The organism is Paenibacillus cucumis (ex Kampfer et al. 2016) (genome assembly GCF_019748695.1).
GTDB lineage: Bacteria > Bacillota > Bacilli > Paenibacillales > Paenibacillaceae > Paenibacillus > Paenibacillus polysaccharolyticus.
The window spans coordinates 227151-284821 of the sequence record NZ_JACLIC010000007.1 but is presented as its reverse complement, the minus strand read 5'-3'; the positions used below and the strand labels follow the sequence as shown (position 1 = coordinate 284821).

Here is a 57671-nt window from a genome sequence, read left to right as displayed (position 1 = left end):
CAGGTGCGGTAGGAACCAGCATCGGAGTGGATCGCAACACCGGATTTGGCACCCGCATCATGGCACTTGCAGCCAAGTTGCCGTTTTTCTTGACACCAGAGGAAGGGGCCCGGACTGCAATCTACTTGGCAACAAGTCCAGATGTCACCGGGGTGACTGGGCGATACTTTTATCAGCAGAAGGAGCAGCGCTTGAAAGAGCATGCTTTGGATGATGCGGCTGCCGAGCAGTTATGGACGTGGAGCGAAGAACAGGTTGGTTTGCAACCTGACGAGAGGTTATAACCTCTTATACCTGTCCGAGCACAATTTTATTCATCACCGCGTGTTGAATCATCTGGACAAAAGCATCGATGTGTTGCATGCCTTGATCTCCCTGACCGTATGCCCGGACAGAGGCGGATGAGGCATTTTTCTCTTGTTCACCAAGTACGAGCGAATAAGGGACTTTTTCCATTTGGGCTTCCCGAATCTTATAGCCTAGCTTCTCGCTGCGTAGATCAGTTTCCACACGGATACCCGCTGCCCGTAGCTTACTTTGCACCTCAAGTGCATAGTCGGCATAATGATCCGATACGGGAATCAGCTTAACCTGCACAGGAGCCAGCCAGAGTGGAAACGCACCTGCATAGTGCTCAGTCAAAATGCCGATAAAACGGTCAATCGAGCCATAGATTGCTCTATGAATCACGACTGGGCGGTGTCTCAGACCGCCTTCACCGATATAAGTAAGATCGAATTTCTCCGGCATCTGAAAATCAAGCTGGATCGTTCCGCACTGCCAGCTTCGCTTCAGCGCATCAAGAATATGAAAGTCGATCTTCGGCCCGTAAAAGGCGCCGTCGCCTTCGTTAACGCGATATTCCACACCGCGGGCGTCTAACACATTGCGTAACGCCTGTTCCGCCTGATCCCACAATTCTTCCGAGCCCATGGAATCTTCGGGGCGTGTGGAGAGCTCGATTTTATAATCGAAGCCAAAAATATCGTACATCCGTCCAATCAGGGAGATGGCCCAATTAATCTCGTCTTCAATCTGTTCAGGCATCACATAGAGATGGGCATCGTCCTGACAGAACGTCCGCACCCGCATCATACCATTCAGGGCTCCTGAGAATTCATGACGGTGAACCTGACCGAATTCCATCATGCGAATCGGCAATTCGCGATAGGAATGCAGTGTGTTTTTGAAAATCAGCATATGTCCTGGGCAATTCATTGGTTTTAAGGCAAATGTAGCGTCATCCACGTCCGCAAAGTACATGTTATCCTTGTAGTGCTCCCAGTGACCCGACTGTTCCCACAGTCGGTTGTTCATCATGAGCGGAGTACGAACCTCCTGGTACCCTTCCTGCAATTGCAGTTCCCGTGAAAATTGCTCCAGCTCTGTACGAACTGTCATGCCTTTGGGTAGATAAAAGGGCATGCCAGGCGCCTCCTCAGAGAACATAAATAGCTCCAGCTCTTTGCCAAGCTTGCGGTGATCCCGCTTTTTCGCCTCTTCCAGCATGTGAAGATGTTCCTGCAACTGGGCCTTGTTCGGAAAAGCAGTGCCATAGATACGCTGCATCATTTTGTTGTCGGAATTTCCACGCCAGTAGGCACCAGCGACATTCAGCAGTTTAAAGGCTTTGATAAGGCCAGTGGATGGGAGATGAGGCCCGCGGCACAAGTCAAAAAACTCACCCTGCTCATAGATTGAAAGTTCAGCGTCTTCTGGCAGATCACGAATAAGTTCCAGCTTGTAAGGGTCATGGATGGCTTCGAATCGCTCCAAGGCTTGCACCCGACTAACCACTTTGCGGCGGATGGGCCAATTTTCCTGAATAATCTTGTTCATTTCCCGCTCGATGGCATCTAGGTCACTGATGGAGAGGGACTGCTCCAGATCTACATCATAGTAAAATCCATCTTCAATGACCGGACCGATACCCAGCTTCACGTGGTCTGTGCCATATAACCGTTTAAGTGCCTGTGCCAGCACATGTGCTGTGCTGTGACGATATCGGTGCAGACCTTCCTCGCTATCCAGTGTAACAATGATGAGTTCGCAGTCCTGCTCCAGTTTTTCGCTCAGATCGACATTCTGGCCATTCACGATCCCACCGATCGCCTGTTTACCAAGACTTGTGCTAATCGAAGAGGCAACTTCGCCTACAGTGATGCTTGCTTTGTAACTACGTACAGCACCGCCTTGCAACTGGACTTCAATCTTTTCAATCGACGATTTGGCTGCCAACGACTCAGACACTTCTGCGTGCTGATCACCCAAGGATAAATGCTCGCTTGCATACTCATTTTTTTCTTGACTCATGTGAACCACTCTCCCATATTTTTTGTGTTGGAAGCGCAAAAAACACCCGTCCCGGAGAAGGGACGAGTGCGCTTGGCTCGTGGTTCCACCCTAATTTGGTTATGCTGCATTCTGCTCTCGGCCAGCCGCCGCAAACAGAACCATCATAACCCTCATTGGAATCCGTTAACGGGGATCAGGCGGTGAACTCTACTGACCGTACGAGTAACTATCTTGCGGAATCATCGATTGGAGTAATCTATTGAGATGATCTGCGCAATATCTGTACATCGTCGGAGGTTCGAGACCACGGCTACAGAGGGGTAACTTGAATTCGTTCGCTGAAGAAGGTTTCACCAATCCCTTCTCTCTCTGGGCAGCACGCAATGCAAATCATGTCTCTGGTCATCGCTAAATATGAAGGATGCAACGAGCTGAATAACACAGGGATATTTCAGATCTGTTGATCCTGTAGTATGCAAAACTTAATGTAACCATCGGAACAGGTGTTACTTGAGAACCGATTATATAGACTGAAAATGGAAAGGTCAAGTGGAATATTCAAATGCAGGCTAGCCCATTTCTTATGCATTTTGCATCCAGATTAATCGAATCGTTGTTCCTTCTCCAGGTGTGGAAGACACTTCAATTCGACCTTTCATTGCCTCAATTAAGCCTCTGGTGACAGCCATGCCGAGTCCTGATCCAACATCACTTGTTCCCGTATCTGTACCACGGTAATACCGTTCAAATAGCTTCCATACGGTTTCGGGGCTCATGCCTCGTCCATTATCGGCAAACTCGATTGTAAATTCACCGTCACGTTCACCCGCCTCGACACGAACAACGAGGACAGACTCGGATGGGTTGTGCAGCAGAGCATTAGCGGTGAGATTATCTACAATCCGTTCAAAAGAAGGAACGTGTACTAGCCCATAGACAGGCGCGTCTGCAGATTGAAAGACAATACGTCCTTCACCGTACGCAGGGTTGCGCTCGGCTCGCTGCACGAGATTACGAAGTAGCGTATTTACGTCATTTCGTTCAACCTCAGGTTGATATCCTCCACTCCGCAACCGATAGGTCATCGCAAGATCGTTCACAAGTCTGTCCATATACATGGATTTGTCGATCATGATGCCTGCGAATTCTCGAACTTCTTCAGCCGTCCAGGTGTATTTGTCCGTTTCCAGCATATGCGCGTATCCCTGAATGGAGGAAAGAGGTGTCTTGAGATCATGCGTGATGCCAGCGATCCATTCCTCTCGAAGGGAATCGGTTTGTTTCCGTAGTTCCTCATCCTGCTTGAGTGTATGGGACAAAGCTTGCATGGAGTGGAGTACGTCGCCATACACTTGGTATTTACGTTTCCATTTTCCATTGCGGCGTTGGCTCCGCGGAATACCTGCTGCCCCGGTTGGTTCCTCATACTGTCCTTTCTCCAGACGTTGCAACCACTGAAGCATGTGCAGCATCGGAGCACCGAATCGATTAGCGTACCATAAAGCGAGTAAAATCAGCAGCGCAACGATGGACAAGATTAGGACGATTAGCGCCGGTTCAAGAATAAAAGCGTATGGATTCTGTTTCTCAACGACAGTTGAATCAATCCGTACACTTACCATCCAGGTCGTTTCGTTTTGGTTATCGTACCATGTGGCGACCGATATGCCTGAACGATTCGGGTAACGAACTTGGAGAACGAGATCCTGAATACTGTACTGGTTCGGCACGCCTACGGCCGGTTTGTTATAAGAGTCGATTTCTTTTCCATAAGGGTCCAATATTTGGATGTAGGCATCTGCTTTGCGAATCGTTTCTTGCTCCGCAGGTTTCACAGTCAGTTTGCCGCCCTCATACGACAGCTTTGGACGGATCTCATCAAGTAAGGATTTGGCCGCATTTCGCTCTCCGTATAACAACGTAAAATATTTCCCGTCCTTCTCCCGGATCAGCATGGATAGCTGGTATGGAAATTCTTTATTACCTTCCGAGTAGGCAATTAATTCGCCAGGTTTGTAGTGAGCAGGCACATCGGAAGGAACGTGATAATCGTCAATAACAAAACCTTTTTCATCGAGCACCTGCAGCCAGCCCTGATTTTTATCGACTTGCTTCAATAGTTCGGGATCATAGCGTATGGTATTGTCCGGCATGATCTCCGCTGAATTAATGAGCTGATCCAGTCCGTTAACTGCGAAGTCATCTACAATATTCACTTCATTCACTTTTTGCAAAACCCAAATGGTAGCCAGTGATCCTAGCAAAATAATCAGAATGACCGTGCCAGTGAGCATACCGATGAAGCGAGTTAATAACTTACGGCGAATACTCATGTCCGTGACAGGTTGCTAGGCTGGATCAGTTTGTACCCCAAACCGCGCACATTAACAAGAAAAGCCGGATTGGAAGGATCTTTTTCAATGCGTTCCCGAATGCGGTGGATATGCACCATAACGGTGTTATCGTCGCTAATGGCTTCTGAACCCCACACCCGTTCATACAGTTCAGACTTGGTGAAGATTCGGTTCGGATGTTTGCAGAAGAAGAGAAGCAACTGGAACACCAGTGCCGGGCAGGTTACAGCCTGTCCTTCAACGCGAAGCTCCCCAGCCAGTTCGAATACTTGGAATCGTCCAAAATCATAAATGCCTTGTGATAGGTCAGAAGATGACGTATTTACGTGTGATGGAATGTTTTGTTGTTGCTGCAAAACGACTGTCTTAGAAGGCAAATAGCGATTAAGCAACGATTTAATTCTTGCAACAACTTCCAGCGGGTTAAACGGTTTGACGACATAATCATCACCGCCAACGGCAAATCCGGTCAGTTTGTCATAGTCCGTTGTTTTGGCGGTTAGAAACAGGATAGGAGCATCTGTGACCTGCCTTAGAAAAGGGCAGATTTCCAAGCCGCTTTTCCCTGGAAGCATAATATCAAGCACGATACAATGATACGTTTTGTTGTTGCATGCTTCGAGCGCTGCTTCACCTGTAGTGACCGTATCAATATCGAGAAACTTTTCTTTGAGCAGTACGGTTTTGAGCATATGTAAAATCGCTTGTTCATCATCAACAAGCAGTAGTGAGACATGATCCATGATGTAATGCTAACCTCCTTCTTAACTCTCTTTCTTGGTATATTGCCCATCATAACATTCTTGAGACCAATTGGAAGATAGGTTGCCTTAACAGAAGCTTAATTATAAAGCTTAGGTAGGGCGATAAATTTAACTAGATGTAAGTGAAGGTTAGACAAACCATAAGACTCATGATGTAGATTTGAGGTAAGTAAGAAAAGATAAACAGAAAGGGTGTTGAATGATGAATAGGAAATGGAAACTACTCCTTCTAACCGTGACAGCATGTGCTGTACTCTCTGCTTGTACAAGTAACAAAATTACCTCCGACGAAGCAGAGCAGGCTGAGAAGCAAGCTACAGAACAGGTGAAGGATCAAAAGGATGACGGTGACACTTCAAGCAAAGAACAAAATGATGGTTCGACAGCTCAACAGGTAACACCGGATAATCTCATGGATACATTGACGAAGGGCTCCAAAGATGCCATTTATAATCAGTTTACTCCTGACATGAAGCAAGCTGTTTCCTCGGAAGATTTCAAGGCGTCTGCTGACAGCTTTTTGAAAGGAGTGAAGTCGTGGAAGCAGGTGGTAGATTCTGAGATGAATGGTTTGACGGAACATGCGTGGACAGACGATTCAGGAACCAAGGGGATCCTCGCTTATTTTACAGAAGATCATCAGATTGCCGGATTAAGCATTACTCCACTGGAACCACATCCCGATACAGATAACAAGCTGACCAAGACTGAGTTTCAGTTCCCGATGAAAGGAGAGATGTATGTCTTCTGGGGAGGTCATAGTGTTATGGAGAATTATCATTACGAGCATGAAACACAGCGCTATGCACTCGATATTGTTCAGACGAAAGACGGGGCGAGTTATCAGGGCGATGCCAAGGATAATGCTAACTATTATGCGTTTGGTCAGCCGCTCTATGCTGCTGCGGATGGTACGGTAGTTGAGATCAAAAATGATATCGAGGATAATGTACCCGGCGTGATGAATCCGGAAGAACCGGCGGGTAATTATGTGGTTATCGATCATGGCAATAAAGAATACAGTATCACGGGCCATATCAAAAAAGGCAGTGTAGCGGTGAAAAAAGGGGAAAAAGTCAAGCAGGGGGATCACATCGGGGATCTGGGTAATTCGGGCAACTCCAGTGAAGCTCACTTGCACTTCCAGGTATCCGATGGTCCAGACCTGTTCACGTCACGTTCCCTCAATATTCGCTGGGCCGATCAGAGCCAGGAGTTGACAAGGGGGAATACCGTTCAGGGACTGCCGGAGTAAGCGGGTAAGACGGCACTATTGTTGGCTAACGCTTGTTGTGTAGGTATGGATATTCTACATGCTGTACGCCAGCTTCCTTTTTCCATTATAATAGCGTCTATAATTAATTATAGTCTTGAACTTGGTTGTGAATGAGATTAGAGCTGGATAAGGTGAAAATTTTATTTACACTTTAACGGAGAGGACAGAAAAAAACTGAAAAAGCGAAGCTAAAAGCTTTCTGCAAGAAAGCTACATCGGAAGCATAAGCTTAGCGCCTTTATCACCGGATTTTTCCCTTTGGAAAAGGGAATCAAAAAAATCTGGGGATAACAGCGATTGAAAGGTTATTCTGTCATTGGAGTGGACTGTGTAAATTCTTAGTTCAACTTATAGAGGTCAATGGAGGAATAGGGAATGGCACTGGAAAAGGTACAGATCGAATATGCATGTCTCGAAGACTTGCCGAGAATTGTAGAGATTTATAATTCAACTATCGAGAGCCGCATGGTAACGGCGGATTTGGAGCCGGTGACGGTAGAGCAGCGTTTGCCATGGTTTAATGAGCATACACCGGATCGTCGTCCTCTATGGGTCATGAAACGGGATGGGCAGGTTGTCGCATGGGCCAGTTTGAGTTCGTTTTATGGGCGACCAGCATACAATGGGACGGTAGAAGTCAGTGTATACGTCGATCAGCAGTGCCGTGGAATTGGGGCCGGTGGGTTGCTGCTGAATACGGTATTCGAGGCTTGTCCTGAGCTGGGAATCACGACGATTCTAGGATTTGTATTCGGGCATAACGAGCCGAGCCTGGGGTTATTGCGCAAGCATGGCTTCGAACAGTGGGGATTTTATCCGGAAGTGGCGGTGCTGGATGGCGTGGATCGAGACCTTGTGATTCTGGGCAAAAAAGTTGGAGCTGATCACCGCCTGAAAGAGGCGCAGATTTAAATAAAGAAAAAACCTCCGTATCCACTATAAGTGGAATGCGGAGGTTTTTTGCTTATTTTACAAACCACGAACCCATTTACAGTCCCAGTTGCTGCTTGATCTCTCGAATCTGTCCCAGATGACGTTCCTCGTGGTAGCTTGTAAAATCGATCCATTGTGCCAGATCCAATTCACCGAACGCCGGGTGAGGGAACGACTTACTACGTAACAGGGCAACATCATGCTCGCGTGCAAACTGTTCCAGTGCTTGATGGGACTCAGCCAGATCCCTACGAATATCCGCAAGTCTCTCAGGCTCAGTTGGTGGTTGCACATGAGGAGGGGCTTCGACAGATCTGCTGCGGTCCAGAGACATTTCATAAGGCTTTTTCTCAATGGACACATTCTGTTCTTTTTCCACTGCAAGACGAGCTTGCTTGGTGATGACATTTTCCATCAGATTCAAGTGCCGTAACACTTGCATAATGCTCCACTGTTCCGGGGAAGGTTTCCGGTTCAATTGATCTTCATCTAACCCGGAGATAGCCTCCCAGATTTGGTTACGTATTTCGTCATTACGTTCAAACATCATAAACATCCTCTCTTTAGGTTTATTACAATAACATTACTGTTTCTATATGTCCAACCGAACATATAAGACCCTGTTTAACCAGCATAAAACACAAAATGAGCAAATGCGAACTTTACCCATATTACCCCTTGTTAGGTGAACTTGAGGAAAAAATAAAAAACATACCCTTAAATTGGGTATGCTGAATTGTATACAACGGCTTTCATAAAACGAAAAAAAGATTGACGGGCACACCCCGGCAAACTATAATCGGTAACAAGTAACTTGATATGTAAGGAGTCCTGACATGATATGTTAGTAATCGACGAGGTGTATCACCATACAGCATTGCAAATATCATCGTCCGATCTATTGTACCTTATCGAACGGTTGAAGGTCAAAAAAGAAAATGAGATCGAAACGCTAAAGCAGAAGATTGAACAGTTTGAACAAAAACGACGAGCCGAGGAAGTGGCTTATCAGTCGCTGTCTCCTGTTCGCAAATGGTTTGCGGGACGTCCGGCTTCTCATCACCAAGCGGTGGAATACATGGTGCAGGTGAAGGAACGATTCCGCAAGATGGAGCAGATTCGCAGGCGCATCCGTGATCTTGATCAGATTATGGAACGTATTCAGAGCGCTGATCATAATCGGCAGGAAGAGATTGAGCTTTCGCCTGAAATTATCCGCGAGATCAGACAGCTTAGTGAAACGGAGGATGTGCAGGCATGACTTTGGAAACGTTAAGCTCCGGGATCGACACGGTCTGGGTTGTTCTCAGCGCAGCGATGATTTTGTTGATGGAGGGCGGATTTGCCCTGCTGGAGGCTGGGTTTGTACGTTATAAAAATAGTGTGAATATTATCATGAAAGTATTTGCTGATATTACGATTGGCACATTATTGTTTTACGCGATTGGTTTTGGCTTGATGTATGGTTCAGATGCTGGAGGGTTTATAGGAGTGACAGGTTTTTTCCTGAATGGTGATCTCTCTCATCTGAACGTTCCGGTATCCCTGGAGACGTTTTGGCTATTCCAAGCCGCGTTCACGATTGCGGTCATTTCAATCGTATCCGGTGCCGTAGCTGAACGGATCAATTTCCGTGCATACCTACTATATATCATCCTGATGACGGCGATTATTTATCCGATTGGCGGACACTGGGCTTGGGGTGGCGGCTGGCTCAGTCAGCTGGGTATGCAAGATTTCGCCGGTTCAGCGGTGATTCACGCACTGGGCGGTTTCTCTGCATTGGCGGCAGCTATTATTATCGGGCCACGTAAAGGGAAATACACACCACTTGGTGTAAGTGCGATTGCATTGCCAAGCAATCTGCCACTGGCATCGGTAGGTGCTTTCCTGTTATGGTTTGGCTGGTTTGGGTTTAATGCGGGAAGTACATTGAGTGCGACGGATGTCAGAATCGGTCACATCGCCATCGTTACGATGCTATCCGCAGCTGCGGGTGGTGCGGCTACGTTGCTCTATACCTTGTTCCGCTTTAATCGTTCCGATGCACCGTCCGTGATTAACGGTTCACTTGCTGGACTGGTAGGCATCACGGCAGGCTGTGCATTTGTAGGTGATCTGGCAGCAATATTCATCGGCGCAGTCTCCGGTCTGTTGATGATGGCTGCTACGAACTGGCTGGATCGCATGCGCATTGATGATCCGGTAGGTGCTTTCCCGGTTCATGCCGTTTCGGGAATGTGGGGGACAGTTGCAGTAGGTCTGTTTGCCACGGACGGAGGTTTGTTCATGGGCGGCGGCTGGAAGTTACTTGGTGTTCAGGTGCTGGGTCTGACTGCACTGGTCGTCTGGGGATTCGCCATGACCTGGTTCGGACTGAAGCTCATTGGCAAAGTGGTTCCTGTCCGTTCGACCGAGGAAGAGGAAGACCTTGGTCTGGACATCAGTTATCACGGGGTGATGGCTGCGCACCAGTCGCATGAATTTCTGGATGGCGAGGAGCATATGATTGCTTATCAGCAGAAGTCCTCTGATTCAAATCGATAACAAAAGTATATGAAAAGATAGGGGCTGACGAAGGTCAGCCTCTTTTTTACACAGAAAGCAGGGAAAAAAGACAAGGCGGAAGAATATACAGGTGTGAACGTGAATAAGTCTCAGCATAGGTGTAACGTCAAAAAGGGAGGATCTATATGATTAAGCCGGAACAATGTGAACGTCTGACTAGAAAAGCACGTAAAACCCTCGAAGAAGAATACGGTCTCGGTGCTGTTGCCGATCTGGTGCTGGATGCTGGGCGCTGGGGTATTCGCCTGGATGTGTCCACAACGGATGAATATCGCAGAACAGGAAATTCGCGTGTTGGCGGACATCCTGATCTGCCGGATGATCTGGACTGGCCGCTTACGAAGGACGGGGTGCCAATGACTTTTCTGGCCCAGCTGAATATGGTGGATTTGTCTCCGTATACACCGAATGACGGGCGCGGAACGTTGCCGGAGCGGGGCATGTTGTACTTTTTTATTGGCAGTGTGGATGCAGCTTATCCGATTGAACATCGAGTGATCTATGAACCATCTACATATAATCTCGTGAAACGCGAACCGGACGGGGCCACCGCTCTGGGGGGAGAGCCTACGATAGCCCATTCGGTTACCGTCTTGCCTAACCTTGAGCTTCCTACATATGCCTACATAGATGCTGCGGCGTTGGCTGAACAGGTGAATATTTCAGAGGCAGTTCCCGATGATGAGCGAGCTGTGGAAGGTCGCTTGCTAGACCGTTATTTGGAATTCGAATCAGACTGGAATCACCCAAGCCCGCTGAATTGGGGCGGCATGTTTGGTTACCCCGATGGGCAGCATCCCGATGCAGAACACCGGGCGTTGAGTTATATTGAGCTGGGTGAGGCACACAACGGCAGTGAGCAGGAATGTGTGAAGAAGCTGACCGCGCATTACGATGGAGAAGAAGAGCGCACGTGGGAGGAATTATCGGACACACTGCTGCTGTTAAAAATAGATACGAATGATGCTATCGGTTTTCAGTGGCTGGATTGCGGTGAATTACAGTTCTTCATTCGAGGTGCTGACCTGGAGGCTGAGCAATTTGATCATACATGTTGTTCGATTTATTCCAGTTAAGTTTTAGTTCATTTTTATTACCCAGGCCAACTGCCATTCCATAAATTAGGTGAATATTTATTCAATAGCTGTAACAAAATGTCCTGAAACCCCGTTTATAAGAGGAGGAGGGACTTTTTTTGTGCGCATATGTTAATCAGAGACGCCAGCGTGTTTAAATAGTTAAAGGAAGTACATAGGTTGAAATGAGATCATATGTTCTATATAATGGGATGAAAAGGAAGTGATAATGTTGATTCAGTCTGCATTCAAACATATTGATACGGCGGTTGCATCATTAGTTGATATTTGCGATCAGTTAAGTGAAGAAGATTTGGACCTGACTCCGATTGAGGGCAAACGTTCTATAAGGGAGTTACTCTCGCATCTAGCGTTAGTCTGTCGCGCAGATCTGTACATATCCGAAGGTGCATCAGAAGAGGAAATGACTCGATTTTATCAAGAGAACCGCGTGTGTTCTGTGAACCAGATCAAGGATTCTCTCATAGAGAACCGGAACTTCCTCTACCAGCGTTACATGCAGTTTACGACGGAAGAATTGCTTCATGTAACAACATCCTATTGGGGTGCTTCCTATAGCCGTCTGGAATGGTTACTTGAAATGATGGGGCATATGTACCATCACAGGGGACAACTCTATACGATGTTAACCTTGACGGGAAGAGAACCCAAGACGGCGATGTTTGCCTAAACGAATACATATCATCAATACATATTGGGTAAAGGTATGAAGAGCATTAACCGGGATACAAGGGACAGTACATAAATTTATGCAGGTATTCTTTGATATAAGCCGACTTGTAACTTACATCTAATAATGGAGGGGTTAAGTTGGTAGAATTTATGGATAACCAGAATTCATCTTCGAGTGAGAGCGGCATGCTGGAGATTGTGACAAGGATTCCTGAACTTCGAAATGCTCTACAGGTTGAACGTATATCCCGAGGATATTCCCTGGATCATAAGTTCAAAGTCGTTGTTCCTGATCAAAGAAATATGTTGCTGCGAATCTTTCCTTGTCGTGATATGGATGACAAGCGACAAGAGACTCATGTTTTGGCAGCGTTGAGAGAGATGGGGGTTCTATGCTCTACACCGCTTGGCGTTGGAAGGTTGGATGAGAACAATGGATATATGATTTTGAGTTATCTTGAGGGTGAAGATGCTTCCGAGGTATTGCCTTCGATGAGTGAGCAGCAGCAGTATTCCATCGGCCTGAAAGCAGGTGCAGAGTTAGAGCGCATTCATCAGTTAGCTGTAGAGAAGCAGGCCGAGTCCTGGTACATACGGAGAAGTAAGAAGCATCGGCGGTACGTGGATCGATACAACGCGTGCCCTGTTGTGATGGAAAGTGATCAGTATATCCTGAATTTTATTGAAGAACATTTGGAATGGATGAAAGACCGTCCCGATGGTTTTCAGCATGATGATTTTCATCCAGCTAATCTGATAGTAAACAAGGGTGAACTGGCAGGGGTAATTGATTTTGACCGTGCAGATCAGGGCGACCCTGTGCATGAGTTTTTGAAGCTGGGGTTATTTGCTACAGAGATCAGCATTCCATACTCGATTGGGCAGATACATGGATATTTTGATGGGCATGAACCGGATGAGGGTTTCTGGAAGATGTACTCTCTGTATATGGCCATGGCGCTGATATCTTCCGTGGTGTGGATTCAGAACGTGAAGCCAGAGGAGACCGAGCAGATGATGATGAAGATTGAACGTGTGCGGAATGATCATGATGATTTCCGTAGTATGATTCCGAGGTGGTATACTGTGAACAGATAGATTGCATTAGTAGTTGGGTTAAACCGATGTAGCTTTTGTGAAGCAGAAAGGAAAAATGCCGTGGCACAACCAGCATCCATACTGCTTGTCGATGATGAGCAGGATATTATTAAACTGATGGAAATTTATTTTGGCAATGAAGGGTACCGGATTTTTACTGCGAATGACGGAATACAGGCTCTAGAGGTGCTTAAGACGGTAGACATTGATCTCATTATTCTGGACGTCATGATGCCCAATATGGACGGAATCGAAGCCTGCATGAAAATTCGCGAAGAGCAGAAAATGCCAATTATAATGCTGTCTGCAAAAAGTACGGATATCGATAAAATAACGGGTTTAAGCATCGGCGCTGATGATTATTTAACCAAGCCGTTCAATCCGCTTGAGCTTGTGGCGAGAGCGAAATCCCAGCTTCGCAGGTACCATACATTTAATGAGGGCAGGGAAAGCAAGGAGCATGAATGGATCATTGATGATCTGATTATTAATACAGACACACATGAAGTGTGGCTGGATGACAAACCTGTGCATCTTACACCCCGGGAATTTGCAGTGCTTGAACTGCTCGCAAGGCATCAAGGATCGGTACTTAGTATGGAACAGATTTACCGCCAAGTCTGGAAAGAAGAATTCATGGAGTCTAACAACACGGTTATGGTGCATATTCGTAAACTTCGTGAGAAGATTGAGCACGATAGTAAACATCCGAAGTTCATTCAGACCGTATGGGGTGTCGGATATAAGATGATTAAACCGATTTAGGTTGTACGTCACAAGCAGGGAGTTTCTACCATGAATTCGAAATGGATTAATACGGTACGCTGGAAGTTTATTTACGCATTTATATTAAGTGGCATTTTGACTGCGGTGATATTGTATGGAGCAGGTAAAGTGGGCGAGACGATTCTGAAGAATCAGCAATATCCGAATTATACGATTCCGGGGCAAGTGGTTCGCTGGCTAGTGAATCATATTGGCTCTGTTCCACTGATGATTGCTGTAGGAATCATCAGTTTTGTGCTGTTTTTCTTTCTGTTCACCCGCAAAGTGATGGTTGTACTGGATGAGATCACGGCGGGTATCCAGGAAGTTGCCAAAGGAGAACTGTCACATCGGATTGCGGTGAAGACTTCGGATGAGTTTGGTGTGGTTGCGGCGAGCATCAATCAGATGGCGGAACAACTCCAGCGATCTCTTCAGGAAGAACGGAGTGCCGTTGCAGCCAAAAATGATCTGATTACAGGCATCTCGCATGATTTGAGGACACCCTTAACCTCGATTCTTGGATTTTTGGAGTATATCGAGAAGGATCGTTATCAGGATGAATTAGAAATGCGTTATTACGTCAGTATCGCTTACGAGAAATCCCTGACGTTGCGTAAACTCATTGATGATTTGTTTGAATATACTCGGGTCAGCGGCGTAAGCCTTCCGTTGTCTTTAAGACCACTGAATCTGACTCCATTCCTCATGCAACTCGCCGAAGAATTTGCTCCAATGCTTGAAGAAGCAGGCATGACCTATACGATCGTTGGAGGACAAGATCCATTATGGATTCAGGCTGCTCCGGGAAGACTCGTTAGAGCCTATGAAAACTTGTTCAGCAATGCGATTCGATATGGCGCTAAGGGCAAAGTAATGGAAATTGGCCTTGTTCTTGAAGAGGGAGAAGCTGTGGTGCGTATTAGTAATTACGGGGAACCGATTCCCGCTCAGGACTTGCCACATCTGTTTGAACGTTTCTATCGGGTAGATAAATCACGTTCTCGTGATACAGGAGGCACAGGATTGGGACTTGCCATTGCCAAATCCATGATAGAACTGCATCAGGGGCAGATTGCCGCTTATAGCGATCAGGGCCGGACGGATTTTGTTACCCGTTTTCCGGCCATAAAACCACCCGTCCATACGCCATTGGAAGAGTAGGAAGAGTAGAATGTTCATATCATACCTCTCATATTAAGCTTTGGATATGTAAATTAAGAATTTGATAAGAAGTTAACAACGCTTCTTTAAGAACTATTCGGTATGCTACCTCTATCAATCTGTTCGAAGTATGAGGAGGGTACCGAAGATGAGTTCAAGATTTAACACCGTTCGAATGAAATACATCTATATTTGCGGAGCAAGCGCGGTTCTCAGCATCGTGCTTCTTTTTGTTATGTACCAGATCATGAGATTAGCTTATCGTTTGATGTTCCATGAAGCTGTCTGGTTTACCGACCTCGTACATTGGAGTATCAATCATATAGGAAAGAAACCGATCGGGTTGCTTATGGGCGGAGGTTTGTTTCTTTTATTTTTCTGGATTCGTTCTCAGAAAATAAGCGAAGACATGCAAGCTCTTGTGCGGGGAACTAATGAACTTGCTAAGGGCCGGAATCCTGCACCCATTCAAATCCTGAGCGGTGGTGAGCTGCGGCAATTGAGTGATCAGATCAATGCGATTGCGGCGCTTACAGCGAATAAAGATTGCTCTGAAATGAAGGTTAAATCCGAGGAACCATCATGTTAAATGTGAAGATGAAACGTTCCATATATCGACTGTACGATGTTGCTGTTATTGTAGCGGTTCTACTAGTGCTACTGTACATCTATTTGTTTTCGTATGGAAAAATGGTGATTCGCCATCAACCGGAAGTTATGCATCAAGTGTCATCAACCGTCATTCTGGATGAGGCTGGACAAGAGATCATCAGGTTGACGACACCAAACGGAGGATATATGGCGTATGCCGATCTGCAAGAAATGCCGGATATGCTAAAACAGGCCTTTTTAGTGACCGAGGATCGGCGTTTCTACCGACATGCGGGTCTAGACGTCATGGGTGTTGGCAGGGCAATGGTAGAAAATATACTACATATGAATTGGAGCCAGGGCGGGAGTTCGATCACACAGCAACTGGCTAGAAATCTGTATCTGAACGCCAACAAGAACTTCATCCGTAAAATAAACGAGTTATCCATTGCGATCGAGATGGAAACGAAGTATTCGAAGGACGAAATCCTGGAAATGTATCTGAACCGGATTTACATGGGACGGCAGCAGTATGGAGTCAAGGCAGCAGCATGGCGTTATTTCGGTGTGGAAGATTTGAAACGGTTAAAACTCTGGCAGATCGCGACGCTCGCGGGTATTCCCAAGGGGCCGTCTATTTACAATCCGGTGGATAACAAGAATCTTTCCCAAGAGCGACGTAATGTCGTTCTCTCCATGATGCATGAACAGGGAATCATTACGAGCAAACAGATGCAGGAGGCCGCAGCTGTTGAATACCAAGCGCCTCCTCCAAATATGGCGAGCCTGTCAACGGCACATAAGTCTCAAATGGAGAAGCCTTCCTATACGTCTGCCTTAGATGCAGTCTTGCAGGAGGCTTCACTTCTCACCGGCAAGGGTGAGGACGAGATTCGTTCCGCAGGATGGACCATTCGAACGGGCTTGAATGCAAGTGTGCAGCGGGCAATGGAGGAAACATTCGCGGAGCATGTCTGGTTTCCGGATGACCGAGAAACTCAACAGGTACAGGCCAGTATGGTAATACTTGATCAACATAACGGTGAAGTGAAAGGAATGATGGGTGGACGAAATCCTGTGAAGGGAGATATGAATCGTGCTATGAAGGATGCAAGGCAGCCAGGATCCGTATTTAAACCCGTCATCGTCTATGGCCCTGCATTGGAGTCCGGACAATTCGAGCCATCAAGTATGCTTCCTGACCGACCTACACGTTACGGGAATTACCAGCCGGGCAATGTGGGAGGAAGGTACAGAGGTACGGTATCTTTGTCGGAGGCTCTGCAAAAATCAATCAATGCACCTGCAATCTGGTTGTTACACGAGATCGGGTTGAACCAAGCCAAAGGGTTCGCTGAGCGACTAGGAATTCAATTACAGGATGAAGATATGAATCTGTCCGTTGCCCTTGGGGGGATGCATCAAGGTGTCTCGCCGCTCAAGCTTGCACAAGCCTATGCTGTTTTTGCCAATGAGGGGAGATTCAATCGTGCACACCTTATACACGAAATAACGGATGCCCGAGGGCAAATTATCTATAGCCATCGCTCAGAGAACAAACAAGTTATCACGAGGCGAACGGCTCAAGAAATAACGAACATGCTGCAGCTTGTCGTGAGCCAAGGAACAGGAAAGCGTGCCCAGTTGCCTGATGATCATGTGGCTGGCAAAACGGGTACGACACAAGCCGCATTGCCGAATGTGCCCAAGCAAGCAAATCGGGATATCTGGTTTGCCGGATATACAAGGAAATGGACGGGGGTCGTGTGGATGGGATTCGATTATACGGATGCGAAACATTACTTAAAGTCAGGAAGCGGAACTGCCGCTGAGCTGATCGGAGCGGTAATGAAACGGACAACGCCATAAAGAAAGAGCAAAGCTGAAATTGCACCCAGCTTTATCGGTAATTTTATCCTTTTTATAGCATGATATACAGATGATGAGCTATAATAGATGCTCTTATATCGTTTGAAGGAGGATATTATGCGTAGTCGATATAATAACCGAGACAAGGAACCGGGCATGTTCTCATCCAAAAGTGGTATTCGGCCTGAACTTCCTGGTATCTCTGGTTTGGGTGGCTGGTTGATTTTAATTCAGATCAGTTTGTGGATTTCATTTGCGTTTCTACTGTCCGATATAACAAGCGTTACCGTGATTATGAACCCGGAGCGATGGGTAGGTAGTCGTGGCGTTAGTCCGCAGTTCTATGCAGAAGTCATCCGTCCACTCCTGTGGTTTGGTTTCATTAGCAGTGTTATACTGTTCATCCTTATTGTAGTGAATCTTGTTTTGTTATATAGACGGAAGCGATGGTTCCCACGAATGATGATTGTGCAATATATTGCGAATGTGCTCATTGGAGTGGTGACATGGATCCTCATCGCCCGCAATGAGATCGGTAGAGAAGAGCATATACTGGATGCCACATCTGCTTTTAACCTGATCATTCGTTCGCTGCTGACGTGCTGTATTTTTATTCCCTATTTTCTGAAGTCGGTACGTGTGAAAAATACGTTTATCAAGTAAACGAAAAGGCCCATAGTCTACAAGAACGGAGCTAAGTCAAAACTCCAGCTTGCAGACCATGGGCTTTTTTTGCTTGGTGGCAACCTGCCATTGGGAGGTTCATTTGGAGGTGGACTTGATGCGGTTTGAACGGGAAAGGCTCTGAATCATCTGGTTTAATACCTCGGATAGGACAAGTCCTACGGCGATAGCACCCGACAACATAAGAGCTTTGGCGGCCATCTCCATGGCAGCACTGTAGTCATTTTGTACAAAACTACGCATTGCATTATACGCCAGTCCTCCCGGCACGAGAGGAATGATACCTGCCACGCTAAAAATAATGACAGGTGCCCGGAACATGCGAGAAAATAGCTGACTGATGACACCAACAGCAATCGTTGCGGCCAGTGTGGCCGGGACAGCATCTGCTGCATACTCCAGTACAATATAAATGATCCAGCCAATCATCCCGACAAATCCGCCGTGAAGCAGCATCCGTCTTGGCGCATTAAAAATAATGCCAAACGCAGCCGAAGCAATGAAGCTGGTTAAAGCTTGTCCTATAAAATGGAGCATTTCCTGCAACCCTCCGTCTTACATCAAAAGTGAAAATACAACAGCAATGCCTGTGCCGATGGCAAAAGCAGTCAGAAAAGCCTCGGCGCCCTTAGATAAGCCAGATACGAGATGCCCAGCCATCAGGTCGCGCACGGCATTGGTAATGAGCAGTCCCGGCACGAGCGGCATGACAGAACCGATTATGATTTTGTCCCGCTCCAAGCCTGCACCCACATACACGAGGAAAAAGGCAAGCATGCCGATGACAAAGGAGGCCGTAAGCTCAGCAAAAAATTTAACACGCACCCAGCGGTGAAAAAGAATGACCGCTGCGTAACCGATTCCGCCGCAGAGTAGTGCCGGAAGAAAATCTCCCCAGCCTCCGCCGAACATGATTGTGAAGCAAGCACTGGATAAGGCAGCGGCCCCTAGCTGGACAGCATACGAATAACCGGAAGGCTTGCGTTCGATCTCCAGCAGCAGCTCATGGGCTTCCTGAACGGTTAGTTGCCCTTGTCCGATGCGACGTGAGACGGCATTCACTTCAGACACTTTATCGAGGTCCGTGGTGCGCTCCGAGATGCGAATCAGCTTCGCGGGTTCCGTGGCATCCACCGAGAAAAAGATGCCCGTGGGCACCACATAACTATGTGAATGTGGCAGCCCCAAGGCAGCGGCCATCCGCTTCATCGTATCTTCAACGCGGTACGTTTCGCCGCCGCTTTGCAGCATGATTTTCCCGGCAAGCAGACAGATGGCGATGACTTGGGATTGCTCAGACGGCTCAGTAACAGGGTGTTGACTTTTGTTACGCATCTCCGGTTCTGATTCAACAGGAGAAGAGGGGTCATGACGTATGTATTCCAACCGGATCAAACTCCGTTTCATATGAAATAAGGCAAGGTACCGACACCATTGTATCATATTTCACACGCTCACAAGCAATCCCGGCACATGGAATAAAAAAGCTTCGCCCAATCCTCGAAAGGAAAGAGACGAAGCCCTTTTGGCTTACATTAACAAGGTGATGACGAGCAATTCATACAGCACCAGCGGTAGAATCGTTGGGCCAAACAAAGCACGCGGTTCAGGGTAACCATGCATTGGTGTCACTTGAAGGTACAGTATTCCGCGGTCTGCACTAATAATGACTCCTTCCCAAACCTGACCATCGATGTTCTGAACTTGCACTTTCTTGCCGATATGCTGACGAGCCGTATGGTGCAGCATGTTCCGCACATTTTGCACGGATTGCAGCATCGGTTGATTGGCCTGATATACAACACGTGTGGTTGGTGTGGATGGCGATTCAGACATGATGCACAACCCTTCCTCGAAATAAAATCCTTCTTACTTCAAGGTATGCATCTGCCTACAAAAGGTGATTACACATATGACATGTGCAGAGTTCCACGACCGCTTTCGTAACTGACCTGACCCACTGCGCCATTCACAAAAGTCATCTGAGGTGGAATGTGACCGAGATCCACATCATACAGCAGAGGCACGGTCAGATCGCCAAGCGCAGAGGAGAGGGCATCGGTAAACGTAAAATCGGCTGTGTCCGAATAACCGGCAGGCCGTCCAAACAGGAAACCGTTCGCCCCGGCAAACCAGCCAGCTTGTCTCATCTGCCACAGACGGCGATAGATATCACTTGCGTCCATCTCACAGCTTTCCAGATACCAGATCGTTCCTTCGTCAGCGCAGTACTGATGCAAATAGTCTTCTACCGGTGCAAAAGGAGTGCCGATCAGGCAAGTGATGGTGTCCATACAGCCCCCAATTAACCGTCCTGAGAAGCGAACAGAGTCACTTAGTGTTTCAGATGCTCCAAGCTGCTTCCAGCAAGATGGCGTATCTAGATTAAAGCCGGGCAGTCCCATATTCCATTCGGATTGATAATGGGTAGAAGATACTTGTGTGATCTCTTCGTCAGCTTTCGTCTGCAGCACATCAATCCAGCGAGCCGTAACCGGATCTAATTCATTTGTCCGAAGATCAACATAATTCGTACCATGAGCTGAGGCAGAGCCGGTCAACAACGTATAAGCAAACAAGAAAGTGCTGATATCGGAGTAGCCGAGCACCCATTTAGGTGGTGACTTCTTCATTGCTTCCCAGTCCAGCAGTGGCAGAGTATCCATCAGAAACTCTCCGCCCCATGGGGGAATAATGGCCTGTATCCCGGGATCAAGCATAAATGCGTTCAGTTCTGCCGCGCGAGATTCTTTGGGAGCACTCACACATTTGGAATTGTTACGCAGGGAAGGACTTTCCTTAATGTTGAAGCCGAGACGCTCCATATGATGTTTGCTGTCTTCCAAATGACGATGCATAGACTCGCCTACACCACTGGACGGTGCGGCTACACCAATCGTATCGCCCTTCACGAGTGGCTGCGGATAACGGATGGAACGCGGGTTCATATATAACACACCTTTCCCACTTGAGCTGAAGTTGCTCATGATATGACTTCATAATATTTCCATCATTATACAGCAAACTTTTACGAAAGACAGCTCATTGGAGGCAATCTATCAAGGATTTACAGGGATTTCGAGTGAAAAGGGTGACTTTACTTTTGACGGATAGGTAGCAATTTTCATCTGAAGCTGACCCTGTAATTTTGCACCATGTTCGATGGTGATTGAAACCGTGGTGTGATCCTGATCTTTTCCATAACCCGGGCTCCAGCTTGCACCAGGGGTTTGATAAGTTTTACCCGTACTGTCTTTCACTTTGCTGAAAGCGAGTACGAAACTATCTTCCATGCTGTCAGGAACAGAGAAATCAACAATGAGATTTTTGCCCTCTACTTTGCTGCCAAGCATCTGAAGACCGGAAGGGCCTCCCGTAATCTCACGTGTTTTCAGGTCGAGGCTGAAATCAAGCTCTTTTTTATCCAGACCTGAGAATCCAGAGCCTTGTAAGGTCAGCTTTTTGGGTTTGGAGAAATACATGCTCTCAAAATAAATGGAACGTGTATCCTCCCCAATGGCGGTGTCGGTTCTCCAGGCACGTCCTTGTTCATCCACGAGTTGCAAATCGCTGAGACCAAAGATTTTTTTGCTGTTGTTTGGGTCGATCTGTACGTCAAGTACCAACCGGGTTGGATACATGGTGGCCTGTTTTACCTGGATACGCTGTCCATCGACGACCAAGGTTTCGTTTACAGGGATAACCTCTTTCATGCCCTTGGTTAAATTTTTATCGACTGGCATCGTTACCTTCCACACGCCTGGATTGGCTTTGTCTCTCGATTTGAATACCACCGTTAACACATCCGGAGGGGGGGCTTGGTCGGTAAAAATAACATCAATATAGTTTTCATACACTGGATCATCTGAGTCAAAGTGGATTGTAGAATAGCCAAAACCAACAGGAAGATCTTTACCGTTTACATCCAGCAAATCGATGTCATAGTCGAATTTTTCTGTATTTTTCATGCCTTTCATCTTATAAAAAATAACCATGCGTGAGTCGTCAGTAATAATGCCTTCCACGGTTACGGAACCCCCATTATGCTCGTCGGTGATCCCGACTTTCTGCAACAGGGACTGATCAATCGCCATCATCAATCCTTTGTCTTGCCGGATCAGATTGACGACGCCTTCCATTCCAGGCAGTTGCTCGACAAAGGACGCAAAGGCAGGGGATACCCGAATACAGCCAGTGAACAATAAAATCAGGGCTGCTGCGGAGATGGAGCTGGTCAGCCAGCGTAATCTGGTTTTTCGTTTACGGGAAGCTTGTTGAATCCCGGCCTGTACAGCTCGGGAAGTTGCTGTATCCGGTACGGGCATCGTATCGTATTCGGCTTTGCGTGCTTGAAGACGGGTCTCCAAAGCTTCGAACGGATTTTGTTCGTCGGTCATGATAAGAGCTCTCCTTTCGGTTCAAGTTGATCCCGGAGCTTGCCAAGCGCGCGGTGCAGTCGTGATTTGACCGTGCCTGCCGGAATTTCGAGAATGTCAGCGACTTCAGTTAACGAGAAACCTTCGAAATAACTCAGAATAATAATTTGTTTGTATTCCGGCTCAAGTGCAGCTACCGCAGCGGCAAGATCCGGATCTTCGGGACGATCCCAGCGGCCGGATTCACGGATCTCGGTTACGGAACTGAACCGGATTTTGCGTTTGCGTTCATCTGCACAGTAGTTCAGAAGGATGCGGATTAGCCATGTACTGAAGTAGGTAGGTTCTTTCAATTTTTTGAGTTTGCGGTATGCGCGGTAGGTTGCTTCCTGTATCGCTTCCAGTGCATCGCCCTCATTATGCAGATACGCATAGGCGATCCGGTACAGGCGGCTCTGATGCATCTCCATTAAGGCTGCAAACGCTGCAGCATCCCCTTTTTGTGCAGCTCGCGTAAGTTCGGTAGGGGTCACAAGGCTCCTCCTTTGCTGATGTTGTTTCGTATTAGACAGAGAAAGTTGCCAAACGGTTCTTGTTTTTTTGAAAAAAATGTTGTGCATGTTGATCTTCAGAAAGTTTCGTTGCATTATACAGCAAAAACCGTCAGCCCTCTCATGAGCATTACGGCTCCAGCAAGAGTCTGACGGTTACAAGTATGATCTCGAATAGCCTTCTAGGTACGATGCCGAGTCTCAAGTGTAGCATGAGTCCCAAGTATAGTACGGATTCACATCGTTATCGCGGCTTATATCTATCCCGCTTAGGATAGCTTTGCCATCGCTTGCTCCAGACGAGCAGCGACAGAGGTATGACCACGTTGCTTCGCAATATCTAGTGCGATTTCGCCGGATGTGTTAGATGCTTTGACATCGGCTCCATATTCAAGCAGCAAGTCTATAATGGCTGTCTGATCGGTATGAAAGGCAGCCGTGTGAAGGGCTTGCTGTCCATCACTGTCAAGGGTGCTCGTGGATGCGCCATGTTCCAGCAATAGCTTGATCACTTCCACTGAACGCTCTCCAGCGAGTGCGGCGTGTAGCGCTGTGTTGCAGGGAATGAAGGAGATAAGGGAATGAGAGATCGCATTCACATCCGCACCGTGTTCAATAAGGGCATGTACGCTCTCCGTGCTTCCAAAATGTGCGGCATATCCCAGCGGTGTCAATCCATCCTTGTTTTCCGTGTTGGCCAGTTCTGGTTGTACAGCTAGCAGGGACTTTACTTTTTCCGCATTATTCTGCTGTGCAGCTTCAAATAACTGTTCCAATGGTTCTAGCTGCTTTGTATTCTGATCTGTGTCTTTCATCTGTGAAAACCTCCTCTTTCGTATCTGTACACACAGGGAATGTGGCGTAAGCTCGTTCGGAGCTAACTTCATGATAGATCGTTCACACGGGCAGTGCTTCTCGAAAATCACCTTTTTATCCGATGCTGTGCAGGGGAGTGTTTGAATCGTCTGGAGAAAAGGGAGCTGAACGAGCCAAGGCTCTCAAAACCGACGTTGTAACAGATTTCTGTAACAGGGAGATCCGTATTGGATAACAACTGGCAGGCGGCCCGAAGCCTGCGTTCCGTCAAAAATTGATGTGGCGATATTCCGAATACCTTTTTATAACTGCGAAGAAAATGATTCACGGACAGATGCGCGGCTGAGGCAGTCTCCGCAAGCGTGATAGGTTTATTATAGTAGGCTGTCATGTACTCGTGTGCGATATAGATTCTTCGATATATCTCGTTTCGGGTTGAAGATTTCACCATATCCAGGCTATCGATTTCCAACCGAATCTCACGGTGCAAAACAAGCATGTGCACGCCCAGTTGATAGAGTTGTTCCTCTAGTCCCCATACATCTACGGCCTGAGAGGCATAGGAGGAGCGCAATCGCTCAAGAGCAGCTCCTAGTTGATCGGTCATAGGATATGTTCGTTCCATCCAGTCCAGTGTACCAAGGGAGGATGTGGCATAAGGCTCATCCAAGAGATAGCGGTTACTTCCTGAGATATTCCGACCGATCTCTTCCACTAGCCCCGAAGGGAAGAAGATGCAAAAAGATTCGACAGGAACAGGTGAATCAATATGTAGCTGATATTCCTGTCCTTCGTTCAAAAGCAAATATCTGTCCTGATCGACTGCAAAATGTCCATGACCCGCTTCGTATAATGATGTTCCGTAACGGAACGTTTTCAGAGAAAGGGCACCTTGACCTTTCCAGTCGAACTGGTGTCTGGACTCATGCAGTATGAAAGGGACGCTACGTTGCGTTAATGTATTTCCCGTAAAGCTATTCATTGTGAGATGTCGGTGCCATGTTTCTGTGTATATTGTTGCTTTATTGCTTCCAATGCCGGGACGGCAAAGCTGGCGAGTGGAGAAGGTAGTTTATGGAGCGGGAACCAGCCAATCTCCCCAATGGCTCCGCCTTCTTCCAAATTGCGTGCTACTCCGCTAACTACCTTAGTGGAGTAAAGCACGGAAATCCAATGCTCCTGTCGTTCAGGGCGAATCGTTTCTGCGGTACAGAGAAGGCCGTCGATCACAATATCCAGATTGACTTCTTCCTTAACCTCCCGAATAACAGCCGTTTCCAATGTTTCATACAGATCGACTTTCCCGCCGGGAATACTCCAGGTATGCTGTTCGGGCGTACGATTACGCCAAACGAGGAGCACTTCATTTCGTTCATTAAGGATCACTGCACCTACGCCGATTCGGGGAGTGGCCTCGACCGCCATGCTACCAACCGTAGTAGAGCCTGCCGAAGGGAAAACACTTGTACTACCCGAACTAGACCCTGGCTGAAACGAAACGGGATAACCTGTCTGAGCAGACCAATCCGTTGCCAGAATACTCATCGAGATCAGATCGTACTGTGTACCGTCTCGAAGAACAGCGGCACGATGCCGGCCTTCCTCGCGGAATCCGGCCTTGAGATATGCCCGTCTTGCGGCTTCGTTGTATTCAATCACGTCAAGAGCAATTCGATTCAGGTTTAACTCATGGAATGCATATCGCAAAATCAACGCAAGAGCGTCACTGCCATAACCTTTGCCACGATCTCGTTCTTCACCAATGCCGATAGCCAGTTGTGCAGAGCGGTTATTCCATTCCAATCGATAGATGGCAACAAATCCGAGAAAGCGATTGTCTTCCAACGTGCGCAGGGCAAATTCGAAATCTTGACCGTTCCGAACGGAAGAAGATCCGGTCTCATCGGATGTTTGTGGCGTCACAATATCCGTATCCAAGTTACGCATATATTCGTAGTTTTGTGTAAAATGTGCGATTTGCACGCTGTCTTCGGGACAGGGTGCCGTGAGTCTGACTTTGGAGCCTTGAAACGCATTGTATTGACGAGTCATGTTGCACCTCTTTTTATATAATCTAACGTTCTTCGCTTATCCCATTATACTACAGCCCTGATAAATACCGAACTTCCAGTGTGGATTGGTCGGCGGAGAACTTGGATCAACGCTTGCAGACGCTACACTTGAAAGTACTAGAGCTGATCGAGAAATTGTTTTATATTATATACAAAGGGATAATGTGGGAGTGAAACTATGAATCGGTTCAATAAAATAATATTATGTAGTATTCCAAGTGCTATTTTTCTATATGTATTCTATCTACCACAACTAAACTATTACCGGATCACAAGATTAACGGGTTGGTCAAATAACACAATGTCACTTTTAATAAATGTTATTAGTATTCTGCTTTTGGTTTCATTTGTGGTGTTGTTCTATTTCATAACGAAGAGAATGCTACATGATGAAAAATTCAAATATATTCCAACTGTTTCATGGATTCCGTTCTATATTGTTTTTATTCTCATTAATAATTATACAATTCCTATTACAGAGTCGGGGGACAAACCTTCGCCAGGAACAGGCATATTACTTATATTATCTTATGTTTTATTGCCTATCATTTTGGCTTTTATCATCGGCATTTCTACCTCATACACAAAAAAACAGCCACGAGGGCTGCTGGTGTAAGCTTTTATTTTAAATCATTCAATAAATTTTTCATTTTTTTGTAATGTCCGCTGACTCGATCAGCCATGTAGTTATACATGAGTTGATTCTCGGAAAGCATAGCCATCTCCCGGTCAATATCTACATTGTTGTTGTTATTGTTCATGGCTGTTTCGTTGTTCTGCATCACTCGGTACTGCACGATGGAGGCATTGGGATTGCTGACGGGAAAATGTTTCTCATGCGTGCGTTGCATCCGGAGTTGTCCGGGTTTACCGTTCTCGATGATACGTCTAAGCTCATCTTGAAACTCAACGGTGGTCTTTTTGTAATTGGGCGTATCGGCGTTAGCAATGTTGTTCGTGATGGCTGCATGTCGCGCGTTTAAGGCTTGCAAAAGGGATTCATTACGCTTGGTCGTATTCGTTTCAATCATACCCTGTTCCTCCTTTACCGCATCCGAGTGCAGTTCCCACTATTTTAAGAAATTCGCCCACACACTGTCAATCTGTTCAAAGTAACATATGGCTGGTGAGCTCACAGTCACAGCCGAACTAAACAATAATAAAGACAAGTATATGACCCAAATATGTGCTTCCGTGAAGGAAGTCAGCAGGATCAGAATCACTTGTCTTTATTCATGGTGACATCACTCCTGACTGGTCTGTCCAATCAGGAAGAACGGTCTATATTTTTGCCGTAATAAATCTCGTCCATCTCCAGCTTCAGCCACTCGGTGATCTCCTGTTGTTCCGCTTGGCTCAGCTTGTCCTTGGTGTACCCGAACAGATAATTATCCAGGTCGAATTCTTTCAGCTTACATTTGGTGTGGAAAATGTTCTCCTGATAGACGTTCACGTCAATCATATCGAACCCGCTTTTGATCTCGTCCGGGATATAGTTCTGGATCGAACTGATCTCATGGTCAATAAACAGCTTGCGCCCGCTTGTATCCCTTGTAAAACCACGCACGCGATAATCCATAATCATAATATCTGTATCAAACGAGTGAATCAGGTAATTCAACGCTTTCAGCGGTGAAATCTCACCACAGGTCGAAACATCGATGTCTGCACGGAAAGTGCTGATGCCCTCGCTGGGGTGGAATTCGGGATAAGTGTGCACTGTAATGTGACTTTTATCCAGCTGCATGACGACATTATCGGGCAGGGGACCAGGCGATTCATCGAAGGATTCTTCTGGAATCTCAACGATCGGGCCTTCCGATACCAGCATGGTTACACTTGCGCCCTGCGGCACATAATCCTGCTGTGCGACATTCAGGACGTGTGCGCCGATGATGTCCGATACATTTTTCAAAATATGGGTCAGTCGGTCTGCGTTATATTGTTCATCGATATATTCAATGTAAGCTTCACGTTCTTCTTTGGTCTTGGTGTAACAGATATCGTACATATTGAAACTGAGTGACTTGGTCAGGTTATTGAACCCGTGCAGCTGGATGCGCTGCTCTGGCGTTAAAGTCATGGTTGCAGTTCCCCTTTATCCCATACGACATAAAAATCGCAGTTTTAATACTACTTATACCCAACCTTGCCCGAAAAAAAACATGAGTTTCCCATTTGTGGCGAGCGGACGTACTCCTTGAGTTCAGCTTAAGAGTCCAATAAAAACGGAGTCCAGTCAGAAAAAAATACTGCACAGCAATTTGCCGTACAGCATCCAAAGTTAGAAGGGGATGTCCCCATCATAAGCAAAATCATTCATGCGTTCTTCCTCCGCGACCGATTGGATATCCTCGGAAGTGACCGTAATGATGGGATAATGCTCATTTTGTTGTTTCTTCAATGCCTTTTCCTTTACAAAACGCGGGCTGCCTTCGCCGGCATCTTCGTCATAGACAAGCAGCAGGCCATCGCTTTTACGCAGCAGCAGATCGTCCCGTGCGGTGAACTGCCAGGGCCCGATGTATGGCTGTTTGCTAATTGCACCATAATAGTCCACTCCAGACAGAATGGAACGGTAGTACTCCTGCTTGTCTTCTTTCCATTGTTCCTCCGGGTTCTGAAAAGCAGTGATAATCGACAGCTTCAGATGTGGATAGTTCTGTTTCAGCTCCAACACAACCTCGCAGGCCCAAAGGTCGACACCGTATTGACCTGGAGTAAGCACCCATTCCAAGCCATCTTCCACAAGAGGTGTAAGGCGGGAGGCGATGGCTTTTTTAATGTAAGGGATACCCTCATGCTTCTGACCAAAAATTTGCAGTTCATGTGCACGGTAACCGGTAATGAACAGGTTTTGCAAACGTGTTAACCTCCTTTCAGACGGACAATGAGTCCGTGAGGAACGGCATCTTAGTCGGTTGTCCGTCTTCGTATGAGCACGTTATTGTGCAGGTGTTGCCTCTCCGCGGAACGGATACAGGAATGGCTTCGGAATATCCGTTTCGAATGTCATCAGTTTGCCTGTCGTTGGATGAATAAACGACAATACTCGTGCATGGAGTCCCAGACGTCCGAGATCTCTTGTACGTGCGCCGTATTTACGATCCCCGGCAATCGGATGTCCCAGGTCTTCCATATGCACACGAATCTGATTTTTACGACCCGTTTCCAGACGAACCTCCAGCAGGGAGAACTCACGGTTCGACTTCAGCCGTTTATAATGCGTAACCGCATGTTGCCCGTCGTTTGGACGGGAACTGGAGTACATCTTGAGTGTTTTGGTTTCCTTGAGCCAAGAGGAGATGGTGCCTTCTTCTTGAGCTACCGCGCCTTCAACCAGTGCGACATAAACACGGTCTTGTACGTTTTCTTTCCAGTTGTTTTGCAACTGCTGCTGAACCTCTTCACTTTTGGCAAACATCATCACACCCGAGGTATCCCGATCCAGACGATGTACGATGAAAATCCGGTTCAGTTCGTTGGTACGACGCACATGTGACATCAGCTGGCGATAAGCGGTCAGATCGTCACTTTTGTCAGCCGCGATCGATAGGAGTCCGGCTTCCTTCCTAATCACAATGATGTCGTCGTCTTCATGCAAAATGTTAATACCTGTCAGAGAAGGAGCGGCTACAGCCCCTTCTTTGCTGATGGATACGATCTGTCCGGGTAGCAGAGGTTCGTTAAACTTCGTTACAACTTTCTCATCTATCGATACTTGTCCACGTCCCAAAATGGACTTCACCGCATTACGTCCTGACTTTATATGCTTCAGCAGGAAATTCAGCAGTTCATCCGGTTCGGTTACCTTGTACTGACGTGGCGGTTCGGACTTGCGATAATAAGCATTGCCTGGACGCTTGGATGCGGTAGCCGGTTTGGCCGGTTTGCTTCCTTTGCCACCGTTTTTTGCAGGCGCCACGGACGAATGGGAAGCTGAAACCTTACTCGTATCCTCTCCCGAACGAGGGGGATTCGGTTTGGATGATGAAGTGCCAGGACGGCCGGAACGCGGCTTGGAAGAGCCTCCGTATGATTTTCCTTTGGCAGATGTACCGCCGGTTGAACGTTTGCGTTTATTCATGAATGACAATCTCCTTCTGAACAGCTTGTACCCTTTGTGTGCATACGATCCGTTCATTTCGTTATGCTGTTCAATATACCATTAACCGCGCGGAATTAAAAATAGGTTCATCAAATCTGCCAACCATCCAATCCGAAGAGTTATCAGTTTCATAGAATATGTTATCCCATAGCATTGGAGGTGTTACTTCATGGGCGTGTTTCTCGATATGAGAACCTCGGAGAACTCGGGATACGTAGGGGCACCGGGATTACCTTTGTCCGAATCCCCTGAACCTTTCGGCGCTATCGGTCTTCAAACCCAGGGGGTCATTAATCCTATCATTACCTTGAATGGTACAGTGGGTGTTACAGGAGAACTGGGCGACACGTTTGTTGTAGAGATAGTGCGTGGTTTTGTGTACGATCCGTTCTTCATCATCTATCGAGCAGAAGGAACGGTCGGGCAAAATGGCGGTGCCGAGTTCCATTCGTTCACAGCTCAGGATCTGGCTGCACCACCAGCGCTGGAAAATGTATATACGTCATTCATCTCCGGTGTATCCACAGCTGTGCGAACCGGGCCGGAGATGTTCTACGGTATTGCCGCGACCAACTAAAGGAGCTTTGAAAGACTTTAGAGAGACCATCTTATAGTAACGTTTGTTGTACCCGTTTAAGTTACATGGCAATCAAGATCATTCCAATCAAGATATAACTCAAAATCCCCGCCTACCGAGGCGGGGATTTTGAGTTTGAGATGAAGCAGAAGTGTAAGAGCATTGATTTATAAGAGAGAGTTGAAAGACTTTGATATAGAAGAAAAAGGGAGAAGTAAAGATACAAGCAGCGCTATCGATCATGGGCATAGAGAAAAACTGAATACTGTAGATGCAACTTAGTTGGCGCGTCCTTTCAAAATCATGTTATTGGCTTTGCCGAAATCGATAGCGACTTTACCTGCGAGCGCTGCTGTTCGTTCTGCAAGAATGACGGCGTTAACCCCGCAAGAGAACAGAGCAACATCAAAGTCATCCTGATGCGTTTGAATCCATTGCAAGGTCTCATCCATCTGATCATAGTTGTCAAAAGCCAGTGTACTTACGATGTCGAGATGATAAGGCTCCTTAACGAGTGCGGCCTGTAACTCATCCAGTTCACGCGTTACAAGCAACACACGTTTGCCGGCAAGCATCTGCCAAAACCGAGGTACTTGCACAAGTTCACGATTCACACAAGCATGACAGGTCAACGCAGGCGCGATGCCGTAGTGAGCAAAGATCATATCGGTCAGCGGCCGCTTAAGGTAATCCGGAGCCTTGATGGTGCTGTCTCCACGCGGAAGGACACCCACAATAGTGGCTCTTTTCAACGAAGCAGCGACTTCGTCCCGCATCTTCAGGTTGGGAAGCCGCAGCCCCTTTTGTCCGAGATTAGCTTTGATTGCCCAACGCTCTTGTAGCACCTGCTCCATAGGCCATACGGATTCTTGCGACATCACGATATTTTCACCATCCCCCACACGCACCAGTGAGAATGGACGCTTCTCTTGCAAAGCTGCTTCAAGCTGATCCAGCACGTCTTGCATTTCTAGATAAGTAGATTTCATTCCGAATGCCTGCCCCCTTTGAAAATCAAGCTCCTCTATTCTATGTCGCGAGAGAAACCGTGATCTGTGCGTTCGACCTCCAAGAGATAACTTGGGGTGTATATCAATCTATTTATAAGAAAATCAGTACATATGTCGGTGCCGGAATGTTCGGGAGTTCATACGTTATACAGTGCTGGCATTTAAGAGAATTGAAGTGTAAGCGATCAGCGCGAGGAACGAGTTTCGTAGATGCGAGATTTCATTCTAAAAAAAACTATGAAAACGTCTGTACTCGCCATATAGGCTTACAGCGTTCATGAGGAGGAAGGGTATGTCCAGGAAAGTTGTGATTGAGATTAACTTCAATAACTACGGGTTAGATCCGCAGCGGCTGACCCGCGAATGGCTGGAGCGCCGTATGACCATTTTTCGCACATTTACATTGCATTGTCTCAAGGCTCAGACCAATCAAGATTTCTTGACAGTGGTGAAGCTTTCCAAAGAATCCGGGGAGCTGATGCAGGAGATTTTGGCGAGCCAGGAGCCGCTGCCTTCGAATATTCGTTTTGGAACCCATATCGAGAGTGTACGTGCGATTCTGGAGTTTGCCAAAGACGTAGAAAACATCTATATTGCCCGTCTGGATTCGGACGATCTGTATCACAAAACATTTGTGCAGCAGCTCTATGATGTGCAGCCTCAGCCAGAAACGATGGCTTTGATTAATCAGAACGGTTATCTGTGGGACAGTGTGAACAACGAGATGGCGCCGGCGTTTCACCGCTCCCCTCAATTTTATGTCTATCTCTACAAGACAGCGGAGTATGCCGCTGGATATCGGGTCAAACTTCCCGGCCGAGGAACGCATGGGAACGTGATCGACTTGCCACATGAGCTGCTTGCACCGCGGAACTACGTCAATATCGTGCATTCCAGCAATACGTCCGTCAAAAAAGTACCGCCTAAAGACCGCTTAAGCCGCGAAGAGATGGCGCAGGTTTTACGTGAATTTATGATCTGAACAGGAGGGATTCATCCATGATTCAAGGACAAACGATTCTGGTCACCGGAGGAACTGGCTCCTGGGGTCAGAAGCTAACGGAGGTACTGCTCGCGCAGAACCCGGCGGAGATTCGGCTGCTGTCTCGGAACGAGTATGCTCAGATTGCAATGCAGCGGGAGTTCAATCATGATCCGCGTCTGCGTTTTATCATTGGAGATATTCGCGATTACCGGGCAGTGGAGGAAGCGTGCCAAGGCGTAGATGTGCTCTTCCATCTGGCAGCGCTGAAGCATGTCCCGGTCTGTGAGGATCAGCCGGATGAAGCATTTAAAACCAATGTGATTGGAACACAGAATATTATTCGGGCGGCCATCCGAATGGGGATTCCGAAAGTCATTGACGTATCCACCGACAAGGCGGTCGATCCGATTAACGTATATGGCATGACCAAAGCACTGGGCGAAAAAATGATGATTCGTGCCAACTGGCTGAGCGAGAAGACCCGATTTGTATGTATCCGCGGCGGCAACGTGCTGGGCACAAGCGGCAGTGTTGTACCTTTGTTCCGGCGGCAGATTGACGAAGGCAAAAGCCTGACCATTACAGACGAAGGCATGACTCGCTTTTTCCTGACCCGTACCGAGGCCATTCATCTATTGCTCAAAGCAGCGGAAGCGGCGGTGGGCGGAGAGACCTTCGTCATGAAAATGAAAGCTTGCAACATGACCGAACTAGCTTCCGTCATGCTGGAACAGGCAGGTCGCCCGTCAGGCGATTACAAAGTGACAGGCATCCGTCCGGGGGAGAAGCTGCACGAAGTGCTGATCTCTCCATTCGAAGCACCGCGTACTCGCCAGTACGATGCGCAGTATTATGTCATTTTGCCGGAGCATGCCGATCAAGGTCTTACGAAACATTATGATCATCTGCCACGTGTGAAGTTTGACCAGTATCGCTCTGACAGTGAAATGATGAACAAACCGGCGATTGCTACGTTTTTGCGTGCCGGAGGATATATCGACTAACGGAAGGGAGGCGGAACGTTTGGAGGTGGAAGAGATGAGTGAGAACAGCCTGAATCCCGAAGAGAAACGTCAAGACGAAAAGGAGAAGCAGGCACAGGCTCCAGCAGAGCCCCGTGGCCGGAAACAGCAACGATTGAAGCAGCTCTACCCGAAGCCACAGCAGACCACGCTTCAATGCATTCATGACCGCTCCCTGAAGGCTGTTGTCATCGGTCTTGGTTACGTGGGACTGCCGATGGCCGTTGAGATGGCACAGTCCGGTTACCAGGTGCATGGCATTGATATCGATGCAGGCAAAGTGGCTAAGCTCCGCGCAGGCCATTCGTATATTATCGGCATTGAAGATGAGGTGCTTCAAACGCTGCTGGAGGCGAATTTGTTAACGGCAGGCACAGATTATGCAGCAGTCGCAGGTGCGGATGTCATTGTCATCTGTGTGCCGACTCCGTTAACAGATGAACACCAGCCGGATATATCTTATATTTCATCAGCCGTGGGGGGCATGACCCCCTATCTTCAGCAGGGCAGTCTTGTCATTCTGGAGAGCACCACGTATCCAGGCACTACGGAAGAGCATGTGAAACAGCCCGTAGAAGCAGCGCGCGGCTGGACTGCAGGTGAGCATTTCCATGTCTGTTATTCTCCGGAGCGAGTCGATCCGGGCAGCGTGCATTATGGGGTGAAAAATACGCCTAAAATCATCGGCGGTTCGACTCCCGCCTGTCTGAGTTACGGAAAACAATTTTATGGCTCGTTTCTGAACGAAGTCGTGCCGGTTAGCTCGACAACGGTTGCCGAGACAGCCAAACTTTTTGAAAATACGTTCCGCAGCGTAAACATTGCGCTGGTTAATGAGTTAACTCCGGCTTGTGAGCAGATGGGCGTGGATATCTGGGAAGTATTACAGGCAGCGGCAACGAAGCCGTTTGGCTACATGCCGTTTTATCCTGGACCGGGTATTGGCGGGCACTGTATTCCGATTGATCCGATCTATCTATCTTGGGCAGCCAATCGCCAGGGATCGGAGCTGCGGTTCATCGAGCTTGCAGATGCGACCAACAGGCAGATGCCAGAGCACGTAGTTCAGCGTGCAACAGCCCTGCTGGAGCAACGCGGCCATTCCATTCGCGGCGCCCGCGTTGTACTGGCGGGTATGGCGTACAAAAAAGACATTGACGACCTGCGCGAATCCCCTGCGCTCGACGTCTTCCGGCTGCTGAGCGCAGCGGGCGCCGAAGTTGTTTTCACCGATCCAATGGTGCCCGTATTCCGTCAAGACGATGGTTCCATGCTCCAGTCCCGGCCTGCTTCGCCCGAATTGTGGACATGGGCCGATCTGGTGATTATCACGACAGACCACTCTGCGTTTGATTATCAGGAGATGGCGGATCATGCACCGCTGATTTTTGATACACGTAACGCAACGGCGGGATGCCGCGGAGACCATATCGTTGTACTGGGTCAACCTGAGCGACATGACCATGGGAGAGCACACAGCTTGGAGCAGGATAAGGGCGCTGGTGGGGAAACGGATGCGCAATCAGCACATGTAGAGCATGAGGAACAAGGGATGGAGAAAGAGGGTTTTCAAGATACAGAGCATGAAGCGGCAGGATTGCAAGGTCATAGTAACAGCGGTCGGGTCACGAGAGAGAGAGATTCTGCAGGAGCAGATGTAAAAAGACACAGTGAAAGATATCCAGATACGAAACGCGAGAGTGTTACCTCGGGTGAAAGTGCAGAAAACGAGAACGGTGAATCATATGGAAGCCAAGACGATGCATGGGCGGAACAAAATGTGAAAAATGTGCACGGGAAAACGGGAGATGGCTATGGCGAATCATGATCGGGTGAACGAACGTTATTACGGGCAGATCAACTCCGAAGATTCTCATGAAGCGACGAGGACCCGCGTGCACTGGATGTGCCGGGAGACCACAGGCAAACGTATTCTGGATGTGGGATGCAGTCAGGGAATTACGTCTATTTTGCTGGGGCGTGAAGGGTTTCGGGTGACAGGTGTGGATTTGGAGGAAGAAAGTATCCGTTATGCGCAAGAGGAGCTGGCTAAAGAATCCAAGCCCGTCCGCAACCATGTCGATTTCCGCATGCTGGATATCACGCAATGGAAGGCGAGAACCACGTTTGACACTGTCCTGCTAGGGGAAGTGCTGGAGCATTTTGCGCATCCCGAAACACTGCTGTTGCAGATCCATCGACTGCTTGTAGAGGAAGGTACACTCATTGTGACAGTTCCGTATGGTTACCATCCCTTCTACGATCATAAACAGACGTTCTATGCGAGTAATCTGGCGATGTGTTTATTACCTTATTTTGAAGTATTGAAACTGGAAATTCATCATAAATATCTATGTTGTGTAGCACGCAAACGCCAGAAAATACAGCTCGACGTAAAACCGCCTCTGAACCAGGTGCTGGACTGGACGAAACTGGATCATATTCATTTTGAAGAGTTGGAGCAGCAGCATCTTCGCTCCATGAAACAGCGTAAAAAAGCGCTGGACAGTGCCGTGGAGCAGCTGAAACGGTTACGTTCAGGAGAATGAGTAAGGCTAAGCGGCGCAGAGTGGTAACACTAACAAAAGTACCAACACCAACACCAACACCAACACCAACACCAACACCACTAACTTAAGCGTGACATGAGCAACTGTACCATTAGCATGGGCACCACTGACACCAGTAACAAAACCGCGATCACAGCGAGAGTAGGGTAACCACAAGCACGAACTACACAAACACCAACCTTACCTCTACACACTTTAGAACAAAGTAACTGTGCTAACTCAAGTATCAATATCACCGACCATACCATTAGCATGGGTTCCACCGACACCCACAGTCAACAGCATTAGCAATACTACCATTACCAGTACCAGTAGCAATTACGATAGAGATTACAGCGTATTAATGAGGCAAGTTTTTCTAACGATCACCAGAAGCCTTATTTAGGCCATTTTGAAGCTCTCAGAATTCTAACGATCACCAGCGACGTTATTTGCCTTAAATTCAGCGATTTCCCTCAAATTTAGCCCTGAAATACGAAAATAGGCTCATCTGTGATCGTTAGATTTTCAAAAGCGCTGAAATGAGCTAAATAGCGTGATCTGTGATCGTTAGAATTTTTAGAATTTGCAAAAGCTTGTTTGGATTGGGTTGCATCAGTACGCGTACGACAGGAAGGGGCTCAAAACGTGATCACCATCAGTTTGTGTATGATTGTGAAGAACGAAGAACGCACACTGGCAAGGTGTCTTGATACGGTAACTGACCTTGTGGATGAGATTATCATTCTGGATACGGGGTCGTCTGATCGAACGATGGACATCGCTGCAATGTATACCGACCAGGTCTATACGTATGTGTGGAATGAAGACTTTGCCGCAGCACGAAATGAGTCATTCGCCCGGGCCACCCAGGAGTATATCCTGTGGCTCGATGCGGATGATGTGCTGTTGCCCGGGGAACGGGCGAAGCTTACGATGTTGAAGGAGCAGCTGCCGTCCGGAGGTAAGACGGCGGGTGTGATTATGGGCTATACGCTGGCCGAGGGGCCGGAGGGAAGTCCACTGGTGGCGGACCGAAGGCTTCGCCTGGTCAGGCGGGATGCCGGTTGCCGCTGGCATGGCCGGCTGCACGAGCAGCTGCGCTTCCCGCAAGGCGAGGTCATTACGGCAGATATTGCCGTCACCCATCGCCGCGAGGCGGGCAATCATTCGGCGCGAAACGTGCGCATTCTGCGCAAATGGATCGCCGAAGAGGGCATAGCCCAGGGACGCCTGCTGTTCTACTATGCAGGCGAATGTTATGACCGCCAGCGCTACGCAGCGGCGGCACGCGGTTACGCGAAGCTGCTGGAGCAGCCCAGCGGTTACCGCGAAGATCGGCTCATTGCCTGCGCAAGGCTGGCGGAATGTTATGAGCGGCTTGGCGAGCCGGGCCGTAAGCTGGGCGCATTGCTGCAGTCGTTCCAGTACGACTTGCCGCATGCCGATTTCTGCTGCGCCATTGCCGCCTGCTTCCATGAGCGGCAAGAGATCGTCACCGCCATTTATTGGTATATGCAGGCGGTGGATGTAAGCAGCCGTGATCCGGGTCTGCGCCCTGTACCGGCTGCATGCCGAACGTGGCTGCCCCATGCCCGGCTTTCGCTCTGTTATGCTCAACTGGGCAACTGGGAGCAGGCGTTGTTGCATAACACGAAAGCTCGGAAGTATCTGCCGGATGATCCAGGCCTGATCGGAAATAGAGAGAAGCTCGAAGCCGTCATTCGTAAACAGAGGAAAGAGAGAGAAGGATAGCACATGTAAGAAGGAACAAAAAACGGAAAGTAAAGATGGGGCATCCAATAGTATGAAGCTAGCAATCCATTGGTGAAAGGGAATCATAACAGTTCTCAAATATAGCAATCAGATATAGCAATCCAATAAGGGTCTTCTACAGAGGCCTAATAAAAATAAACTCCGTTTAGCCGAGAAAGTCGGTAAACGGGGTTTGCTGTTGCTTTGTTTTAGTATGAACAGTGTAAACCGCGTTTAGAACAACTGAACTTATCGTCCGTATCCATGTTCCGAAGCAAAGTTGTCATGACATGATATTTCATCAGCATATGTTATTCACGATTCAGGTGCCAGACATCGGACATACTGGTCCTTTGTACGCAAGCTGCTGCAAGCCCAGCCCCATCCATCATAAATTTCTTCATCTATATTCAAGGTAACCGTCTCGTTACTATACTCGCTCCAGTTTTCAATGCGAAGGGTATTGTCACTTTCCCATTCGAGGTGATTTCCGCCATGAAACTCTGCGCGATAGATGCTTTTGGCATTCGAAGCGCTTGTATCCGCTGTTTTCCGTACGTCTACCCAGATCGTCACCCCGCCTGCTGCGCCGCCATAGGGAACACCGTATAGTTCCGCAGTGTATTCCCCATTGGGTGATGACATGGACGAGTTCAGATCGCCCTCACCCGAACGATCAAATGTGGAAAGATAGGGCCGGAGCGTAAAGAAAAGCGTTAACGCCACGATGGGCAACATAAACAAGGCGATGAATATCGAAGTGTTTGGATGCCTGAGAACCCAAGATTGGTGTGCGTTTATTGGAGATGAATCCGGGCGAGGAGTTCTATCTTTTGTCATAATCATGCACCTTCCTTTAGAGCGTGATCTGTTTGGCAGGGATATAAATATCCAGTTCTCCGTAATGCTCCTGGGCGAGACTGCCGTCTATTCTTTCAAAATAATAAGCATCACTTTTGCTGTATCCGGAATGACTTTGCCAGTATTCATCGATAAACGTCCAGACACTATCCAGATGATCGATATTAATCAGGCTTGGATGGAAATCACAGACAAACTTGAACACGGCATACTGATTGGCAGGCACTTCGATGCCGTTCAGTTCTTCCGGGATCTCTTCCAAACTCGTAACTTCAACAGATGGCTGATAGGTACTGTAATGTTCTTCAATCTCATTGGTCAATCCAATGTATACGTTATCGTGCAGCACGTTAGGGATCAGATGAGAGTATTTTTCATAAAAAAGGTTGCCTGCAGAATTGGATTTATAATATTCCTCGTTATCCACATATCGAATCTGAGATTGCTGACCGATAAGCTTCATCGCAGGTTTCCGTACATAAATCGGATGAAAAATGTATCCATACGGAAGGATCGTAATCATCGACGAAGTCATACGAGCCGTAAACTGTAAATCACCAGCACCCTGTTTGCGGTATTGCAAAGGAGTTATCCCAAAGGCCTGTTTGAAAGCCCGAATGTAAGACTGCTCATGTTCAAAAGAATAATGTCCGCTAATATCGATGATCTTCCAGTTCAGATCGACCAGCTGCTCCAGACTGCGCGCCAATTTGCGAGCACGAATATACTCTCCAGGTAACTGGCCGCTGGCATGCTTAAACATGCGATGCAGATGGAACTTGGAGATATGGGTTAACGACGAGAGATGATCCAGTGTCAGCTTCTCATGAATATGGTCTTCTATGTAATCAAACAACGTATCCAATGTCTGTAGTAGATCTGGTTGCATATAGAAACTCCTTATTTCGTCCTGATTTATAGGGGATAGCAAGAAATGTTCATTTTTTCCTTATCACTGATGATATCATAACCAGATACTTAATTTGATGACAAGATTGGAGTAATTACATATGTTAGCAGACCAAACCATAACAGACAAAAGAACGTATAAGCCCACCCGAATACTAATACGTTTATGGACATTATCTGGAAAATATCGCATGTTCATCATCCCATTGCTCCTTGCAGCTTTGGCCGCTTCACTGGTAGAGGTAGGATATTTGGAATCCATTCGCAGATTGGTCAAAGGGGCAGCGGAATCACAGTTTTCTCTTATTTATTCAGGGTTGATCATCGGCGTTTTGATTGTCGTGCTACGTGTCATTGTAAGCCTATTCACAACATGGTCGGAGACCTTATTCCAACAGAAGACCCAGGTGTTTTTACAGTCCAAGATGCTACATTCCCTTGCTCGAACAGATACACAAGAACTGGCAAAGTATCATACGGGGGATCTCACATCCAGAGTATGGACTTCAGCTACGGAGGCTCAGAAAGGCATCAATCAACACGGAATCGAACTTGCGAAAAATATGATTCAATTGGTTCTGGCTTTTGCTTATTTCAGCTGGGTGAACCTGCAACTTGCTCTTGCCATTATTGCATTCACATTAATCTATCCGTTGGTAACAGCAGGGCTTGGACGAAAACTGCAGCGAGAACATGACCGATTGAATGCAAGTGCAGCGGCGAGGGATGAATTGCTGACAGATATCATTCAAGCCCCGGTGGAGATCCGTAGTTACGGACTTTCGGGTTATATGCAGCAGCAGTTTAGCAGACGAATGAATCAGGTATTTAAGCGTACGATGTCTGTTTCGGTATTACAGCGTTTGACGGAGGCCGCTGGACGGGTCTCCACTTACGGGGGCATGATCCTGATCTTGTATCTCGGTGGATTACAAGTTCTGCATGGACATATGGATGTGGGCGGATTGGCGGCTTTCCTGGTCGCAAGTAGTCAGTTGACACGTCCGATCGAAGCATTGTCAGGGCTATGGAGTAAAGTGATTGGATCGGCTTCTCAGGCGGCTCGTGTGTTTGAAATGTTGGATTTGGAAAAAAAGAAACCGGCTGCCGCTCAGCCGCAGCACAAGTTTATGACCGAAGGTGTTCATGTAGACCAGATTTCCTACAGGTATGCAGAGCAAGAAGAAGTGTTATCGAACATATATTTTACAGCCGCCAAAGGCAAACTTACGGTAATTACAGGTCCTAGCGGATGTGGAAAAACGACTTTACTGAAAGTGATAGCTGGTTTAAATGCGCCTACGAGCGGTTCAATCCAGATGAATATTCCAAATAACTCAAATCACTCAAATGATTCAAATCACTCAAATAATTCAGCGTTTGCCTATAAGGACTTTGTGGGATTGGCGGCCCTTAAATACCCTGATCAGGACATAGAAAGGGATATAAAGTACGTTTATGTTCCACAACAAGCCTTCATTTTCTCAGGAACCGTAGAGGAGAATATTAGATTTGGCGCAGAAGGGCTGTCTGCTGAAGAGGTGCAGCTTGCTGCCCGTATGACTTATGCACATGATGCCATTATGAACCAGACAAACGTTTACAAGACAGAGCTTCAGCCGCAAGGGGGACACATGTCTGGCGGAGAACTTCAACGGATCAGTCTCGCCAGAGCAGTGTTAAGAAAACCGGAAATTTTATTGCTGGATGAACCAACCTCCTCACAAGACCCGTGGCATGAGCAACAGTTGAACGAGCTATTTACGGTGTTAGCAACGGAGTATGACACAACGATTATAGCTGTCACTCATCGTTTATCTTTGATTGAGCGTGCAGATCAGGTGATTTATATGCAGGATGGAGAAGTTGTTGACATCGGTACTCACCGTGAACTGCTGAATCGTGAGAATGGTTACCTTGCTTACCTTGCGGAGCAGGATGCAGAAGAACGGATATACGGAGAAATGCCAGAACAGTTGTAAACCGATCGAAAGAGTAAACGGATCGAAAGAGTAGCCAGATCGATAGAGTGAAGACGTCTGAATAAATAACAGGGCAAAAAAGCTGAAGTACTCTTAAAAGTAAATGTGAAGAATTAGATTGAGATAGCCCGCGAAGGTAAAGGTAGAAGTATAAGTAAAACTGGGGGAACAGCATGTCATATGAATATGAACATAAGCAGAAAGATGAATACGAAGATAAGCAGAAAGTGAATGAAACGTGTCCACAAAAGAGATGCACATGAAGCATGAAGCATCAGTGTCGAAGGAAAATGAACATGAGTGCATAGAGGCGGAGGGCAAGAGCACAGATGGAAGAGCACTATAAGAACAATGATGTTGAGGGAAATCAGCATATAGATGGAGAGGAACATAAGCGTACAGATCGAGAGGAACATAAGCGCATAGATGAAGATGGGCATCATAACAGTGATGGAGATCAGGATGTGAATAAGGCCAAGGAAACAGCATCTCTGAGAAAGGTTTGGCCGATTATTGTGCGCTTTATGAAGCCCTATAGATGGGCGGTAATCATTATGTTTCTTTTTATTGCGGCGGACGCGGTGTTCGATTGGGGTCTGGCCTTTGTGCAGGGATTTTTTGTTGATGCAATCCATGACGGAGGACAGGAGAAACTGAATGCTACGGCGATAACCTTTATCGCAGTGTTGATCGGGTTTATCGCATTACTGGCGATGCATCGCTATGTGCTAGTACGGCTCAAAGAATCCATGCATAGGGATATGTCAATGAACCTGCTCCAGCTTTTCAACCAGATGCCTTATCCATGGGCGCGTAGGCAGAAGTCCGGGGATGTGATGCTGCGAATCAAAGAAGATACGAAGCATGGTGCAGAAGTGGTGGAAGCTATAGCAGAAGGAGTCACGGTCGTTTTTATTATCGTTCTCTCGCTGGGGTACTTGTATCGTGCAGATGTATGGGTTGCAGTTATTGCTTTGGTCAGTGCATCTGCAATCTGGTTTACGGCCAGAGTATATGACCAGCGTATTGTGCGCTTGTCGGATGAAGTGGAATCTATGGAGGGTGAGTCACAGCAGCAGATTCAGCAATACATGGAAGGTGTTCCTGTGATCCAGGCATATAACGCTTCGCCATGGTTTCTCACACGCTTGCGTATGCAGCAACAATCACTTAACCGAGTACAGGCGAAGCTGCAGATGACCTTAAGCATATCCGATAATGTGGCGATGACCGTATTTGGTCTGGCTCAATTGGCAGCATTATTTCTGATTGCTTTAGCTGCAGCGAAGGGCGCTTTGTCACCGGGAATGGTTGTGGCAAGTAGCTTGCTGTTTGAACTTGTGGTATGGCCTGTACTAGGCTTGTCCAGTCAGTGGAGCCAGATGCAGTCCAGTATAGGCGCGTTTGCACGGATTTCGTCATGGCTGAATCTAGCACAGGAGCGAGTAGAAGCAGATGATAGACTACAATATAGCTCACGAGAAGGACTAATGGACGATGGACAGCCTATCCTGACACTGGATCAGGTCACGGTATTGGATGAAAGTAGCGGCCGGACTCTTCTGGATCAAATTACGCTCCGACTGGTTCCAGGTGAACTGGTTGCAATTGTGGGGAGTAGCGGATCCGGGAAGTCCACGTTATGCCAAGTGTGCGCAGGGTTAATCAAACCGACTTTTGGGCGCGTAATGCTTGGGAACGAGGCTGTAGAGCAGATTATGGCTCGGGATCAGCAATCCCGGCTGACGTACATGCCGCAGTCACCTGCTTTTTTTACGGGAAAGATTGAAGAGAATATCCGTCTGGGCGCGAGTGCTACATTGAATGAAGTAAAACTTGCGGCTGGACAGGCTGGTTTACACGAATTCATTGAGAATCAGGAAGGCCAGTATGATGCGATTTTGCAGGAAAAAGGAGCTAATCTGTCCGGAGGTCAACGCCAGCGTCTGTCTCTTGCCCGGCTCATGCTGAGATCCTCAGATGTGTATATTTTGGATGAACCGACATCATCGCTGGATAACCTGACAGAACAGTTCGTCATGCATCAACTTCGTCGCTTCATGCAAGAAAAGACGGGATTGCTAGTGACTCATCGCATGGAGGTCGCACGTCAGTGTTCCCGGATTCTAGTGATAAGGCATGGACAAATCGCCGAGGAAGGCACTTATGAGCAGCTGATGGAGCGAAAAGGCTTGTACTATCGAATGAATGTCGGGGATGCAGCGTCGGGAGAGTAAGACTGGAAGAAGGAAGTAACTTGCGATACTAAGTTCATTATGCAATTAACTAGACCGGACGTGGTATAATGTATAGAAACGGAGTTGATGGTCAGATGGCTGATTTGCTCGATCCACGGAACGATTTTGTTTTCAAGCGTATTTTTGGTAGTGAGGAAAACAAAGATGTGTTGCTTGTGTTCTTAAACCGAACGTTTGCGGAATCAGGTGACCCACCATTGACGGAGATTGTACTTCTCAACCCGTATACAAATAAAGATGCTCCTCTAGACAAACAGTCGATTTTTGATATTTGGGCTAAAACGGCAGAAGGTAAGCTGATAAACATTGAGATGCAACTGTTTAATAAATACGATATTGAGAAAAGAACCCTGTACTATTGGAGTAAGCGTTACTCTAGCCAGTTGCAGGAAGGACAGTCCTATAAGGAACTGAAGAAGTGTGTGACGATTAATATTCTAAATTATTCATTTATTGCCAATGAGTAATATCATAATATCTTTCATTTGAGAGAAGATCACACTGGACTTGAACTGAGTGATGATATAGAAGTGCACTTTATGGAACTTTCCAAGCTTGACGGTCAATCTGTCCCCATAGAAGGAGGGTTAATTAACTGGCTTTTGTTCTTAAAGAGTGCTGACAAATCCAATTGGGAGGTGTTGCAAATGAATGAGCCGACATTGAAAAAAGCGATGGATACGTTGGAGTTTCTAAGTCAGGATCGGGAGGCACGTCGATTGTATGAGGAGCGTCAAAAGTACTTGCATGATGAGGCCTCGATGATTGAATGGGCTACGGAAAAGGGAATGGCTCAAGGAGAACAAAAAAAAGCTTTGGAGATTGCCCAAAACATGCTTTCACTAGGAATTGAGGTTTCGGTTATCGTCAAGGCCAGCGGTTTAACAGAGTCCGAGGTCAAAGCGCTTAAAAGCTAAAGCCGTACGTTACAAAAAAATAGTTTGTTTTAATAACGGAAAGCAGCCGTTTGTCTCCACCCGGGATGAACGGTTGTTTTATTTGTGTTTGAGAAGATTCAGGTTTTTACATTAAAACGCGGTTGCTCATTCGGGCTGTGCCCGTTAAACTAAAGGGAGCGGCGTTTTGCTTGACGGACAAGTCATGAGAACGCCATTTTGTTCTCAGGGATGCGGCGTTGATGCCGCGTTTGGATGTCAGAATCGGATAGAACCAAGCCGGTGCAGGAACATCGGTGACAAGTAAGGAGTCTTTACATGAGTGTGCAAGCACCTACTTTAGAAGAGGCGCAGGGTCTCCTGCAAAAATATTATGGTTACCCCGATTTTCGCGAGGGTCAAAAAAAGATCGTTTCCAGCCTGCTCGAATATGAGGATACGCTGGGCATTATGCCGACCGGGGGCGGGAAGTCGATCTGTTACCAGATTCCCGCCCTGTTATATCCGGGGCTGACGCTGGTCGTTTCCCCGTTAATCTCGTTGATGAAAGACCAGGTCGATGCGCTGACGACCGCGGGCATTGCCGCCGCTTATATTAATAGTACGTTAAGCGGCAGAGAAGTGAATGAGCGCATCCGCGCGGCGCAGCGCGGTGAGCTGAAGTTGCTCTACGTCGCGCCGGAGCGACTGGAGCTGGACTGGTTCCGCGATGAGATGGGGCAACTGCCGATCTCGTGCGTGGCAGTGGATGAGGCCCACTGTGTGTCGCAGTGGGGCCATGATTTTCGGACAAGCTACCTGGCGGTAGCGCCGTTTGTGGACAGTTTGCCGGAGCGGCCGGTGGTTGCGGCCTTTACGGCGACGGCGACGCCCGAGGTCATGGGCGATATTCTGCGGCTGCTGCGTTTGCAGGACCCGCAGACGTATGTGACCGGACTTGGGCGAGATAATCTCGCGTTTAGCGTGCTACGCGGCGAGAGCAAAAAAGATTTTGTCTTGAACTACGCGCGCGAACATGCCAGCGAGCCAGGTATTGTATACGCCGCGACCCGTAAGGACGTGGACGATCTGCATCAGCGTTTGTTGCAGGCTGGTTTGCCAGCAGGACGTTACCATGCAGGCATGACGGACGATGAACGGGCGCAGAGCCAGGAGCAGTTTTTGTACGATGATATTCGCGTGATGGTTGCGACCAATGCCTTCGGAATGGGGATCGACAAGTCCAACGTGCGTTATGTGCTTCACTACAGCATGCCGAAAAACATGGAGGCATACGTTCAGGAAGCCGGACGTGCGGGTCGGGACGGTGAGCCAAGTCAGTGTATTTTACTTTTCGGAGCACAGGATATCATCACCCAAAAGTTTCTGATCGAGCAGAACCCGATGGAGGGTGACCGCAAAGCCAACGATTACCGCAAGCTGCAACAGATGGTGGATTACTGTTATACCACACGCTGTTTGCGCAGTGCACAGCTGGATTATTTCGGTGAGGTGCACGAGGACAAGCCTTGCGGCATTTGCAGTTCGTGTACAGATGACCGTGAGCTGGTGGATATGACCATTGATGCGCAAAAAATATTCAGTTGCATTCACCGCATGCGTGAACGCTACGGGGTATCGCTGGTCGCTTCGGTACTTAAGGGTTCCCGTGCCAAAAAAGTGCTGGACTACGGCTTCGATTCCTTGCCAACATACGGGGTTATGGGCAATCGCACAGAGCGCGAAATTGCAGAGATCATCAACGTGATGGTATCCGAAGGTTACCTGATGTTGTCCGAGGGCCAATATCCAGTGGTTCGATTACAGCCGCTGGCGGTGGAAGTGCTGAAAGGTCAACGCGAAGTCATGCAGCGTGTCGTACGGAAAACAGCGGCTACAGCTTCCGGTACAAACTACGGCGGACGCCGCGGACGTGATGCAATGCCATCGGCTGTTAACGAAACGGTGTTCGAACAGCTGCGTCTGATCCGCCGTGATCTGGCTGCCAAAGAACATGTGCCATCCTATATTATCTTTAACGATGCCACCTTGCGCGAGATGAGTGTGGTATGTCCGAAGACAGAACGTGACATGCTGACCATTAAAGGGGTCGGTGAGGTCAAGTACCGCAAGTATGGACTGCCGTTCCTGGAATTCTTTCAGAAACAATCGGGTGAAGAAGTGGATACGGACGATGATGCCTTTTATGAATATGAGTGATATATGTTAGCGATATGTGATAGTGAATATTTCGTGAGTGATGAGGATAAATGACAAGAGATAAGTGATATCTGATCTGTGACCGAGGCCTACAGACTTGACAGGCTGCTCAAGTAGAGGATGGAAAGCTAACGATCCTCATGGAGCTTATTTGCCCTGAATCGGGGACATTTGAAAGCTAACGATCTCCAGGAAGCTTATTTCATTCAAAATTCTGAAAAATGAGTCTGATCAAGCTGATTTTAGCAGAATAGCGTCTCTGGGGATCGTTAGAATTTTCAAAAGCCCGAATATGCCGAAATAAGGCTTCTCCTGATCGTTAGCGCTCGCAGTAGAGGGCAGCGGACTTGCACTAGCCATAGGCGATGGGGCTGGGCGATATTTGACTAATGTGCCTGGATGGATGAGCATATCGGAGTGGATTGTGCGCTGAAACGTGAACAGAAACAGAATAGAACTAGATCTTATGCAGATAAAGAAGTAGAACAAGATAACGAACAAGACAAGAAGCACAATAAGAACCAGTACCAGAGACAAGATCGGGATAGAAACGGATTCAAAAATCAGGATAAGTATCTCATAAAGTGTGTCCCTGCTGAGTAGACAAAACGAGCGAGATTGTCTTTTAGAGGGTGGACATGGACGTAAAAGGTGGCTAACGAGTGTGAATACAGTATATAGTGATTTTGAAGGAATTAAGTCTATATATTGTAGTTTTTGTTGGCTGGAGAGTGTATTTGTTTTTTAAAGAGGTGTCCACTCTTTGAAAGACAAATTGAGGATTTGTTTATGAGACATGGACGGTTATAGCACAGGGACTGGTTAATAGATCTTGTTTTTAGTCGGGCAAAAAGTGTGTTTTAAAAGAAGTGTCCACTCTTTGGAAGATAATTTAGGGATTTGTTTATGAGGTGTGGACGGTTATAACATAAGGACTGGTTATTAGATCTTGTTAATAGCTCCTGGGCGTGTGTTGGTACTATTACGTGATGCGCATGTACTTGCGCGGTTGCCGGTGTGCTTTTGTGCAAGTGTGGCGAGAGATAAGGCTCGGACTTGCATTAGAGGTTTGTCTGAGCAGCATCCGGGGCAGGATGGCTGTGAGGCTTTACTTTTCCAAAAAAATATATGGTCTGGGTGTCCAGGCAAAGGTTGTGAACCATGAAGGTAATTTTATCGACTTTGAATGCAAAGTACATCCATACCTCGCTGGCGCTGCGGTGTTTGAAGGCGTACAGTGAGAAGGATTTTGATATTGAGCTCGCGGAGTATACGATCAAAGACCCGGTCATGAATATTGTGTCGGATCTGTACCAGCGCGGGGCGGATGTGATTGGGTTTTCGTGTTACATCTGGAATATTGAAGAGACGATTAAAGTAATTGATAATCTGAAAAAGGTTATGCCTGACGTGAAAATTTTGCTCGGCGGGCCGGAGGTGTCCTACGACACCGAATATTGGATGAACCGGATTCCTAATGTCGATTTTATCGTCATGGGTGAAGGGGAAGAAACGTTACATCAGCTTTTGACGGAGCTGGAGGGCAGTAAAAAGTTCCATTTTGTCTATGGGCTGGCGTATCGCAAAGGGGAAGAGGTCATTCTCATGCCAGGACGTCCGAAAGCGGACTTGAATGATCTGCCTTCGCCGCATCGATTTGAAGAGGATATCCCGGATCTCGGGAAGCGGGTTGTTTATTTTGAGACCAGCCGGGGCTGTCCGTTTAGTTGTCAGTTCTGTCTTTCCAGTATTGAAGTCGGCGTGCGGTATTACGATATCGAGCGGACGAAGTCGGATATTCTGTACCTGATCGAGAAGGGTGCGAAGCTGATCAAGTTTGTGGATCGTACGTTTAACATCAAACGGGATTATGCGATGGAGATGTTTAAGTTTTTGATCGAGAATCATCAGGGAACGGTGTTTCAGTTTGAAATTACGGCTGACATTATGCGTCCTGAGGTGCTCGACTATTTGGCAGAGAATGCGCCGCCGGGTACGTTCCGCTTCGAAATCGGGGTGCAGTCCACGAATGATCCGACGAATGAACTGGTGAAACGCCGTCAGAACTTTGCCAAGCTGAGCCGTACGGTGAACAAGGTCAAAGCCAGCGGCAAGATCGACCAGCATTTGGATCTGATCGCAGGACTACCGGAGGAAGATTACAATACGTTCCGCAAGACGTTTAACGATGTGTTTGCTTTGGGGCCGGAAGAGCTACAGCTTGGATTCCTGAAAATGCTTCGCGGTACGGGACTGCGTCTGGATGCGGAAAAGTACAATTATACGTACATGGATCATGCGCCGTATGAGATTTTGGGCAGTGACGTGTTGCCATTTAGCGACATCGTTCGCCTAAAGCGGCTCGAAGATGTATTGGAGAAATACTGGAATGCACACCGGATGGATCATACGCTGAAGTATTTGATGGAGCAGGAATTTGATTCACCGTTTGATTTCTTCCAGGCCTTTGGCGATTACTGGGAGGGTCAGGGCTGGCAGAAGATCGGACACCAGCTAGAGGATTTGTTCACTCGTCTGCATAGCTTCTTAGAGTCACGGAACACGCCGCACATGGATATTGTTCTGGGTTTGATGAAGCTGGATTATTTCCTGGGACATAAGTATAAGCCGCGTAAAATCTGGTGGGACGATGTGCTCCAGAAAGATCAATGGGCGGGCTATATGAAAACGTTGGCTGAACGTCCAGAAGACGTTCGCTTGCCTCGTGTTGCCGGAGCCTCTGGCTCGGCATGGCTGGAAAGCAGCGGCGCGAGTGGAACGGCCGCTGCCGGAACTTCGGCGGCTGCCGGAGAGGACACTGCCGCGGATGCGGCGGGTGTGATCGGCAGCCATGCCGGGGATGCTGCGTCGCTGGCAGTGCGCGACGCAGCAGAGTCCGCCGCGGATGGAGCGGCGGACCTGGGGAAAGGCAACGCTTCGCGTGCGTTGCCGATGACCTCGGCCATGACCGCACAGACGGTCATGGGTGCCCGTGCTTTCGCCGATCTGGGACTCGGCGAAAAGGAACTGCAGAAGCACGCCGTACTGGACGTGCTTCCGTTCCGGCTTGAGCGTGTGCTAGCTGGCGCCAGCCCGCTTGCCGCGAAAGGCCAGACGCTGCTGGTTGTCGTATACCAGCAGCACGAAGACCAGCAGGCGCAGTATTACACGCTGCCGCTGGGAGAAGAAGCCGCTGCCATGTAGATGCAGCGACCATATGTCCGAAAGCATCGGAAGATCATTGGACTCCCTTACGGGATGAAAATGATCTTCCTTTTTTTATTTTCCAAATTCAATAGAATTCATATATCCAATTGGGCTTAAGGAGAATGTCGTATGAACAACCGAACAGAAGCTTCCATCATTTTAACCAAAGGTTCTGCTGATACATTATATGTGCAAATTCCATATAATATGGTCCACATTCAGCGCATTCGTCAGGTAACAGGAAGAAGGTGGGAATCTGATGCAAAACGCTGGATCATCCCCTACTCAGAGGCATCTCTTCAGGAGTTTACAAAGCACTTTAATGCGATAGATGTAGAGATTTCCGCGGAGTTGTGGGTAGAGAGTGAGCTTTTAAGGAACTGGAAGTTAAGTGGAGAGCAAACACAATGGAAGAGAGAAGAATTGCAGCAAGCTCTAAAATTAAGAGGATACAGTCGTAAAACGATTAAAGCATATTGTAATCAGGTTGAACGATTTGTGGCCAGTCTTCCTCAGATCGATACAGAAATCAGTGCATCTCATGTTCACACATATTGTTTGAGTTTACTTGAGCGAGGAATTTCCCATTCCAGTGTGAATCAAACGATTAGTGCGATCCGATTTTATTGTAAACATGTGTTACTCCATCCTGCCGAGTTTCAATATATACGTCCCAAAAAGCAGACGAAGCTGCCCAATGTCATGTCCGAAACAGAAGTCACCCAACTGCTGAAAGCTGTGATTAATCTCAAGCATAAGACGATTCTCTACCTTACGTACTCAGCTGGGCTCCGTGTAGGCGAAGTCGTTCGTCTACGCTATAGCGATCTGGATATTGAGCGTCAAACCATTATCGTAAGGCAGGGAAAAGGTCAAAAGGATCGGAGAACTCTTCTATCCAATCTTGCTTGGGAGTTTGTACAGAAGTACATCGCCGAATACAAACCTGATCGTTGGTTGTTTCCGGGACAATCTTCAGATCGACATCTTACAGAGCGCAGTGTACAAAAGGTTTTTGAAGAAGCTAGACAACGAGCAGGTATTGTAAAAAAGTGTAGCATTCATGCTTTGCGGCACTCCTTTGCTACACATTTGCTGGAAAACGGAACAGACCTGCGCTATATTCAGGAGCTTCTTGGTCATACAAGTGCACAAACCACACAGCGATATACGCACGTGAGCACGAAAAATATCCAGCGTATTCAAAGCCCGCTGGATCGTATGGATATGGGAGATTGAGTATCTCAAAGTTCTCCCTTTTTCACCAAATTTTTCTTCGCAAATACCACCCCATAGGTTATCATATATGTAGTTCATATATTACTTTGAATGTGTGGTATTTATGAAGTACATAAATTAGAAGTTAACTGAAATACTTGCAAGATCAAAAAAATGAAATGAGTGATGGCATGGCATTACAAGCAGAAACACTTGTAGAAGAGTGGTTTAATAGAAATGGTTATTTTACGATTTGTGGTATTAAAGAAAACATCGATGAAATTGATATTCTCGCAAGTAAAAATACAGATATAAATACATGGGATTGTATTTATTGTGAAGTACAGGTCAGTGTCAGGCCTGTAGGTTACATAAGCAAGCTTACTAAAGAGTTAATGGAAGAATTAAAAGGACTTACAAAAACTAGTGCCAAGTTAAGAAATGAGCAACAAATTAAAGAATGCGCTATTGCTTGGGTTCGAAATAAATATGAAACAGATAAAAAAGTGAAATTGCGTAATAGATTCATGCTTAATGCGAACTGGAAATACATTCTAGTTCATGGAAATGTAAAAGATCAAAAAGAACTTATACACATATCTCAACAAGGAGTAGGATTGATACCTTTCTCACAGATACTCGATGATCTTTGTACAAAGCAAACTAGTATAGACATTTCAGGATCATCGGCGGGAGACCTAATAGAAATTATTAATTTTATGAAAGTTAAATAAAAGGCAAGCACATCAGTTAACAATATATTCACGCTGCGGACATACGTCCTGGGTCCGGCATTCGCCGGACACCCAGCATACGCTGAGTCGTGAATACAGAAACGTTATCGGAAATCAATGAGAGGGAATAGAAAATTAAATTGACAATCATCATTTGATGACATACGATGTCATCAAATGATGATTGGGGTGAGATGTTATGAAAAATTTTGAAGAAAAACATCCAGATGAATACTTTAAAGATAATGATTTTTTTACTCCGAATGAAGCTGCATTTCGATGGAAGCTTAAGAGAAATACGGTGATTGCTGCATTAAATCGCGGAAGATTTAACGATTTCATTCAAAATGGTTTGGTAAAAAGATTTACTCTTAAAGGATCACCAGATTGGTATATTTCTGCAACTGCAATGAGAGCAGTTTTTGGAGAAGAAGATAAGGTTCAGGTATTTGAGTTGTGGAATCGGATAGACGATGAATCAAAACCTAAACAATCTATCTGTTTTAATGGGCGGAATATTTATACAACTCAAATTGATGAGGACGTACCTATTGAGGTTTTGGAAAACATGAGGAAATGCGACAATTATCGGGATGCAAGAAGAATCGTACAAGAATATTTATGTGCCAAAGAAGGAAAAGATTATGTGATAAATATTGAAATTGTGGAATTAGAAAATAAGTTAGTAGTTAACTATACAGATTTCTTTGTTGCTCATCGTATAAATGACGAGAACCATCGTGCGGAAGTTAAGTCCATTCTAAATAAAATGAGAAGTTATCTAGAATTAAATAAAAACGTAGAATTCACACGCTTGTCTACCGATTTACTTTCAAAGAATGTAATAACAATTCAAATGGGGGTTATCACTTCAATAGCAGAATTGAATGATTTCGAAAAAGAATATAGCTGATATACAAAAAATGTATTGATTTTATTAAATCGTAACTCGAAGATGATGTTTGTTTCGAACATAGCATTGAAATCCGATAACATAATATTCACGCTGCGGGCATTCGTCCTTGATCCGGCAGTCGCCGGACACCCGACATGCGTCGGGTCGTGAATACAGGAACGTTAGATGAAATATGACAATAGAAAGAGGAAGAAAGATGAAAGAGTTATCACATACTTTAAAACAAGAGTTAGAATCCATGGGGGTTCATCTATTTGAAATAGACGAAAGCAATTTAAGCAAAACCAAGCAGTTTAGATGCAACTACTATATATACGATTCAGATAAACAGCATACAAACCATGTGGTATATATTAAAGAAATAGTAGGCACATTACATCCTTCATACGAAGGTCTATCATTTTTAGACATATTCACAAAACTTAAAAGGAGAGAAAGAATTGTATCAAACTATCTGGGGAATTCATCCTATTATACTGAACAATTAACTCGGGATATATCTTCTGATGAAAATGATCGACCATGTTTTATAAAACTAAATAATGAATATTATGTTGATACCGGTAATCACCGAATTACTATTTGCAAATTAAAGAAATTTGATTATATTGTAGCGAATGTTACAGAATATTTTTCGAATCCAGACAAACAAAAATTGTGGGATGGGTATATTCGTAGAGGCTTTAAATTGGATTATGACTCAACTAATGATCGATTGACAGTCTTCTTTGATGATGATTATTTGTACTTCGATGACCGTACGGTAAGTGAACTTACTGAATTTCTCATTCTTTATGATAAAATTTCAATTCATAAATTAGGTTTTATTAAAAACAGAAAGTTAAGAAGTCAGAGTATGAAGTATAATTATTCAAATGCCAGTTTTCAATTTAATAGAGTATTCAATAAACTATTACAATTTAAAAAAAACAGCTGTTAGCTTTTCAAGAGGACCATACTTCATCTAACATAATATTCGCGCTGCGGACATTCGTCCTGGGTTCGGCATTCGCCGGACACTCAGCATAAGCTGAGTCGTGAATACAGGAACGTTAGCTGAAATTGCCTAGTACATTTAAGTTAAAGGAGATAAAAATGACTGATAACTATGAAATTACACTAAAAACTAATTTTTCTTTTAATCAGATACAGTCTGCAGTATTTTTGGCAAGGAGTGCTTTAGAAGTCGAGAAAAATAAAAACAATAGTAATGATGTAGTTACTCGAATTCAATATGAATCTTATGTTACAGGCGCACTATTGTGTACAGTTGGTTATTTAGAAGCTACAATAAATGAATTTTTCTCCAATATAAAAGATGTGAATTATAATAATAATAAGAGATTACAATCTAAGAAGAGAGAATTAATTAACTCAATGTGGGAACTAGGTGTACCAAAGACAGCTAAATACAGTATTTTAGAGAAATATCAAATCGCTCTTACATTAGCTGATAAAAATCTTTTTAAAAAGGGAGTTAGCCCTTATCAAGATGTGTATTTATTAATTCAAGTTAGAAATGCAATTACTCACTATGAGCCAGAATGGGTTACAACTGAATCGGAATTCCCAGAAAAAATAACTGAGCAGGCTTTAGAAAAGAAACTGAAAAATAAATTTGGTCTAAATCCTTTTGCTAATTCGCCTGATCCATTTTTTCCTGATAAATGTTTAAGTTACGAGTTCATCAAATGGGGTATACATTCTTCCATAAAGCTTACAGAAATGTTTTTTGAGGAACTAGATTTGAATTATCCTATATCATGGCTTTTAAACAATGAAATCTATAATTTGAATCTTGAGTAATTTAATACGGCAAGCAACATCAGCTAACATAATATTCACGCTGCGGGCATACGCCCTTGGCCCGGCATACGCCAGACACTCGACATGCGTCGAGTCGTGAATACAGGAACGTTAGCAGAAATTAATGCAAAGGGGAACCCAAAAACATGAACACCATACTTGAACAGTTTGTGCCAAACTTTAAATTAACGAATGACCTAAAGTATGATATCCAGAAGTTTTTCACAATACATAATGACAAAGAAACATTGGAACATACATTGAAAGTCGCAGCTGAAGCAAGACGAGTTGCTCAATTATATAATGCAGATCCATTGAAAGCGGAGCAAGTAGGGCTTCTTCATGATATAAGTAATGTCATTCCAGTGAAAGAAATGTTACATGTTGCAGAAGTGCTTTCAATAGAAATCTTGCCGGAAGAGAGAACTTATGCCCGAATCTTACATCAAAAGCTATCAAAAGCAATGGCTTTTGAAATATTTAAAATTGATGATCAAGAAATGTTAAGTGCAATAGAGTGTCATACAACTATGAAGCCACATTCCTCTTTATTGGATAAAGTCTTATTTATTTCTGATAAGATCTCATGGGAACTTCCAGGAGACCATCAATATTTGAAGGACATACGAACAAAAGTGGATGAACACAAAATAACAGAAGGAATACTAATCTATTTAAATAACATATGGGAACAAAGAGACAAATTGAAATTAGTCCATCCGTGGTTAATAAAAGCAAGAGAAGAACTTTTGAAGCAATTCTAAGATGACATTAACATCTGCTAACATCATATCCATGCTTCGGGCCTGACGGCCCTCGGTCCGCTTGAAGCGATCGGCAGGGAAGCAGAATCAGCGGACACATCCGCACCGACTAATCGCATCGCGGCCGCTTCCGTTGGTCGCTTAAGTAGGTGGGACGTCGTGGATACAGGTACGTTAGACGAAATCTTACCAAAGCGAGATAAGCTATAAAAAAGTATGTGAAGTGAATGGAAAGTGCCTTTTATTTATACCTCTCAAGCAAAGGCAGGTAGCAAAAACTGTGGAAGATATTATTTATAATTATTACGAGCTGTTATACAGCCAGAGGTTAGAAGAGTCGCAAGAGCTTTTAGATTGGAATATCAAGGAAGCAAGCATTATTGATTACTACTCTACAATGAATAAGATGGCAACAAAGTATAAGATAAAGCGAGTCAAAGACATAGTTATAACTGCGATCAACGAGACTGATCAGAGAGGAGAAGCTGTTGTAAACATTATTTATGAAGACGAAGATCAGAAAGAAATTATAGAAGTGAATTGGATAAAGGGCATTCAAAACATACAAAAAGAATGGAAAATCACATCAATAAGAAGAAAGTAGATATAAGAAAAATCAAGCGTATCGAAGAAGAGTAAGACTTCGTCTAACATAATATTCACGCTGCGGGCATATGCCCTTGGTCTGGCATTCGCCAGACACTCGACATATGTCGAGTCGTGAATACGGGAACGTTATCTGAAATTTCGGTAAAACAAAATTAAAAATCTGCTTGGAGTGATCACTGATGGAAAAACTAGGTGGTAAGGAAGTAAACAGTGTCCTGGGGTACATCGGTGGCGAAGGAGGTTACCTTGGTAACTTTACATATGCTTCTCATGCTCAATTTTATCCTATGTATTGTGGTGTAGACATTGATCCCAATGAATATGAAGGTACAACAAGACAAAGATTTATAAAAATATTATCCGAAGCTGAACCGTTTATTCAGTCGAAGATATTACAGGGAGTAATAGATAAATGTACTTTGGAGTATTTTGAAGACCGGTTCAATGAAGGATTCTTGACTCAATATGAATTCGAGCAAAAAAAACGAATTCACTATAATATACTGACTTGGATTTCTGGATTAAAAGGGCAAGGATTACTTGAAGCAAAAGACCTTGTCTACAATTATAATTTCGTACAAGAAACACTTGATCAGTGTCAAACATTGATTTCTCAACATAATTGTCGAAGTGCTGTTGATAGAGCACATACTGCTCTACATGGCTACTTAAAAGAAACTTGCAAAAATGCAGGACTGATACTTAAAGAAAACAATCCTAGAATACAAGATTACTGGAGTAAGTTGAAACAGGAACATCCTAGTATACTTGTAGATTATTCACAAAGTCATTTACCAATCAATCAAATCATTAATGCGATTGGTAAACTGCTTGAGAATTTAAATGATATAAGAAATAACAAATCTTATACACATCCTAATGAAGAAATAATCGGTGAAGAAGAGGCAAAACTTGTTATAAATTTATTTAGAAGTATTTTGAACTATATTGATTCCAAGATATAGGGAGAGGGAGAGCGTTTGGAAGCTGAACAAAGAAGTACCAAACATCAGCTAACATAATATTCATACTGCGGCTCCGATGAAGCCTTGGTCTGCTTGGTGGATTTCGAAGAGGCATTTCAGCAGACAACCCCTCTGGGGTTCATAAATACAGGAACGTTATCTGAAAGAATACATATTACAAAACTAGGAGTGACAAAATGTATAACCTTTTTATTACTAGCCAAGATGACGCTTGGGAAAAACATCATTATGAAATAGATAAAAGTAGATTTTTAGAGTATACAAACATGGATATCAGTGATGTTTTTAAAAATGCTAAACAAGATCAATTGGATGTACTTAAATCATATCCTTGTTTGTTCACTTATGAGGGTTTTGAAGGGTATTCCAAAGTTG

General features: G+C 46.1%; 52 protein-coding genes and 2 pseudogenes (2 of these 54 cut by a window edge). 33 read left to right on the top strand and 21 right to left on the bottom strand.

What is annotated here, in order from left to right; translation table 11 throughout:
• A protein-coding gene (locus H7T88_RS04505) for an SDR family oxidoreductase (RefSeq protein ID WP_090917990.1) crosses the window boundary here: on the top strand, positions 1-284 show its 3' end. The gene continues 580 nt to the left of window position 1, outside the view; the window shows 284 of its 864 coding nt (coding positions 581-864); its start codon lies beyond the left edge, outside the window; it ends in the stop codon at positions 282-284.
• A 4-nt stretch (positions 285-288) separates the two neighbouring features.
• Here H7T88_RS04505 and thrS read toward each other — a convergent pair whose 3' ends face one another.
• The 3 genes from thrS to H7T88_RS04490 all read right to left on the bottom strand — a co-directional run bounded on the left by thrS (position 289) and on the right by H7T88_RS04490 (position 5392).
• On the bottom strand, positions 289-2313 hold the full coding sequence (gene thrS, locus H7T88_RS04500; RefSeq protein ID WP_221787255.1) for a threonine--tRNA ligase: 2025 nt from the start codon (positions 2311-2313) through the stop codon (positions 289-291).
• A gap of 563 nt (positions 2314-2876) precedes the next feature.
• The gene (locus H7T88_RS04495; protein WP_221787246.1) at positions 2877-4628 is read right to left on the bottom strand and encodes a sensor histidine kinase; all 1752 of its coding nucleotides are present in this window, start codon (positions 4626-4628) and stop codon (positions 2877-2879) included.
• On the bottom strand, positions 4625-5392 hold the full coding sequence (locus H7T88_RS04490; RefSeq protein WP_221787239.1) for a response regulator transcription factor: 768 nt from the start codon (positions 5390-5392) through the stop codon (positions 4625-4627). The genes H7T88_RS04495 and H7T88_RS04490 overlap by 4 nt, the downstream gene beginning before the upstream one ends.
• A gap of 220 nt (positions 5393-5612) precedes the next feature.
• Here H7T88_RS04490 and H7T88_RS04485 point away from each other — a divergent pair, with 220 nt between their 5' ends.
• Positions 5613-6668, top strand: a complete 1056-nt coding sequence (locus H7T88_RS04485; RefSeq protein WP_221787236.1) for a M23 family metallopeptidase — start codon at positions 5613-5615, stop codon at positions 6666-6668.
• A gap of 396 nt (positions 6669-7064) precedes the next feature.
• Positions 7065-7601 (top strand): GNAT family N-acetyltransferase, encoded by a 537-nt coding sequence (locus tag H7T88_RS04480; protein ID WP_154887320.1) that lies wholly within the window; start codon positions 7065-7067, stop codon positions 7599-7601.
• A 76-nt stretch (positions 7602-7677) separates the two neighbouring features.
• On the opposite strand, the gene H7T88_RS04475 is transcribed toward H7T88_RS04480, so the two are convergent.
• Entirely contained in the window at positions 7678-8172 is a 495-nt protein-coding gene (locus tag H7T88_RS04475) for a DinB family protein (protein ID WP_221787235.1), read from the bottom strand.
• 291 nt (positions 8173-8463) lie between these two features.
• Between H7T88_RS04475 and H7T88_RS04470 the strand changes: the two genes are divergently transcribed.
• The 10 genes from H7T88_RS04470 (at position 8464) to H7T88_RS04425 (ending at position 18109) form a co-directional block, all read left to right on the top strand.
• Positions 8464-8883: a hypothetical protein gene (locus tag H7T88_RS04470; RefSeq protein ID WP_221787233.1), complete on the top strand. Its 420-nt coding sequence runs from the start codon at positions 8464-8466 to the stop codon at positions 8881-8883.
• A complete protein-coding gene (locus tag H7T88_RS04465) occupies positions 8880-10169 on the top strand; it encodes an ammonium transporter (protein WP_090917973.1) in 1290 nt (429 codons plus the stop codon). Before H7T88_RS04470 ends, H7T88_RS04465 begins: the two co-directional genes overlap by 4 nt.
• 146 nt (positions 10170-10315) lie before the next feature.
• Positions 10316-11266 (top strand): DUF1963 domain-containing protein, encoded by a 951-nt coding sequence (locus H7T88_RS04460; protein ID WP_221787227.1) that lies wholly within the window; start codon positions 10316-10318, stop codon positions 11264-11266.
• A gap of 229 nt (positions 11267-11495) precedes the next feature.
• Positions 11496-11957 carry a DinB family protein gene (locus H7T88_RS04455; protein WP_253500267.1) on the top strand — a complete coding sequence of 154 codons (462 nt, stop codon included), beginning with the start codon at positions 11496-11498 and terminating at the stop codon, positions 11955-11957.
• Between the two features lie 140 nt (positions 11958-12097).
• Entirely contained in the window at positions 12098-13057 is a 960-nt protein-coding gene (locus H7T88_RS04450; protein WP_221787225.1) for an aminoglycoside phosphotransferase family protein, read from the top strand.
• A gap of 60 nt (positions 13058-13117) precedes the next feature.
• Entirely contained in the window at positions 13118-13822 is a 705-nt protein-coding gene (locus H7T88_RS04445; protein ID WP_221787223.1) for a response regulator transcription factor, read from the top strand.
• Between the two features lie 30 nt (positions 13823-13852).
• Positions 13853-14986 carry a sensor histidine kinase gene (locus H7T88_RS04440; protein WP_221787221.1) on the top strand — a complete coding sequence of 378 codons (1134 nt, stop codon included), beginning with the start codon at positions 13853-13855 and terminating at the stop codon, positions 14984-14986.
• Between the two features lie 148 nt (positions 14987-15134).
• On the top strand, positions 15135-15575 hold the full coding sequence (locus H7T88_RS04435; protein ID WP_221787219.1) for a hypothetical protein: 441 nt from the start codon (positions 15135-15137) through the stop codon (positions 15573-15575).
• A complete protein-coding gene (locus tag H7T88_RS04430) occupies positions 15569-17446 on the top strand; it encodes a transglycosylase domain-containing protein (protein ID WP_221787216.1) in 1878 nt (625 codons plus the stop codon). The genes H7T88_RS04435 and H7T88_RS04430 overlap by 7 nt, the downstream gene beginning before the upstream one ends.
• Before the next feature lie 117 nt (positions 17447-17563).
• Positions 17564-18109: a DUF2569 domain-containing protein gene (locus tag H7T88_RS04425; RefSeq protein ID WP_221787213.1), complete on the top strand. Its 546-nt coding sequence runs from the start codon at positions 17564-17566 to the stop codon at positions 18107-18109.
• A gap of 99 nt (positions 18110-18208) precedes the next feature.
• Here H7T88_RS04425 and H7T88_RS04420 read toward each other — a convergent pair whose 3' ends face one another.
• The 14 genes and pseudogenes from H7T88_RS04420 to H7T88_RS04355 all read right to left on the bottom strand — a co-directional run bounded on the left by H7T88_RS04420 (position 18209) and on the right by H7T88_RS04355 (position 30032).
• Positions 18209-18667, bottom strand: coding sequence for a threonine/serine exporter family protein (locus tag H7T88_RS04420; RefSeq protein WP_090917956.1), 459 nt, complete (start codon positions 18665-18667; stop codon positions 18209-18211).
• Positions 18668-18685: 18 nt separating this feature from the next.
• A complete protein-coding gene (locus tag H7T88_RS04415; RefSeq protein WP_221787447.1) occupies positions 18686-19465 on the bottom strand; it encodes a threonine/serine exporter family protein in 780 nt (259 codons plus the stop codon).
• A 195-nt stretch (positions 19466-19660) separates the two neighbouring features.
• Entirely contained in the window at positions 19661-19966 is a 306-nt protein-coding gene (locus H7T88_RS04410; RefSeq protein WP_145328501.1) for a hypothetical protein, read from the bottom strand.
• 68 nt (positions 19967-20034) lie between these two features.
• Positions 20035-21117, bottom strand: a complete 1083-nt coding sequence (locus H7T88_RS04405) for a S66 family peptidase (RefSeq protein ID WP_260510698.1) — start codon at positions 21115-21117, stop codon at positions 20035-20037.
• 72 nt (positions 21118-21189) lie between these two features.
• Positions 21190-22527 carry a DUF4179 domain-containing protein gene (locus H7T88_RS04400; RefSeq protein ID WP_221787211.1) on the bottom strand — a complete coding sequence of 446 codons (1338 nt, stop codon included), beginning with the start codon at positions 22525-22527 and terminating at the stop codon, positions 21190-21192.
• The gene (locus tag H7T88_RS04395) at positions 22524-23039 is read right to left on the bottom strand and encodes a sigma-70 family RNA polymerase sigma factor (RefSeq protein ID WP_154887302.1); all 516 of its coding nucleotides are present in this window, start codon (positions 23037-23039) and stop codon (positions 22524-22526) included. Before H7T88_RS04395 ends, H7T88_RS04400 begins: the two co-directional genes overlap by 4 nt.
• 287 nt (positions 23040-23326) lie before the next feature.
• Positions 23327-23872, bottom strand: coding sequence for an ankyrin repeat domain-containing protein (locus H7T88_RS04390; protein ID WP_221787208.1), 546 nt, complete (start codon positions 23870-23872; stop codon positions 23327-23329).
• Positions 23873-23979: 107 nt separating this feature from the next.
• On the bottom strand, positions 23980-24855 hold the full coding sequence (locus tag H7T88_RS04385; protein ID WP_221787205.1) for a helix-turn-helix domain-containing protein: 876 nt from the start codon (positions 24853-24855) through the stop codon (positions 23980-23982).
• Entirely contained in the window at positions 24852-25298 is a 447-nt protein-coding gene (locus tag H7T88_RS04380) for an NUDIX domain-containing protein (protein ID WP_221787441.1), read from the bottom strand. Before H7T88_RS04380 ends, H7T88_RS04385 begins: the two co-directional genes overlap by 4 nt.
• 141 nt (positions 25299-25439) lie before the next feature.
• Positions 25440-25925: pseudogene (locus tag H7T88_RS04375) on the bottom strand (GNAT family N-acetyltransferase); the annotation flags it as partial.
• 640 nt (positions 25926-26565) lie between these two features.
• Positions 26566-26976, bottom strand: a complete 411-nt coding sequence (flgB, locus tag H7T88_RS04370; RefSeq protein ID WP_221787203.1) for a flagellar basal body rod protein FlgB — start codon at positions 26974-26976, stop codon at positions 26566-26568.
• Positions 26977-27212: 236 nt separating this feature from the next.
• The gene (gene speD / locus H7T88_RS04365) at positions 27213-28028 is read right to left on the bottom strand and encodes an adenosylmethionine decarboxylase (RefSeq protein ID WP_221787195.1); all 816 of its coding nucleotides are present in this window, start codon (positions 28026-28028) and stop codon (positions 27213-27215) included.
• A 201-nt stretch (positions 28029-28229) separates the two neighbouring features.
• Positions 28230-28808 (bottom strand): SLOG family protein, encoded by a 579-nt coding sequence (locus H7T88_RS04360; RefSeq protein ID WP_221787194.1) that lies wholly within the window; start codon positions 28806-28808, stop codon positions 28230-28232.
• A gap of 81 nt (positions 28809-28889) precedes the next feature.
• Positions 28890-30032, bottom strand: coding sequence for an RluA family pseudouridine synthase (locus H7T88_RS04355; RefSeq protein ID WP_260510697.1), 1143 nt, complete (start codon positions 30030-30032; stop codon positions 28890-28892).
• Positions 30033-30222: 190 nt separating this feature from the next.
• Between H7T88_RS04355 and H7T88_RS04350 the strand changes: the two genes are divergently transcribed.
• Positions 30223-30630 carry a hypothetical protein gene (locus tag H7T88_RS04350; RefSeq protein WP_090917938.1) on the top strand — a complete coding sequence of 136 codons (408 nt, stop codon included), beginning with the start codon at positions 30223-30225 and terminating at the stop codon, positions 30628-30630.
• Between the two features lie 278 nt (positions 30631-30908).
• Here H7T88_RS04350 and H7T88_RS04345 read toward each other — a convergent pair whose 3' ends face one another.
• The gene (locus H7T88_RS04345; protein ID WP_221787193.1) at positions 30909-31619 is read right to left on the bottom strand and encodes a GT-D fold domain-containing glycosyltransferase; all 711 of its coding nucleotides are present in this window, start codon (positions 31617-31619) and stop codon (positions 30909-30911) included.
• Positions 31620-31932: 313 nt separating this feature from the next.
• On the opposite strand from H7T88_RS04345, the gene H7T88_RS04340 reads away from it, so the two are divergent.
• The 5 genes from H7T88_RS04340 to H7T88_RS04320 all read left to right on the top strand — a co-directional run bounded on the left by H7T88_RS04340 (position 31933) and on the right by H7T88_RS04320 (position 37951).
• Positions 31933-32622: a glycosyltransferase gene (locus H7T88_RS04340; RefSeq protein ID WP_111268253.1), complete on the top strand. Its 690-nt coding sequence runs from the start codon at positions 31933-31935 to the stop codon at positions 32620-32622.
• Positions 32623-32639: 17 nt separating this feature from the next.
• Positions 32640-33629: a polysaccharide biosynthesis protein gene (locus H7T88_RS04335; RefSeq protein ID WP_090917931.1), complete on the top strand. Its 990-nt coding sequence runs from the start codon at positions 32640-32642 to the stop codon at positions 33627-33629.
• A gap of 34 nt (positions 33630-33663) precedes the next feature.
• A complete protein-coding gene (locus tag H7T88_RS04330) occupies positions 33664-35475 on the top strand; it encodes a nucleotide sugar dehydrogenase (protein WP_260510696.1) in 1812 nt (603 codons plus the stop codon).
• The gene (locus H7T88_RS04325) at positions 35462-36196 is read left to right on the top strand and encodes a class I SAM-dependent methyltransferase (protein ID WP_221787192.1); all 735 of its coding nucleotides are present in this window, start codon (positions 35462-35464) and stop codon (positions 36194-36196) included. The genes H7T88_RS04330 and H7T88_RS04325 overlap by 14 nt, the downstream gene beginning before the upstream one ends.
• 648 nt (positions 36197-36844) lie before the next feature.
• Positions 36845-37951 (top strand): glycosyltransferase family 2 protein, encoded by a 1107-nt coding sequence (locus H7T88_RS04320; protein ID WP_312027578.1) that lies wholly within the window; start codon positions 36845-36847, stop codon positions 37949-37951.
• Between the two features lie 315 nt (positions 37952-38266).
• Here the strand turns inward: H7T88_RS04320 and H7T88_RS04315 are convergent, their stop codons facing one another.
• Both H7T88_RS04315 and H7T88_RS04310 read right to left on the bottom strand, forming a co-directional pair.
• The gene (locus H7T88_RS04315; RefSeq protein WP_221787191.1) at positions 38267-38791 is read right to left on the bottom strand and encodes a DUF5412 family protein; all 525 of its coding nucleotides are present in this window, start codon (positions 38789-38791) and stop codon (positions 38267-38269) included.
• A gap of 16 nt (positions 38792-38807) precedes the next feature.
• Positions 38808-39701 (bottom strand): AraC family transcriptional regulator, encoded by an 894-nt coding sequence (locus H7T88_RS04310; protein WP_221787190.1) that lies wholly within the window; start codon positions 39699-39701, stop codon positions 38808-38810.
• Between the two features lie 121 nt (positions 39702-39822).
• Between H7T88_RS04310 and H7T88_RS04305 the strand changes: the two genes are divergently transcribed.
• The 14 genes and pseudogenes from H7T88_RS04305 to H7T88_RS04240 form a co-directional block, all read left to right on the top strand.
• Entirely contained in the window at positions 39823-41703 is a 1881-nt protein-coding gene (locus tag H7T88_RS04305) for an ABC transporter ATP-binding protein (RefSeq protein ID WP_221787188.1), read from the top strand.
• Between the two features lie 329 nt (positions 41704-42032).
• A complete protein-coding gene (locus H7T88_RS04300; RefSeq protein WP_221787187.1) occupies positions 42033-43940 on the top strand; it encodes an ABC transporter ATP-binding protein in 1908 nt (635 codons plus the stop codon).
• Between the two features lie 95 nt (positions 43941-44035).
• Positions 44036-44878, top strand: a pseudogene (locus H7T88_RS04295) (Rpn family recombination-promoting nuclease/putative transposase).
• A 297-nt stretch (positions 44879-45175) separates the two neighbouring features.
• Positions 45176-47056, top strand: coding sequence for a DNA helicase RecQ (gene recQ / locus H7T88_RS04290; RefSeq protein ID WP_090921798.1), 1881 nt, complete (start codon positions 45176-45178; stop codon positions 47054-47056).
• A gap of 1161 nt (positions 47057-48217) precedes the next feature.
• Positions 48218-50260, top strand: coding sequence for a B12-binding domain-containing radical SAM protein (locus tag H7T88_RS04285; RefSeq protein ID WP_221787186.1), 2043 nt, complete (start codon positions 48218-48220; stop codon positions 50258-50260).
• 132 nt (positions 50261-50392) lie between these two features.
• The gene (locus tag H7T88_RS04280) at positions 50393-51502 is read left to right on the top strand and encodes a tyrosine-type recombinase/integrase (protein WP_260510695.1); all 1110 of its coding nucleotides are present in this window, start codon (positions 50393-50395) and stop codon (positions 51500-51502) included.
• 137 nt (positions 51503-51639) lie between these two features.
• Positions 51640-52215, top strand: a complete 576-nt coding sequence (locus H7T88_RS04275; RefSeq protein WP_221787185.1) for a hypothetical protein — start codon at positions 51640-51642, stop codon at positions 52213-52215.
• A gap of 199 nt (positions 52216-52414) precedes the next feature.
• A complete protein-coding gene (locus tag H7T88_RS04270; protein WP_221787181.1) occupies positions 52415-53128 on the top strand; it encodes a helix-turn-helix domain-containing protein in 714 nt (237 codons plus the stop codon).
• A 199-nt stretch (positions 53129-53327) separates the two neighbouring features.
• Positions 53328-54071, top strand: coding sequence for a hypothetical protein (locus H7T88_RS04265; protein ID WP_221787180.1), 744 nt, complete (start codon positions 53328-53330; stop codon positions 54069-54071).
• 155 nt (positions 54072-54226) lie between these two features.
• The gene (locus H7T88_RS04260; RefSeq protein ID WP_221787178.1) at positions 54227-54937 is read left to right on the top strand and encodes a hypothetical protein; all 711 of its coding nucleotides are present in this window, start codon (positions 54227-54229) and stop codon (positions 54935-54937) included.
• A gap of 146 nt (positions 54938-55083) precedes the next feature.
• On the top strand, positions 55084-55701 hold the full coding sequence (yqeK, locus tag H7T88_RS04255) for a bis(5'-nucleosyl)-tetraphosphatase (symmetrical) YqeK (RefSeq protein ID WP_221787175.1): 618 nt from the start codon (positions 55084-55086) through the stop codon (positions 55699-55701).
• Positions 55702-55981: 280 nt separating this feature from the next.
• Complete coding sequence (locus tag H7T88_RS04250; protein ID WP_221787163.1) at positions 55982-56305, top strand: hypothetical protein; 324 nt, start codon at positions 55982-55984, stop codon at positions 56303-56305.
• Between the two features lie 184 nt (positions 56306-56489).
• Positions 56490-57275 carry an abortive infection family protein gene (locus H7T88_RS04245; RefSeq protein ID WP_221787162.1) on the top strand — a complete coding sequence of 262 codons (786 nt, stop codon included), beginning with the start codon at positions 56490-56492 and terminating at the stop codon, positions 57273-57275.
• A 197-nt stretch (positions 57276-57472) separates the two neighbouring features.
• A protein-coding gene (locus tag H7T88_RS04240; protein WP_221787159.1) for an FRG domain-containing protein crosses the window boundary here: on the top strand, positions 57473-57671 show its beginning. 1097 nt of this gene lie beyond the right edge of the window; only the first 199 of its 1296 coding nucleotides appear in the window; it begins with the start codon at positions 57473-57475; the stop codon falls past the right edge of the window.

Bases quoted from the DNA above. Each gene is read 5' to 3' on its own strand.
- speD (WP_221787195.1), bottom strand. From the start codon at position 28,028: ATGACTTTAACGCCAGAGCAGCGCATCCAGCTGCACGGGTTCAATAAC.
- H7T88_RS04480 (WP_154887320.1), top strand. From the start codon at position 7,065: ATGGCACTGGAAAAGGTACAGATCGAATATGCATGTCTCGAAGACTTG.
- H7T88_RS04460 (WP_221787227.1), top strand. From the start codon at position 10,316: ATGATTAAGCCGGAACAATGTGAACGTCTGACTAGAAAAGCACGTAAA.
- H7T88_RS04415 (WP_221787447.1), bottom strand. From the start codon at position 19,465: ATGCGTAACAAAAGTCAACACCCTGTTACTGAGCCGTCTGAGCAATCC.
- H7T88_RS04335 (WP_090917931.1), top strand. From the start codon at position 32,640: ATGATTCAAGGACAAACGATTCTGGTCACCGGAGGAACTGGCTCCTGG.
- H7T88_RS04325 (WP_221787192.1), top strand. From the start codon at position 35,462: ATGGCGAATCATGATCGGGTGAACGAACGTTATTACGGGCAGATCAAC.
- H7T88_RS04430 (WP_221787216.1), top strand. From the start codon at position 15,569: ATGTTAAATGTGAAGATGAAACGTTCCATATATCGACTGTACGATGTT.
- H7T88_RS04260 (WP_221787178.1), top strand. From the start codon at position 54,227: ATGACTGATAACTATGAAATTACACTAAAAACTAATTTTTCTTTTAAT.
- H7T88_RS04390 (WP_221787208.1), bottom strand. From the start codon at position 23,872: ATGAAAGACACAGATCAGAATACAAAGCAGCTAGAACCATTGGAACAG.
- thrS (WP_221787255.1), bottom strand. From the start codon at position 2,313: ATGAGTCAAGAAAAAAATGAGTATGCAAGCGAGCATTTATCCTTGGGT.
- H7T88_RS04435 (WP_221787219.1), top strand. From the start codon at position 15,135: ATGAGTTCAAGATTTAACACCGTTCGAATGAAATACATCTATATTTGC.
- H7T88_RS04280 (WP_260510695.1), top strand. From the start codon at position 50,393: ATGAACAACCGAACAGAAGCTTCCATCATTTTAACCAAAGGTTCTGCT.
- H7T88_RS04245 (WP_221787162.1), top strand. From the start codon at position 56,490: ATGGAAAAACTAGGTGGTAAGGAAGTAAACAGTGTCCTGGGGTACATC.
- flgB (WP_221787203.1), bottom strand. From the start codon at position 26,976: ATGATTGAAACGAATACGACCAAGCGTAATGAATCCCTTTTGCAAGCC.
- H7T88_RS04495 (WP_221787246.1), bottom strand. From the start codon at position 4,628: ATGAGTATTCGCCGTAAGTTATTAACTCGCTTCATCGGTATGCTCACT.
- H7T88_RS04385 (WP_221787205.1), bottom strand. From the start codon at position 24,855: ATGAATAGCTTTACGGGAAATACATTAACGCAACGTAGCGTCCCTTTC.
- H7T88_RS04405 (WP_260510698.1), bottom strand. From the start codon at position 21,117: ATGAGCAACTTCAGCTCAAGTGGGAAAGGTGTGTTATATATGAACCCG.
- H7T88_RS04285 (WP_221787186.1), top strand. From the start codon at position 48,218: ATGAAGGTAATTTTATCGACTTTGAATGCAAAGTACATCCATACCTCG.
- H7T88_RS04490 (WP_221787239.1), bottom strand. From the start codon at position 5,392: ATGGATCATGTCTCACTACTGCTTGTTGATGATGAACAAGCGATTTTA.
- H7T88_RS04350 (WP_090917938.1), top strand. From the start codon at position 30,223: ATGGGCGTGTTTCTCGATATGAGAACCTCGGAGAACTCGGGATACGTA.
- H7T88_RS04355 (WP_260510697.1), bottom strand. From the start codon at position 30,032: ATGAATAAACGCAAACGTTCAACCGGCGGTACATCTGCCAAAGGAAAA.
- H7T88_RS04470 (WP_221787233.1), top strand. From the start codon at position 8,464: ATGTTAGTAATCGACGAGGTGTATCACCATACAGCATTGCAAATATCA.
- H7T88_RS04270 (WP_221787181.1), top strand. From the start codon at position 52,415: ATGAAAAATTTTGAAGAAAAACATCCAGATGAATACTTTAAAGATAAT.
- H7T88_RS04420 (WP_090917956.1), bottom strand. From the start codon at position 18,667: ATGCTCCATTTTATAGGACAAGCTTTAACCAGCTTCATTGCTTCGGCT.
- recQ (WP_090921798.1), top strand. From the start codon at position 45,176: ATGAGTGTGCAAGCACCTACTTTAGAAGAGGCGCAGGGTCTCCTGCAA.
- H7T88_RS04400 (WP_221787211.1), bottom strand. From the start codon at position 22,527: ATGACCGACGAACAAAATCCGTTCGAAGCTTTGGAGACCCGTCTTCAA.
- H7T88_RS04265 (WP_221787180.1), top strand. From the start codon at position 53,328: ATGAAAGAGTTATCACATACTTTAAAACAAGAGTTAGAATCCATGGGG.
- H7T88_RS04455 (WP_253500267.1), top strand. From the start codon at position 11,496: ATGTTGATTCAGTCTGCATTCAAACATATTGATACGGCGGTTGCATCA.
- H7T88_RS04425 (WP_221787213.1), top strand. From the start codon at position 17,564: ATGCGTAGTCGATATAATAACCGAGACAAGGAACCGGGCATGTTCTCA.
- H7T88_RS04410 (WP_145328501.1), bottom strand. From the start codon at position 19,966: ATGTCTGAATCGCCATCCACACCAACCACACGTGTTGTATATCAGGCC.
- H7T88_RS04485 (WP_221787236.1), top strand. From the start codon at position 5,613: ATGATGAATAGGAAATGGAAACTACTCCTTCTAACCGTGACAGCATGT.
- H7T88_RS04315 (WP_221787191.1), bottom strand. From the start codon at position 38,791: ATGACAAAAGATAGAACTCCTCGCCCGGATTCATCTCCAATAAACGCA.
- H7T88_RS04345 (WP_221787193.1), bottom strand. From the start codon at position 31,619: ATGAAATCTACTTATCTAGAAATGCAAGACGTGCTGGATCAGCTTGAA.
- H7T88_RS04475 (WP_221787235.1), bottom strand. From the start codon at position 8,172: ATGATGTTTGAACGTAATGACGAAATACGTAACCAAATCTGGGAGGCT.
- H7T88_RS04305 (WP_221787188.1), top strand. From the start codon at position 39,823: ATGTTAGCAGACCAAACCATAACAGACAAAAGAACGTATAAGCCCACC.
- H7T88_RS04340 (WP_111268253.1), top strand. From the start codon at position 31,933: ATGTCCAGGAAAGTTGTGATTGAGATTAACTTCAATAACTACGGGTTA.
- H7T88_RS04300 (WP_221787187.1), top strand. From the start codon at position 42,033: ATGGAAGAGCACTATAAGAACAATGATGTTGAGGGAAATCAGCATATA.
- yqeK (WP_221787175.1), top strand. From the start codon at position 55,084: ATGAACACCATACTTGAACAGTTTGTGCCAAACTTTAAATTAACGAAT.
- H7T88_RS04440 (WP_221787221.1), top strand. From the start codon at position 13,853: ATGAATTCGAAATGGATTAATACGGTACGCTGGAAGTTTATTTACGCA.
- H7T88_RS04310 (WP_221787190.1), bottom strand. From the start codon at position 39,701: ATGCAACCAGATCTACTACAGACATTGGATACGTTGTTTGATTACATA.
- H7T88_RS04330 (WP_260510696.1), top strand. From the start codon at position 33,664: ATGAGTGAGAACAGCCTGAATCCCGAAGAGAAACGTCAAGACGAAAAG.
- H7T88_RS04465 (WP_090917973.1), top strand. From the start codon at position 8,880: ATGACTTTGGAAACGTTAAGCTCCGGGATCGACACGGTCTGGGTTGTT.
- H7T88_RS04380 (WP_221787441.1), bottom strand. From the start codon at position 25,298: ATGGCGGTCGAGGCCACTCCCCGAATCGGCGTAGGTGCAGTGATCCTT.